The sequence below is a fragment of the Paracidovorax anthurii genome (assembly GCF_003269065.1).
Classification (GTDB): Bacteria; Pseudomonadota; Gammaproteobacteria; order Burkholderiales; family Burkholderiaceae_C; genus Paracidovorax; species Paracidovorax anthurii.
In genome coordinates, this window is sequence record NZ_QLTA01000040.1 from 1 (window position 1) to 50,903 (window position 50,903).

The window sequence follows — 50,903 nt, forward strand, 5'->3', positions numbered from 1 at the left end:
GCTCGATCTCGGCAAACTTCTCTCTACTGATGTCGCTTGGGTATGGCTTTCTTTTCACCCCAGGATTGTCGGGGGAGATCGTAAACACGCTCTCAGGCGCCGAGCAGCGGCATGAGGCCGCCGCGGCCGTCGAGCGCCACGAGGTCGTCGTGGCCGCCCACGTGCGTCTCGCCGATGAAGATCTGCGGCACCGTGCGGCGGCCGGTGATCTCCATCATGCGGGCGCGGGCATCCGGGTCGAGGTCGACGCGGATCTCCTCGATCCGCTCCACGCCCCTGGCTTTGAGGATCTGCTTGGCGCGGATGCAGTACGGGCAGACGGCGGTGGTGTACATCGTGACGGATGGCATGGCAGGGGTCTTCCTGGGGCGGCGACGGAGGGGATGGATGGCACGTGGTGCCGCGTCAGGCCTTTTCAACCGGCATGCTGGCCTCTTTCCAGGCCTTGAGCCCGCCCGCGAGCGCCTGGGCGTTCTCGTAGCCGAGCTTCTTGGCCATGGCCACCGCGCGCTGCGCACGCGCGCCCTTGGCGCACACGAGCACCAGGGGCACGGACTTGTTCTTGACCACCTGCGGCAGCCGCTCCTCGAACTGGCCGAGCGGCACGCTCTTGGCGCCGCCCACGTGGCCGGCGGCGAATTCGTCCGGCTCCGAGACATCGACCACCACGGCCTTTTCGCGGTTGATGAGCTGCACGGCACGCGCGGCGGTCAGGGAGCCGCCGGTGGCCTCCCGGAAGACCGGCAGGAGCAGCATCGTGCCCGAGACCAGTGCAATGAGGACGAGATACCAGTTGTCGATGAAGAAATTCACGGGAGTCCTTGGGGAAAGCAAACCCCGCAATTTTAGAATGCGGCGTTTTGATCCCGAACGCATCGACAGCACCCATGCACAAACTCGTCCTGATCCGCCACGGCGAATCCACCTGGAACCTCGAAAACCGCTTCACCGGCTGGACCGACGTGGACCTGACCCCGACCGGCATCGAGCAGGCCAAGGCGGCGGGCCGGCTCCTCAAGGCCGAAGGCCATGAATTCGACCTGGCCTACACCAGCGTGCTCAAGCGCGCCACCCGCACCCTGTGGCACACGCTCGACGAGATGGACCGCACCTGGCTGCCGGTGGAACACAGCTGGCGCCTCAACGAGCGCCACTACGGCGCCCTGCAGGGGCTCAACAAGGCCGACATGGCCAAGCAATACGGCGATGCGCAGGTGCTGGTCTGGCGCCGCAGCTACGACACGCCGCCGCCGGCCCTGGAGGCCACCGACCCGCGCAGCGAGCGCGGCGACATCCGCTACGCCGGCCTCGCGCCCGAGCAGATCCCGCTCACCGAATGCCTGCAGGACACCGTCGCGCGCGTGCTGCCCTACTGGAACGAGAGCATCGCGCCGGCCATCCGCTCGGGCAAGCGCGTGCTCATCGCCGCGCACGGCAACTCCATCCGCGCCCTGATCAAGTACCTCGACGGCATCTCCGATGCCGACATCGTCGGCCTGAACATTCCCAACGGCATTCCGCTCGTGTACGAGCTGGACGACGACCTGAAGCCGCTGCGCCACTACTACCTGGGCGACGCCGAGGCGGCCGCGAAGGCCGCGGCGGCCGTGGCATCGCAAGGCAAGGCGTAAATCCCCAACCAGTCCGCGCGCAGGTGCGGAAAGTCGGAACAGACCGGCAAAAGTCCCGCTAAAGCCGGGGACGACATGGAACTGTGCCGTCCCCCCGCTTTCCAAGGGGTGTATATTGGACTTTGATCCGGCAAAGGTGTTTTGAATGGGCCACAAACTCAAAATCGCAGGATGGGTGTCGGTCGGCGTCGTTGCCGGGGCACTGACCACGGTGTCGCTGCAGACCGTCGCGCGCGGCGCCATGGCGCCGCTTCCCCTCGAGGAAATCCAGCAGCTCTCCGCCGTCTTCGGCCTCGTCAAGACCGACTACGTCGAGCCGGTGGACGACAAGAAGCTCATCACCGACGCCATCTCCGGCATGGTGGCGAGCCTGGACCCCCATTCGCAGTATTTCGACAAGAAGTCCTTCAAGGAATTCCGCGAAGGCACCACGGGCCGATTCGTCGGCGTGGGCATCGAGATCACCCAGGAAGACGGCCTGATCAAGGTCGTCTCGCCCATCGAGGGTTCCCCGGCCTTCCGCGCGGGCCTCAAGACCAACGACCTCATCACCAAGATCGACGACACGGCCGTCAAGGGCCTGGCGCTCAACGAGGCCGTCAAGAAGATGCGCGGCGAGCCCGACACGCAGGTCACGCTGACCATCTTCCGCAAGGACGAGAGCCGCACCTTCCCGGTCACGATCACGCGCGAGGAGATCAAGACCCAGTCCGTCAAGGGCAAGGTGATCGAGCCCGGCTATGCCTGGGTCCGCCTCTCGCAGTTCCAGGAACGCACGGTGGACGATTTCGTGCGCAAGATCGAGGAGGTCTATCGGCAGGACCCCAACCTCAAGGGCCTCGTGCTGGACCTGCGCAACGACCCGGGCGGCCTGCTCGACGCGGCCGTGGCCGTCTCCGCCGCCTTCCTTCCCGAGAACGTGACCGTCGTGTCCACCAACGGCCAGCTCGCGGAGAGCAAGGCGATCTATAAGGCCTCGCCCCAAGACTACCAGCGCCGTGGCAGCGGCGATCCGCTCAAGCGCCTGCCCGCGGCACTCAAGACCGTGCCACTGGTGGTGCTGGTGAACGAAGGCTCCGCATCCGCCAGCGAGATCGTCGCCGGCGCGCTGCAGGACCACAAGCGCGCCACGATCATGGGCAGCCAGACCTTCGGCAAGGGCTCGGTGCAGACCGTGCGCCCGCTCGGCCCCGACACCGGCATCAAGCTCACCACCGCGCGCTACTACACGCCCAGCGGCAAGTCGATCCAGGCCAAGGGCATCGTGCCCGACGTCATGGTGGACGAGAGCCCCGAAGGTGATCTCTACGCCGCCCTGCGCATGCGCGAGGCGGATCTCGAGAAGCACCTGACCAGCGGCCAGGGCGAGGAGAAGAAGGACGAGGCCCGCGAGAAAGCCCGCGAGGAAGCCCGCAAGCGCCTCGAAGAGGAAGCCAAGAAACCGGGCTCGGAACGCAAGATGCCCGAGTTCGGCTCCGACAAGGACTTCCAGCTGGGCCAGGCCCTCAACCAACTCAAGGGACTGACCGTGGTGGCCAGCAAGACGCAGACCGAGCGCAAGGAAGAGAAAAAAGACAACTGATCCGCGGCACACCCTTCGCTCCCCCGCGCACGGGCCGGGCTTCCACCAAGGGGCCCGGCTTTTTTCATTGCCGGGCCGCGCCAGGATGAAAAAAGCGCCTCCCCGGGGGCGGCAACCCCGTGCGGCGAGGGAGCACGGGGCCCTTTTCCATGGCCCAGCCCCCTCCCACGCCGCGCCCGCCCCGCCCTCCCCATGACCGACGACCAGCTCCTGCGCTACTCCCGCCACATCCTGCTCGATGAGATCGGCATCGAGGGGCAGGAGCGCCTGCTGGCCGCCCGCGCCATCGTCATCGGGGCTGGCGGCCTGGGCGGCCCCGCGGCCCTGTTCCTGGCCTCGGCGGGCGTGGGCCATCTGACGCTCGTGGACGCGGACACCGTGGACCTCACCAATCTGCAGCGCCAGATCGCCCATGCCACGGAGCGCATCGGTCAGCCCAAGGTGGCCTCGGCGGCGCAGGCCACCCGGGCGCTGAACCCCGGCGTGCACGTGGATGCGCTCCAGGAGCGCGCCGACGCCGCATGGCTCGACCGGCACGTGCCCCAGGCGAGCGTGGTGCTGGACTGCAGCGACAACTATGCCACCCGGCATGCGGTGAATGCCGCCTGCGTGCGCCACGGCGTACCCCTGGTCGCCGGCGCCGCCATCCGCTTCGATGGCCAGATCACCGTGGTGGACCCCCGCGTGCCGGAGGCGCCCTGCTATGCGTGCTTCTTTCCGCCGGATGCCGCATTCGAGGAAATCCAGTGCTCGGCCATGGGCGTCTTCGCCCCCATGGTGGGCATCATCGGCGCCATGCAGGCCGCCGAAGCCATCAAGCTCCTGGCCGGCATCGGCACGTCGCTGGCGGGCCGCCTGCTCATGCTCGATGGACTTTCCATGGAGTGGACCGGCATGCGCGCACACCGGGATCCTTCATGCCCCGTGTGCGGCATGCACGCAGAGACGACACGGTAGGAAAAATCCTACCGGGATAACACCCCGCTGCTGGCAGAATCCCGCCACGGTCCCGATACAGTGAGGCCGTGATCATTCCCACAACCAAGCCCTGATCCGGCCTGGACTTCACAGTGAAACTGCGCACCTATATCGTTGAAGACAACGCCACGATCCGGGAGAACTTGATCGGCACACTGGAGGAGCTGGCGGAAGTGGAGGCTGTGGGCGTCGCCGAAACGGAAGACGACGGCAAGGAATGGCTCGCCAGCCATCCGGACCAGTGGGATCTGGCCATCGTGGACCTCTTCCTGCGCCAGGGCAGCGGCCTGGGCGTGCTGGCAGCATGCCGCAATCGCGCGGCACAGCAGAAGATGGTCGTGCTCAGCAACTATGCGACACCCGATGTGCGCATGCGGTGCGCGCAACTGGGCGTCGATGCCGTGTTCGACAAGTCCAACGAGATCGACGCGCTCGTGGAATATTGCGTGGAGCACGGCGCGCTGCGGCAATCGGCCAGCAACGCCTGAGCCACCGCAGGCCACAAAACAAGAGGCCCGGGATGCACATGCTCCCGGGCCTCTTGTTTTGTGCGCATCACCAGTACGGCGCCTGCCCGGCGCGGGCAGCACGCACGCCGGGGCCGATGGATCAGTCGATCAGCTTGTTCTTCAGCGCGTAGTACGTGAGGTCGCTGTTGGAGGAGAGCGCCATCTTCTCCATGAGCCGCGTGCGGTAGGTGCTCACGGTCTTCACGCTGAGCGAGAGGGACTTGGCGATGTCGCCGGCGGTCTCGCCCTTGGCGAGCTTCAGGAACACCTGGAACTCCCGCTCGGAGAGCTGCTCGTGCGGCGGCGCGTCGTCCTTGCGATTGAGCTGCTGGGCCAGCAGGTCGGCCACGGCCGGCGTGAGGTAGCGGCGGCCCAGCGAGATCGTGCGGATGGCCTCCACGATTTCCTTGGGATCGCATTCCTTGTTGAGGTAGCCGCTCGCGCCCTGCCGGATGAGGTTGATGGCGTAGTGCTCCTCGGGGTAGCCGCTCAGGATGAGGATGCCCATGTCGGGCGCCTTCGCACGCAGCATGGCCAGGGCATCGAGGCCGCTCTGCCCGGGCATGGACAGGTCCATGAGCAGCACGTCGATCTCGTGGGTGCGCACGAGGTCGATGGCTTCGCGCCCGTTGGACGCCTCGCCCTCGACGCGCAGGTCTACATGTTCTGACAAAAATTGCCGCAATCCCGAGCGGACGATCGCATGGTCATCCACAATGCCGATCTTGATCATTGAGTGTTCTTTCAAGAGGCAGCGGGGCTGCCCATCGTTGTTCCGGTGGTCAGTCCACCATTGCGGGAGCGCGCCCGCCGCAGTTGCCGCAGGCCGGTGACATTATCCAGAATTCACCCGCTCGTCCTCGGAGATCGATATATATGCGCTGGTCCAATTTTCGCAAGATGGCCGTCAGTCTGCCCCTGGCACTGCTGGCGGCCTCTGCGCTGGTTGGCATCAACGAAGCCGGCTATGCACGCTCCAACGAAGCCGTGCACGCGCTCTCGCACACCTACGTCACGCGCGCGGCGCTCAACCGCATGATGCAGAACATGCTCGACGCGGAAACGGGGCTGCGCGGCTACCTGCTCACCGGCGACGAGCGCTATCTGCAGCCCTACCAGAAGGCCGCCTCCACCATCGATGCCAATCTCGAGGAATTGCGCGGCATCTTCGCCGCCTCTCCGGAGGACCAGGAAGACTTCACCCAGCTCTCCCGCCAGATCTCGCGCAAGATGTCGGAGTTGGACCTCAGCCTGCGGCTGCGCCGGCAGAACAACGACGATGCCTGGAAGTTCGTGCTCTCCACCGATGTCGGCAAGGAGAACATGGATGCCATCCGCACCCTGGCGGCCCGGCTCATCCAGCGCAGCGCCGACCAGTCGAGCCGCAATACGCAGGAGATCCTGCACTCCCTCACGCTCTCACGCATCGGCATCGCCACGGTGGTGGTGATCGGCCTGCTGGCGTTCTACATGTACCTGCGCCAGGCCAGCGCATTGCAGACGGCGAACCAGCGCGAGCAGGAATCCCTGGAGCGCGAGCGCGACCGGCTGGAGACGCTGGTGCGCGAGCGCACGGCCTCGCTGACCGAGCTGGCCAACCACCTGCAGCAGGTGCGCGAGGACGAGCGCGGGCACCTGGCCCGCGAGCTGCACGACGAACTCGGCGCCCTGCTCACGGCCGCCAAGCTGGACGTGGCGCGGCTCAAGTCGAAGGTGGACGCGCAGGCGCCCGAGATCGCGGAGCGGCTCAAGCACCTCACCGAGACGCTCAACAGCGGCATCGCCCTCAAGCGCCGCATCATCGAAGACCTGCGCCCGTCCTCGCTCTTCAACCTCGGGCTCACGGCCTCGCTGGAGATCCTCGCGCGAGAGTTCGCGCAGCGCGGCAACGTCGAGGTGGACCTCAACCTCGAACCCGTGGAGCTGCCGGAGTCCGTGCAGCTCACCGTCTACCGGATGGTGCAGGAGTCGCTCACCAACATCGGCAAGTACGCCAACGCGAGCAAGGTGCTGGTGGCGGTGCACAACTACCCCACCCACGTCGCGGTGCAGATCCGCGACAACGGCGCCGGCTTCGACACCAGCAAGGTGCACACCTCGGCCCACGGCCTGATGGGCATGCGCCACCGCGTGGAGGCGGCGGGCGGCCGCCTCACCGTGACCTCCGAGGCCGGCGAGGGCACGCTCGTCTCGGCGATCCTGCCCGTGCTGTCCTGACGCACCCGGGCCAAGGCGCCACGGTAGCCTGACAACCGACAGCCCAAGGCAGGCAGGCAGGCGCAGGCGGTGCCCGCCCATCGGCCTTCGCGGCGCGCCCGCGCGAGCCACGCACCACCCCTCTCCATCCCCGCCCTCCGGCACGCGGCGTCGGTCGGCTGCGTCCTACAGCGCCGCGCGCCGGGCACCGGCAGTTCGTGGATGCGGCCAAACCTACAGTGGACTCAGGCGCCGATGCGAAAGCGCCATCGACCAACCCACCGGCTCGCCGGTCCAAGAGGAGAACGATATGTTGCACTACGCAGTGGTTTTTCTGGTGATCGCTCTGATCGCCGCGCTCTTCGGTTTCGGGGGCATCGCAGCGGGCGCCGTGGGCATCGCCAAGATCCTGTTCTTCGTGTTCGTGATCATGGCCGTCGTCACTTTCGTGGTGAGCCTGCTCAAGCGCGGCTGACCGCCACCGCCCCCGCACTCCCACCTGAACCCCAAAGGAATACAGACCATGGACCCTCAGAACCTCGCCAAGAAAGCCGCCGATACCGCCCACGGGCTGGCCGATGACATGCGCGACACCGCGCAGGACTCGATCCAGTCCACGCGCCGGGCCGCCAACAACACGCTGGACAAGGCCGAGCGCAAGGTGCGTGAACTGCACGGCGACGTGGACCCGCTGATCGACGACCTCGCGGCCCGCGCCCAGGACCTCGCATCGCGGAGCATCTCGTACTGCGCGGACACGAGCGAACGCGCCCGCCGCCAGTTCAACCACGCGGCCGACGCCACCGCCCGGTACGTCTCCGAGCAGCCGGGCAAGTCGCTGCTGATGGCCGCCGCCGCGGGCGCCTTCGTAGCCACCCTGTGCATGCTGGCCCGCCGCCCGCGCCGCAGCGAATACTGACCACGGCGCAGCGCGCGACGACCTTCCCCGGACGATCGCGCCGCGCCCGGCCCACCGCCGACATCCCACGAAACCCTTTCTACTGGCGCCCCATGACCACCCCGATCTCCCTGGCTCCGGCCAATGCGAACGAAACGTTCAGCCTGGACGAGAACGCGCTGCGGTATGCGGCAACGCAGGATCTCGACGAAGGGGCCGTGACCCCCGCCTACGGCCCGCACCGCGACGCGATCGTGAAGCTGCTCAACGATGCGCTGGCCACCGAGCTGGTGTGCGTGCTGCGCTACAAGCGCCACTACTTCACGGCGGACGGTCTGGAATCCCCCGCGATCGCGGCGGAGTTCCTGGTGCACGCCAACGAGGAGGCGGCGCATGCGGACCTGATCGCCCAGCGCATCGTGCAGCTGGGCGGTGAGCCGGATTTCAGCCCCCGCACGCTGGAGGATCGCAGCCATGCCGACTACGACGAATCCTCCGACCTCACCGCCATGGTGCGCGCCAACCTCGTGGCCGAGCGCATCGCGGTGGAAGCCTATCGCCAGATGATCACGCTGATCGGCGACAAGGACCCCACGACGCGCAGGATGCTCGAAGGCATCCTCGCCGACGAGGAAGAGCATGCCGACGAACTCAAGGACTGGCTGCACCGCTGAACGCACGCAGCCAGCCCTGGTAACAGTCCGCCGGCCGCGGAGGGTGCAACAGGCCGGAGGGCTGAAGGATGTCCCCAGCACCCGTGTTCTCTCTCAACCAAACCAAGGAAATAACCATGAAATACGCTCGTGCCCTCGCCTTCGCAGCCCTCGCTGGCGCCACCATCGTCACCACCGGATGCTCGGTGGCGCGAGACCAGCAGACCGTGGGCTCGTATGTGGATGACGCCGGCATCACCACGGCCGTCAAGGCCAAGATGGCCGAAGACAAGAGCGTGTCCGCCACGTCGATCAGCGTCGAGACGCTCAATGGCACGGTGCAACTCTCGGGCTTCGCCAAGTCGCAGACCGAAAAGGACCGCGCCGAATACATCGCGCGCAACACCAAGCACGTGCGCGAGGTGCGCAACAGCATCGTCGTGCGGCCCTGATCCGTACCGCTTCGGCCGGGGCGGTGGTGGCGCGGGCCACCCCCGCCTCCCCCGCGAGACAGGCTCCTTCCGGGGCCTGTTTTTTTTTGCCGAGGGCCGTTGCGCGGCGGCCTGCGCGGAGAGACTTTCTGCGTGAGGCCGTGCCGAAGGGAATAAGCTCGCCGCCATGCAGGTTTTCAATTGCGACCAGTGCGGTCATCTCGTTTTCTTCGACAGCGTGCAGTGCCTCCACTGCGGCGCCAAGCTCGCCTTCCTGCCGGACCAGCTCACCATGGCGGCGCTGGTGCCCGCCGTGCCGGGGCTGCACGCCGACGGCGACCTGTGGCAGCGCGTTCCCTCCCGGCAGTCGGGCAGCGCGCCGCCGCTCTACCGCCTGTGCCACAACCGTGCGGCCCATGGCGCCTGCAACTTCGCGGTGGCGGCGGACGATCCGCAGCGGCTGTGCCGCTCCTGCCGGCAGACGCGCATCCTGCCCGATTTGTCCGAGCCCGCGAACCTGCGGCGCTGGAAGCAGATCGAGCACGCCAAGCGGCAGCTCTACTACACGCTCGCGCGCCTGGGGCTGCAGCCCGCGCCGGACGGCGCGAGCCCGGTGTTCGAGTTCCTGGCCGACCAGCCCGGCCAGCCGGTGATGACGGGCCACGCGGGCGGCACCATCACCCTGAACGTGGCCGAGGCCGACGACGACGAGCGCGCGCGGCGGCGCCTGGCCCTGCACGAGCCGTACCGCACCCTGCTGGGCCACCTGCGGCACGAGTCGGGCCACTTCTACTGGGACCACCTGCTGCGGGACACGGGCCACCTGGAAACCTTCCGCGCGGTGTTCGGCGACGAGCGCCGGGACTATGCCGCCGCCCTGCAGGCCTACTACGCGAGCAGCCCGCACCTGGGCACCTGGCGCGAGCACCACGTGAGCGCCTACGCCACCGCCCACCCCTGGGAGGACTGGGCCGAGACCTGGGCCCACTATCTGCACATGGTGGACCTGCTGGAGACGGCCTCCAGCTACCACACGGGGCTGGAGATTCCCCACGGGGACGCCCGCACGGGCTACCGGGTCAGCAACCCCTTCGCCCGGCCCCGCCCCGGCTTCGACGCGATGGTGCAGGAGTGGGTGCCGCTCACCCTGCTGCTCAACAGCCTCAACCGCAGCCTGGGGCAGCAGGACGCCTACCCCTTCGCGCTCTCCGGCGGGGCGCTGGCCAAGCTGCGCTTCGTGCACGAGCTGGTACACGCCGCCTGAGACGCGAACCGGGTGCGGCCCCGACCTCCCTCGCCACTGCAGGCATGGCCCGGATTGCTATTCAATCAATAGCAATCTTTCAAGCAAACACGGCGACATGGAGACCCAAAGATGCCTGAAAAGCATCCCAGGGCCGCACAGAGGCCGTCCACCGGCCCGGGGCGCCCCTAGGCGGCCGGCGCCAGGCCGCGCACCTTCGCCACGAGCCGCTCGCACACGCCGGCGGACACGAACTTGTCCACCTCGCCGCCCAGCACGGCGATCTCGCGCACGAAGGTGCTGCTGATGAACTGGAACTTGTCGCTGGGCGTGAGAAAGACGGTCTCGACCTCGGGCATGAGGCTGCGGTTCATGCCGGCGAGCTGGAACTCGTAGTCGAAGTCGGTCACCGCACGCAGGCCGCGCACCATGGCCTTGCCGCCGCGCGCGATCACGAAATCGCGCAGCAGGCCCGAGAAGCTCTCCACCTGCACCTGCGGGAAGGGGCGCACCGTCTCGCGGACCATCTCGATGCGCTCCTCCAGGCTGAACAGCGTCTTCTTGTGGTGCCCCGCCGCGACGGCCACGATCACGCGCTCGAACAGCTGCGTGGCGCGGCGCACCACGTCCTCGTGGCCCAGCGTGATCGGATCGAAAGTGCCGGGATAGATGGCGAGGACATTCTGGGACATGGCGGACGGGTCTCCTGTGCGGGGGCGGGTTGCGCGGCGGGGGCTCCGGTGGCTCCCCAGCGGATTATTGCAGCGGGCCCCGCCCGGGGCGTCGCGCGGCCTCCGCCCAGTCGATTCGGAGCCCGCGGGCCTCCATGTCGCCGCGTTGATTGGATAGTTTGCTATTGATTAGATAGCAATCTAGACCTTGCGCAGCAGATGGGCATGCACGGCGCCGGCGCGCAGGTGCCGGTGCACGGCAAGGCCGAAGGGGGCAAGCGCGGCATCGTCCCAGGCCTGCGGCGCTTCGAGGTAGGCGAAGCCGTCGTGCGCCAGGGCCGGCGCGGTGGCGGCGAGGGCGGGCTCGAACAGGCCGCCGTCGAAGGGCGGGTCGAGCAGCACGAGGTGCGCGGAGCCCGCCGCGCGCTGGCGCAGCGCGGCCACGCCGTCGCCGCGCTGCACGCGCACGGCCGTGGCGCCGAGCTTCTCGCACGAGCGCTGGAGCTGCGCCACCAGGGCCGCGTCGCCCTCCACCAGCAGCACCTCGGCCGCGCCGCGCGACGCGGCCTCCAGGCCCAGCGCGCCGGTGCCCGCGAAGGCGTCGATGCAGCGCCAGCCCGTGAGGTCTTGCCCGAGCCAGTTGAAGAGCGTCTCGCGCACGCGGTCCGGCGTGGGCCGCAGCCCCGGGCGCTGCGGCACGGGCAGGCGGGTGCGTTTCCAGAGCCCGCCGATGATGCGGACCTCGCCGCCGCCCGCGTGGGCGGCGGGGCGCGCGGCGGCGGGCGCGGCCGGCTTGGGCTTGCGGGCGGCCGGGCTCATGGCGCGCTCCCGCCGACCACCACGGTCACCATGCGTTCGGGCTGCAGCTTGCGCGCCATGGCCGCACGGATGTCCGCCGCCGTGAGGGCCTGCACGCGGTCGGTCCAGTGCTCCAGGTAGTCCAGCGGCAGGTCGTTCCAGGCGATGTTGATCACATTGCCCAGCAGCTTGCGGTTGCTGTCGATGCGCAGCGCGAAGCCGCCGATCAGGTTGTCCTTGGCCGCGCGCAACTCGGCCTCGGTGGGGCCCTCGGCCACGAAGCGCGCGAGCACCTCGCGCGACACCTGCACGGCCTGCTCCGCCTGGTCGGGCCGGGTCTGCAGGCCGACCACGAACGGCCCGGCGTCCAGCCCCGGCGAGAACTGGCTGTAGACGCTGTAGCTCAGGCCGCGCTTCTCGCGCACCTCCTCGGTCAGCCGCGAGGTGAATCCGCCGCCGCCCAGGATGTGGTTGCCCACGAGCAGCGCGAGGAAATCCGGGTCCTTGCGGGGAAAGCTCGGCTGGCCGATGAGCACGTGCGCCTGGGCCGAGGCGAAGGGGATCTTTTCCTCCACCGCCCGGGCGAGCGGCTGCACCGGCGCCACGGCGGGCAGCGGCGCGCAGCCGGCGGCATCGGCCACGGGCAGGCGCGAGAGCAGCGTCTGCACCAGGCCCTGCGCCTGCGCGCGGCTGACGGCGCCCACGATGCTCACGCGGGCGCGGCAGGCCTGCAGGTAGCGCGCCTGGAAGGCCTGCAGGTCGGCCACCTCGATGCGCGCCAGGGTCTCCGGCGTAGCGCGCTGCCCGTAGGGGTGCGTGCCATAGACGGCCTGGGCGAAGGCCTTGCCGGCGATGGTGCCGGGGCGGGTCTCGGCCTCTTTCAGCGCCGAGCTCCAGCGCGCGCGCTCGCGCTGCCACACGTCCTGCGGGAAGGCCGGCTCGGCGATCTGCCGCGCGGCCAGGCGGGCGGCGCGGTCCAGCAGATCCGGCTCGGTGAGCGAGCGCAGCGAGAGGCTGAAGCCGTCGCGCTCGGCCGAGGCCCCCAGGCTCGCGCCCAGGTCCGCCCAGGCCTCGCCCAGGGCGTTCTCGTCCATCGCGGGCTCGGCGCCCGCGGCGCGCACGCCCTTGGAGGCCATGGCCGCCACCGCGCCCGCCAGGCCCGCCTGCGGCGCGGGGTCGCGCCGCGTGCCGGCATCGAAATCGACCTGCACGTCCACCATCGGGATGCCCGGGCTCTCGACGAGCCAGACGCGCGCGCCGCTGGGCTCGGTCCAGTGCTGGATGGGCAGCAGCGCCCAGGCGGAATGGGCCGCCAGCAAGCTCCCCGTCAGCACGAATGCGGCACGGGTAGCTATTTTCTTGATAGCAATCGACATCATGTTGGGATCTTTTCCGGGGCGCCGGAGCGCATCAATGCAGGCGGCCGTCCGCGCTGGCGGGCGCGGCCGGGCGGCGGGTGCCAGGGGCCACGGGCTGGGGCACCAGCGTGGCCACGGTGAGCTGGTCGTCGCCGAAATAGCGGGCGGCCACGGACTGCACCTGCGCTGGCGTCACGCCGCGCAGCAGCGCGAGCAGGCGCGCATCGGCATCGGGCGGCAGGCCCTGCACCCAGTTGCTGCCCAGGTCGCTGGCCTGCGATTGCAGCGAATCGCGCGCGTAGATGGTGGAGGCCGCCCACTGCGTCTTCACGCGCGCGAGTTCGGCATCGCCCACGCCCTCGCGAGCCACGCGGGCCACCTCGGCGCGCAGCGCCGCCTCGACCTGCGGCACGGTCTTGCCGTTCGCCGGAATGCCGGTGAGCAGGAACAGGCTCGGGCCCCGGCCGATCACCGAGGCGCTGCTGTCCGCGCCGTCGGCCACGCGGTCCGCGCCCTGGCTCAGGGCGCGCTCCAGGCGGGCGCCGTCGTAGCCGCTCAGCACGCCCGAGAGCACCATGAGCGCCAGCGCATCCCGGTCGGCGTCGGTGAGGTTCTCCAGCCGCCCGACGCCCGGCACGCGGAAGGCCAGCGCCACGAAGGCCTGCTCGGCCGGCGCCTTGAAGTCGATGCGGCGCAGGCCGCGCTGCGCGGGCTCGGTGCGCGGCTTGCGCTCGGGCACGGCGCCCTTGGGAATGCGGCCATAGGTCTTCTCGGCCAGCGCGCGCACGGCCTCGGGGTCCACGTCGCCCGCCACCACGATGGCGGCATTCGCGGGCACGTACCACTGGCGGTGGAAGGCGCGCACGTCGGCGGGGGTCATGGAGTCGAGGTCGCTCATCCAGCCCACCACCGGGCGGCGGTAGGGCGAGGCGGTGAACGCGGCCGCGTTGAGCTGCTCCATCAGCGCGGCGCGCGGCTGGTCGTCGGTGCGCATGCGGCGCTCTTCCTTGATGACCTCGATTTCCTTCTTGAACTCCACGTCCGGCCAGTGGTTGTTCGCGAAGCGGTCGGACTCCAGGCGCATCACCTCCGCGAGGCGGCTGGCGGGGATCTGCTGGTAGTAGCCCGTGTAGTCGCGGTTGGTGAAGGCGTTCTCCTGGCCGCCCAGCGCGGCCACGCGGCGCGAGAACTGCCCGGGCGGCACGGTCTTCGTGCCCTTGAACATCATGTGCTCCAGCGCGTGGGCCACGCCGGTGGTGCCGTCCACCTCGTCCATGGAGCCCACGCGCACCCAGACCATGTGCACGGCCGTGGGCGCGCGCCGGTCGGGCTGCACGAAGAGCCGCATGCCGTTGCGCAGCGTGTATTCGCGCACGCCGGGTGGCTGCACGGCCTGGGCGGCCTGCGCGGACGGGGGGGCGGGAGGCGTCGCGGCAGCGGGGGATTGCGCCCCGGCGTGCGCGCAGGCCAGCAAGGCCAGGAGGGTGAGTGCGCGTTTCATAGAATGGCTGCGATTCTAAGAACCCGCCGATGTTCAGTTTTTTCAAGAAAAAGCCCGCCTCCACGCCGCCCGCCGAAGCCACCGCCGCGCCCCCTCCTTCTCCCGCGCCCGCGGACCCCGGGGCCCCGGGGCCGACTCCTGCGGCACCGGACCCTCTGGCGGCCCCCGTGGCCGGCGATGCGCCGGCGCCCTCGGGCAGCTTCGGATGGCTGCGCAATCCGTTCGCCAAGGCACCGCCGCCGGCCGCTGCGCCCACGGCGGCGCCCGTGCCTGCCACGCCGCCAGCGCCCGAAGCCGCCACGCCGGTGCCGGTGCCGATACCAGTGCCGCCCCCGGTGAGCACGCCCGCGCCCGCGCAGGTGCCTGTGCCGCCTCCCCTGCCCGCGCCCCCGGCGCCGGTGGCCCCTACCCCGGCGCCAGCGCCAGCGCCCACGCCGACGCCTGCCGTGGCCCCCGCCCCGGTGCCGGCACCCGCCGTGGCCGCCGCGCCGCCGCCCCTGCCACCGGCCGTGCCCGCGCCCGAGCCGGCCCCCGACCCCGCCGCCGCGCCTGAGCGCAAAGGCTGGCTGGACCGGCTCAAGAACGGGCTGCGCAAGACCGGCACCAGCATCGCCACCGTCTTCACCGGCACCCAGATCAGCGACGCGCTCTATGACGAGCTCGAAGAAGCCCTGCTCATGGCCGACACGGGTGTGAAGGCCACCGAGCACCTCCTGAACGACCTCAGGCGCCGCGTGAAGGAGGCCAAGGCCACCGAACCGGCCGCCGTGAAGGCCCTGCTCGCCGATGCGCTGGCCGACCTGCTGCGGCCGCTGGAGAAGCCCCTGGAAATCGGGCGCCACACGCCCACCGTGATCATGGTGGCCGGCGTCAACGGCGCGGGCAAGACCACCTCCATCGGCAAGCTCACCAAGCACCTCGCGAGCGAGGGCGCCGCCGTGCTGCTGGCCGCCGCCGACACCTTCCGCGCCGCCGCGCGCGAGCAGCTCGGCGTCTGGGCCGACCGCAACACGGTGGAGATCGTGAGCCAGGAAGGGGGCGACCCTGCCGCCGTGAGCTTCGATGCCGTCAGCGCCGGCAAGGCGCGCGGCAAGGACGTGGTGCTGGTGGACACGGCTGGCCGCCTGCCCACGCAGCTGCACCTGATGCAGGAGCTGCAGAAGATCAAGCGCGTGATCACCAAAGCCGACGGCACGGCGCCGCACGAGGTGCTGCTGGTGATCGACGGCAACACGGGCCAGAACGCGCTGGCCCAGGTGCGCGCTTTCGACGACGCGCTGCAGCTCACGGGCCTGATCGTGACCAAGCTCGACGGCACCGCCAAGGGCGGCGTGCTGGCCGCCATCGCGCAGGAGCGGCCCGTGCCGGTGTACTTCATCGGCGTGGGCGAAAAGCTGGAAGACCTCGAAACCTTCGACGCGCGCGAATTCGCGCAGGCCCTGCTGGCCTGACGCGCCCCACGGCGCCGGGGGCGGCCCGGCACCGTGCCGAGGTGCAGTGAACCACCCCGCGCCTCAGAACGTGTTCAAAGTCTCCTGAGCAGGAGAGCCAAGAACGCCAAGTAGGACTTGCAGCGCTGCAGCGCCTGCAGGGCGCCCTTGCGGTCCGTCACTTCGGCCGTGGTCACCGCTACTGCGTGCGGCAGCCCCTGGGTGTCTACCGCAATGTGGCGCTTGATGCCCGATACCTTCTTGCCCGCGTCATAACCCTTCAGGGCCGCTGTGTCCGTGTTCCTCACGCTCTGCGCGCCGATGATCCAGAACGCGCTGCAGGCGTTGCGCCCCAGTTTCTCGCGGGCCGCGCCAACCTGATTTTTTTAAGGACTGCTCCAGCAGGCTGCCTCCCTCGCGTGGCTCGCTCCAGATCGCAAAGTACGAGTGCACGGTGCGCCATTTGGGGAAATCGCTGGGCAGTGCGCGCCACTGGCAGCCCATGCGCAGCAGGTACAGCACGGCGCAGAACACCTCGTACAGCTCCACCTTGCGCGGGGCCGTCTTTCTGCGCGCACACTCTCCAGCATTGGCCGGATCACTTCGAACTGCTCGCGCTTGATATCGCTGAGGTGCTCTTTTCTCACCCAGCGGGCTTCTCACATCCATCGGGCAAGACTTTGAACACGTTCCAAGAACAGCCAACACGACCTCAAATGAAATTTGAAAACGGATTTCAACGACCACTGATTACAATCTTTTCAGGGCCAATGATGGATTCCATCTACCGGGGAATGATTTTGAGACGTCGTGAGTTCACCTCGCTTTTTAGCGGCACGGCCCTTGGCTCACTCACGGGCCTCGCCGTGTCTGTATCTGGTTGCGCGGCGCCACGGAAGCGCACCGAGAGTTGGGCTGTCACCACGGCCGATGACGACAAACTTGTTGATCGCGAAGCCTTGCGCACCATGGCGGATCGGCTCGCCACATCGGGAGCCAACATCCATTCGATCCTCGTCGTTCGCCAAGGAAATCTGGTGTTCGAGCGCTACTTCACAGGCAAGGACGAGGTTCCGGTCAGCTTTCTTGGCACTCGCGTCGAGGACGTTACTTTCGATGCCCATGAACTTCACTCGCTGAAATCGGTGTCCAAGAGCGTTTCATCGCTGGTCGTTGGAATCGCGATTGACCAAGGTTTGATACGCAGCCTTGACGAGCCAATCCTCAGTTTTTTCCCCGAGCTAGCGGATATCCGCACACCCGAGAGGGATCGTCTCCTCTTGCGCCACGCGCTGGGCATGACCTTGGGTTTGCAATGGGTCGAGGCCATGCCGGGGAATAACTCGGCAAACGACGAGGTGCGGATGTATACGTCGGGCGACGCCTGCCGCTATGTGCTCACTCGCCCAGTGGTCGCTCCGCCCGGGGAGCAATTCTTCTACAACACCGGTGCGCTGGCGCTCATCTCTGCGATCGTGCGTAAGACGACCGGGCAGCCGCTCGACGAATTCGCGCGTGCGCATCTCTTCAAGCCGCTCGGAATATCAGGCGAGCAGTGGGACCGGATCGGCCGCGACACCGACGCTGGTGGTGGGCTGCACCTACGCCCGCGCGACATGGCTCGAATCGGGCAGCTCGTTCTCGACGGAGGCCGCTGGAATGATCGCCAAATTGTGTCCAAGGCCTGGATCGAAACATCCACCTCTACTCTGATCAAGGGGACGGATGGTGAAGATTACGGTTACCTGTGGTGGACCGGCCACGCCCGCCACAACCGCAAGGATGTGAGCTGGGTTGCAGCTCAGGGGCGAGGCGGCCAGAACATACGGATCGTCCGTGAGATGGGATTGGTTGTAGTGGTCACGGCAGGCTATTACCAGGACTACAGTCCGCAAGCATTTAAAACGCTAGACAGCATCTTCACTGACGTCCTCAAAGCGACTTCCTCTCCTGCCTGAGTTGGGACGCCACACCGCCTGCACATGCGATATCCGCATTCGGCCAATGGACTAAGACCGGCTAACACGACCATTCGACGAAGCGCGGACAGATGATTGCCGCGGCCAGCGTGAGCAGTGCCCTGTGAATGTCCAGCCTGCGTTCAAAGCGAATGCGCCGCTTGCCGAATCCGGCAAACCGCGCATGGGTCCTCTCCACCACCCAGCGATGCTTTCCCAGCCGTTTGCTGTTCTCGATGCCTCGCCTGGCAATCCTGCTTTTGATGCCGTGACTGCGCAGGTGTGCCCTGCATCTCGCATAGTCGCAGCCCTTGTCCGCATGCAGTTTCGATGGCCAACGGCGTGGCCTGCCGCGTAGTCCCTTGACTGCCGGAAGTGCATCGATGCACTTCTCGAACATGATGGAGTCGTGTCGGTTCGCACCACTGACCAGCACCACCAACGGGATGCCCCGCGCGTCTACGACGATGTGCCGTTTGCTTCCGAGCTTGCCCCGGTCCGTAGGGTTGGGGCCTGTTTCCTGGCCCCCCGGGGGCTTAGCACCGATGAGCCATCGATGCTGGCTCGGCTCCAATCAATCTGGTCGTGGCATGGCCTGATGCAGCTTGTCCCACACGCCTGCGGCATTCCAATCCCTCAGCCGTCGCCAGCAAGTCATGCCGCTGCCCCATCCCAATGATTGAGGAAGGTCTTCCCAGGGGAGGCCTGTGTGCAGCACGAACAGGATGCCGTTGAGGGCCGCTTCATCGCTCACCTTGAGGCAGCGTGGGCCGCCCCTGGTTGAGGGCGTGAAGGCGGGAATCAGGGGCTGCAGCTGTTTCCACAGCTCTTTGCTAACAGGGCGTCAGGACATCAACCGCCAAGCCTACCTGCTCTTGGCAATGTTTTTGACAAGTCGTGTTAGCCGGTCTTAGAAGACTTTGGACACGTTCTCACGGATACCGCCCCGCAGCCCTGCCACGCCGGCATGGCGCCGCGACGGCCCGGCACGGCCGAAGCCGGCCACCCCTTCCCGTCTCCATTGCGCCTCGGAGGCACCTCCGCCCGGACCGCCATGCCCGCTGGCGCGCCCTGCCCTACACCGCCCATCCGCACCGGCCACGGCGCATGATTTCGATAACATGCGGAAGTTTCATAAACAACAACGAATATCTTATAAAAATAAAATTTATATCAGACATAAGCCTGCCTGCGCGGGCATTCCCCCTCCTGCGCCCCTGAAATCCCTATTCCCCCTTCAATAATGGGGCACCGAATAATCAAAGGAGACAAGGGAATGCAGGACATATTCATTACCGCGGCGCCCGTGGGCGCGGTTCCCCGCAACATCGACCCCCAGGGCCCCAAGTATTTCCCCGCGGCCCTCGTGCAGGAAATCCCCTATCTCCAGGCGGCCCTGGAGAACGACAAGGGCTGGGAAACCGTGGAAAAAGGCGGCCTCGTTGCCAGCGAATCCACCCGGATCGCGGCCGACTCCGAATTCATCCGGAATATCGCCCCCACGGTCGCTCAAATCAGCGACCTGCTTCAGGAAACCGGCCTGCTGGAGAAATCCGGCATTCTCCAATACCAGGCACCCGATAATCCCGCCATTCGCCGGCTGGACGCCGAATGGTTCCGCAGGATTCCCCGCAAGAAAATCGCCAGCGAACTGGTGCTGCACCTGACGAGCCAGGGCTGGGTGGGCGACGGCGCCGGCGGCCTGGCCTGGAAGCATGCCGGGTTCGTGGAGTCCTGCATCCCGCCCCGGCTCGTGGACCTGCTGCGGCTGGGCGCCCCGGGAGCCGTGGACGGCCTGATCGCCGCGGGCTGGCGCCTGGCAGGCCCCGGCTACGCGCTGTCGAGCAAGGGGGCCTCCCCCTGGCTTCCGATCACCCCCGAGGCCATCGTGGAGGAAAGCGTGGCGGCGGCCCGCGAGGGGGCGGCCATCCTTCACCTGCACACCCGCGAGCGCGCGGACGAATGCGCCTGGAACCTGCCCTGGTCGCCCCTGCCGGTGGCGCTGGGCTCGCAGGCCAACCGGATCGTGCCGGCGGACTACGACGGCATCGTGCCGCGCCTGCGGGCCGAGGCGCCCCTGGCCCTCCTCAACCTCTCCACCAGCGTGCGCGGCGGTGGCGATTCCGAAAGCGCCATCCGGCGGGAGCACCTGAAGGCCTACGGGCCCGACGGGATGGCCCCCGACATGTCTTCCCTGAGCCCCGGCGAGGTGCTATTCCAGGCCGGCGGCGGATACCGGAACACCCCGGCATTCCTCGAACAGCAGCTCGCCCATGGGCGCACGCACGCCGTGCGCCCCGAGGTCGAGGTCTTCAACCGCACGATCCTGCGGGAGACGCTGGGCCCCTTCAAGGCGCGGCTGGCCGAGGCCGGCACGCCGTGCCTGCTGATGCTGGTGGCGGGCGTGGACCAGCACCGCCGCGCCGGCGACACGCTGGAGGACGACTCCCTCATCCCCGCCGCGCAGCGCCAGGAAATCTTCTCGCTGCTGCAGGCCGGGGAGCCCGCCGACATCGATCGGGCCCTCGACATGACCGTGGCGGCACTGGCCCCCATCGTGGAAGAGATCCGCCGGCACCTGCCCGGCGCCAAGGTCTCCACGCTGATGCCCGGGCCCATGCAGCAACTACTGGCCCGCGTGGCCGTGCGGCTGCGGCTCGACGGCGTGCGCGTGGGGCTGGAGGACGGGCTCACGGTGTTCGACCGCACCGTGCCCGGGGGCATCCGCAAGGGCCGCACCGCCGAGCAGGTGCGCCAGATTCGCGAGGAACTGGAGGCGCTCGGCTGCCACGTGCTCTCCGCGGAGGACACCCGCCGCGTGCTGCGCATGCCCGCCGCCACGGAATCGCTCTTCCTCGCGGCGATGGACGCCACCGCGCACCTCGCCTTCACCGGCGACCTCGCGCCCGGCCATGCCATGGCCACGCTGGCGGGGGCCCTGCGTCCGCTGCGCCCAGCCTTCGAGCGCCGCGAGCAATGGCTCCGGGAGCGGTTGGCGCGGCAGGCCCGGGGCGACACCGGCAACGCCGCGCGCGCGGTGCGCGACCTGGTCCGGCAGGCCGGCCTGTACGTGCGCTACTTCGTCGAGGAGCGCGACCGCTACCCCGCCGAGGGCGCGGGCGCGTTCCGCAATCTCTACGAGATCCAGTCGCTCAACTACGCCTGGGAACTGCTCCAGGAGGCCGGGCAGGACGCATCGTTCTACGAGAACGCGCTCCAGGACCTGGCCCGGGCCTGCGACATCGGTCCCCAGGGCTTCCTCACGCTGCCGCACCAGAGGAAGAGCGCGGACCTGCGGTTCCTCGAATACCTGGTGTCGCTCTCTTGCGGCTTCAGCCCGGACCGGCGGGACGTGCAGAACCTCGGGCTGCGGCTGCGCCCCGGGTACAACGCCTTCCTCGCCACGCTCTTCAAGGCCGTCGAGGAGGAATACCGGCGCCTGCGCGCGGCCAGCCAGGCTGAACCCAAGTCCGCCGGCCTCCTGGCCTTCCAGGTCGGCACGGGCGACGGCGCGGCGGACACCCTCGCGCCGCAGGAGCTGCGGCGGCACCTCCGGCAGAGCCACTGGATCGTCCTGCCCAGCACCCCCACCACGCACTATGCGGAAGGCATCAAGCTCTCCCGGGGGCTGGGCGCGACCTTCCTCTCGCACCTGCAGCGCCTGCTGCCCCGCCATGCGCCCTCGCTGCGGCTCGTGGGCTTCGTGCATTCGGGGCGGGACGAGAACGGCGCCCCGCTGATCGAGGCCAGCATGCTGAACAACCGCTTCCTGCTGGGCACAGAGCGGCACGCCAGCATCGTGGGGCATTCGTCGCGGCTGCTCTACGAGGCCATCCTGCTGCCCCAGCTGGTGGAGCAGCCGGAGCGGCTGCTGCGCACGCCCGGCGGCACCGTGGCGCGCGAGGCCGGCGTGCCGCTCTACGAGGACCGCAGCCCCGCCCGGCGGATCGACTTCCGCGCCATCGAGGACCTCCCGCCGCTGCGCTTCCTGGCGCACAGCTCCGGCATCGCGACCATGCAGCAGATGGACAACGCCATGCGCCAGGACCTGGAGCTGCTGGGCTACTCGCACCTGGAGCAGACCGAGCTGTTCAACCGCAACGTCGTGGTGTCGTTCGCCTCGGCCGCCGACATCCACCCCGACGTCTCCGGCACCCCGACCGTGGACGTCACGGCCTACAACGACATCCGCAGCATGGCGGGCACGACCACGCCCGACTACCTGATCCACGACGCGCACCGGCGCCGGCAGGCCCGGGCCGCCAGCGACGAGAACCACCGCTACGACGCCACCGAATGGAAGCTCATCCGGGGCGCGGCCGGCAAGACCGTGCTGCGGCGCACCGGCGTCTTCCTGCGGGAGGACCCCGTGCGCCAGCACGACGGGCATTCCATCCGCCGCTACCTGGAGGGCGCCCCCGAGGCCGTCGCGGTGCTGCTGGGGCAACTGCACTCGATGTCCGGCGCGCCGCGCTTCGACTTCACGCTGCGGCGGCTGGCCTCCACGCAGGCGCCGGTGGCCGAGGAGCAGCAGGCATGACGCGCATCGCCATCATCGGCGCGGGCTGCAGCGGCACCCTGGTGTGCCGCAACCTGGTGCCCGCGGCGCAGAAAGGGCTGGTCTCGGCCGTCACGATCTTCGACGCCTCGGGAGACTTCGGGCCGGGCCTGCCCTACGACGCCGAGTCCACGTCCGACGCATTCATCCTCAACATGACCGCGTCCACGCTGGGGATCGGCGAGCCGCCGGACGACTTCCTGGACTGGCTCGCCAGCCAGGGGCATGGCGGCGGCTACGTGCCCCGGCGCATGTTCGGCCAGTACCTGCGCACCGCGCTGGCCAACGCGGTGCGCGACCTGGAGGACGCCGGGGTCGCCGTGCGGCGCGTGGCCCACCCGGTCGCGGACATCGGCAGAACCGCCCGCGGCTACGCCATCGCCGCGCCGCCGGGGGACGCCCTGCACTTCGACCGCGTGGTGCTGGCCATCGGCCACCTGCGCAAGGTCTCTCCGTTCGGCGCGCACGAGCGGTATTTCGCCAATCCCTACCACGCCCTGCGCGCCATCGCGCAGACCATCCCGGCCGAGGCCTCGGTGGGCATCCTCGGCAGCAAGCTGACGGCCATCGACATGGCGCTGCAGCTGCGGGAGATGGGCGTGCGCCGCATCCACATGCTCTCGCACTCGGGACGCCTGCCCCTGGTGCGCGGCGTGGTGCCCGCCACGGGCGACTTCCGCACGGAGATCCCGCTGGAGCCGCGCGCCGGCGTGCGCGGCTTCTTCCGGGCCTTCACCACGTCGCGGGCGTTCGAGGCGGAGTACCCCGGCTTCTTCACGATCCGCGATCCCCGCCAGCGGCTGGACCTGGAAATCGCCGCGGCCGCCCGGCCCCGGCCCTGGCAGCTCTTCCTGGACGGCACCAAGCACTTCGTCGATGCCTACTGGCAGCACATGGACGGGCCGCAGCAACGCCTCTTCCATCGCAAGTACAAGGGCCTCTGGATGAGCTACCGGCATCCCATGCCGCTGGACAACGCGCTCAAGATACGCCGCATGCTGGACGAGGGCAGCCTCGCCATCCACGGGGGCTACCGCTCCATCGGCCGCAGCGGTGCGGGCTTCGCGGCCCAGCTGGCCTCGGGCAGCCTGCCCGTGGACTACGCGATCGACGCCACCGGCGTCTCCGGCAACATCGGCCGCATCGAGGACCCCCTGGTCTCGCGCCTCATCGACAAGGGCATGCTGCTCCAGCACCCGGGGGGCGGCATCCAGGTGCACCAGGACTCGTTCCGCGTCGAGGGCGAGCCCGGCCTCTTCGCCATCGGCCCCCTCACGCAGGGCACCTGGTTCTATGTGTCCGCCGTGGAAAGGCTCAAGATCCACGCCCATGCGCTAGCCCATGCGCTGGTGCATTCCTCTGCGGCCCCCGCGCACGCGCCGGCATGATGCACGGCGCCACCCACCCGAACCTCTCCCACTGACAGCCACCGCTTCTCTTTTATGGATACCACCATCGCCATCGTTGTCCTCGGCGCCGTCGCCGGCGGATTCGTGCAGGGCCTCTCCGGGTTCGCCTTCGGCCTGACCGCCATGTCGTTCTGGGCCTGGGCGGTCGATCCCCGGCTGGCCGCGTCCCTGGCCGTTTTCGGCGCGCTCACCGGGCAGGTCATCGCCGCGTTCTCGGTCCGGCGCGGGTCGCATTTCTCGTCCCTCTGGCCGTTCCTCGCCGGGGGGATCGCCGGCATTCCGCTCGGCGTGGCGGTCCTGCCCCACCTGGACATCCGCCTCTTCAAGCTGGTGCTGGGCACGCTGCTGGTGCTCTGGTGCCCCGCCATGCTGTGGGCCAAGAACCTGCCGGCCGTCACCTGGGGCGGCCGGCTGGCCGATGGCGTGGTCGGCACCCTCGGGGGCGTGCTGGGCGGCATCGGCGGCTTCACGGGCACGGCGCCCACGCTCTGGTGCACGCTCAAGCGCTGGGACAAGGACCAGCAGCGCGCCGTGATCCAGAACTTCAACCTCGCGACACTGGCCGTCACCATGGGCATCTACGTGTTCAGCGGCGTCGTCACGCGCGAGGCGCTGCCGCTCTTCGCCATCGTCGCTCCCGCCATGCTGGTGCCGACCCTGCTGGGCTCGCGCGTCTACACCGGCATCTCGGACGTGACGTTCCGCAAGCTGGTGCTCAGCCTGCTCACGCTTTCCGGCATCGCGCTGATCGCCTCGGGCCTGCGCGCCTGAACGCCACGGCCCGGCCCGGCGGCGCCAGGCTGCCCCCGCGCGGGGGCAGCCGGGCCGGGCCCCCGGCCATCTCAATAGCGCCTGCGCACCGCCAGCATGCCCAGGCCTGCCGCCATCAGCGACATGAGGATCAGGCCCCACGGGTTCAGCGCCGGAACCGGGGTGGGGTCCACCGTCACCAGCATCAGAGCGAACGGGTCCGCAATCTCGCCCACGGTGGTGTCGTTGTCACCGATGCCGTTGTCCGTCACCCCATAGCTCACCGAGTCGCCCGTGATGGTGCCATGGGCAAACCAGGCCGGGGTCGCCCCTGGCGCATTGGGGCCGAACTTGCGCGGCAGCATGCCGGCCAGCGCACCCGCCGGGTAGTCGATCCTCACGTTCAGGGCCGCACCTGCGCATCCGGTGCCGGTGGCCGTGAAGCTGAACACGCCCAGGGGGAACGTGGTGCGCTCCGGCACCGGCGTGCCGGTGGGAGGCGCAGCGCTGAACTGCGGCGCACGGATCGCGCAATCCGCGGGCCCGCTCACGTTCACCATGGCCGTGCCTGCCGTTCCGGGCAGCGTGAATGCGCCCGCACCCACCGTCTGAAGCAAGGTGTTGGACGTGGCTGCATCGTTGTTGGCATCGCCGGCATAGGCTGCAACGAAGGTGTACGGGCCGACGCTCAGACCGCTGACCTGGCAATTGGCCACCCCCGCAGACACGGGCACCGTGCACAGCGTGATGCTGCCGCTGCTGAACACCACATTGCCGGTGGCGTTCGCCGCGTTGGCGAAGGTGGCGGTGAGCACCACGCTGGAGCCGAAGGCGCTGGGATTGCCGCCCGATGTGAGCGACACCGCGGGCGCGGCCTTGGTCAGGGTCAACAGGCGCATCTGCTGCGGCGCAGCTGCCGTGCTGGCAGCAGCGCTGCCCTCCGCGGCACGCGAGGCGATCAGGCCGCACAGGTTGCCCGGGGCGGCGCTGGCCGTGGGCGTGACGGTGCTGCCGTTCACCGTGCAGGACCCGGGTGTCCAGGTGCCATAGGTGATGGGCTGGCTGCCGCCACCGCTGGACGTTGCCGACAGGCTGGCGGAAATGCCCAGCGCCAGGGACCGCAGAGGCGTGCCCACGTTGCCTGGGGTGAAGGCGATGGACTGGCCGATGCGTATGGCCGTGGGCGTGAAGCGGTCCGTGATGGTGCCGTCGCCCAACTGGCCGACGCCGCCGTTGAAGCCCCAGCACCGCAACACACCGGCCGTGGTCAGCGCGCAGGTATAGGAGTTGCCCATCGCCATGGAGGCCACACCGGAGTCGAGGCCGATCACGGCCTCGGGAGTGGAGCGCGAGGCGGCGGAGCCGTTCATGCCGTTGCCCAGGCGACCGTTGCCGCCACTGCCCCAGCACAGCAGCGCGCCCGCCGTGGTCAGTGCGCAGTTGTGGTACGAGCCCGCCCCCAGGGCGGCCACGCCGGAGCCGCCCAGCCCGCCGACGGCCACGGGGGTGGTGCGCTGGGTATTGGTGCCGTCGCCCAACTGGAGCTGGCTGTTGTTCCCCCAGCACTGCACCGCGCCCGCCGTCGTCAACGCGCAGGTGTGCTGCTCACCCGGCGCGACGGCGGCCACGCCGAAGCCCAGCCCGCTCACGGCCACGGGGGTGGAGCGCTGGGTGGTGGTGCCGTCACCCAACTGGCCGTAGGTGTTGCCGCCCCAGCACAGCACCGCGCCCGCCGTGGTCACCGCGCAGGTGTGGTCGCCCGCCGCGATGGCGGCCACGCCGGCGCCCAGGCCGCTCACGGGCGTGGGACTGTTGCGGTTCGTGGTGGAGCCGTCACCCACACGGCCATCGAAGTTCGCGCCCCAGCACAGCACCGCGCCCGCCGTGGTCAGCGCGCAGGTATGGAAATTGCCCACCGCGATGGCAGTCACCCCGGAGCCCAGTCCGCTCACGGCCACGGGGGTGGTTTCCTGGATGCTGAAGACGCCATTGCCCACCTGTCCATTGCTGTTTGAGCCCCAGCACAGCACCGCGCCCGCCGTGGTCAGCGCGCAGGTGTGGAAATTGCCTGACCCGATGGCCACCACACCGGAGCCCAGGCCGCTCACGGCCACGGGGGCGAGGCTGTCCGTGGTGGTGCCGTCGCCCAACCGGCCCAGGGCATTGGAGCCCCAGCACAGCACCCCGCCCGCCGTGGTCAACGCACAGGTGTGGTTGGCGCCTGGACCGATGGCGACCACGCCGGCCCCCAGGCCGCTTACGGCCACGGGGGTGGTGCGCTGGGTGGTGGTGCCATCGCCCAACTGGCCATTGCTGTTCAAGCCCCAGCACCGTACCGCACCCGCCGTGGTCAGTGCGCAGCTGTGGGAGGTGCCGGCGGAAACGGCGGCCACGCCGGCGCCCAGACCGCTCACGGCCACCGGGGTGGCGCTTTGCGTGGTGGAGCCGTCACCCAGCCGGCCGTCGGGGTTGTTGCCCCAGCACAGCACCGCGCCCGCCACGGTCACCGCGCAGGTGTGGGAGTTGCGCGCGGAGATGGCGGCCACGCCGGAGCCCAGGCCGCTCACGGCCGTGGGGGTGTTGCGCTGGATGCTGATGGTGCCATCGCCCGCCTGGCCATTGCTGTTCGCGCCCCAGCACCGTACCGCGCCCGCCGTGGTCAGCGCGCAAGTGTGGGCGTTGCCCGCCGCAATGGCCGTCGCCCCGGAGCCCAGTCCGCTCACGGCCACGGGGATCAGGCTTTGGGTGGAAGAGCCGTCGCCCAACCGGCCATTGGTGTTGTCGCCCCAGCACCGCACCGCGCCCGCCATGGTCACCGCGCAGGTGTGGGAGCTGCCTGCCGCGATGGCGGCCACGCCGGAGCCCAGGCCGCTCACGGTCACGGGGGTGGTGCGCCGGGTGGTGGTGCCATCGCCCAACTGGCCATTGATGTTGTTGCCCCAGCACTGCACCGCGCCGGCCGTGGTCAGCACGCAGGTGTGATTCAAGCCCGCCGCGATGGCGGCCACGCCGGAGCCCAGTCCGCTCACGGCCACGGCGGTATTGCTCAGGAGGGCGCTAACGCCATCGCCCAATTGGCCGAAGTCGTTCGCGCCCCAGCATTGCACGGCGCCCGCCGTGGTCAACGCACAGGTGTGGGCGCTGCCCCCCACGATGGCGGCCACGCCGGAGCCCAGGCCGCTCACGGCCACAGGGGTGTTGCGCTGGGTGGTGGTGCCATCGCCCAGCTGGCCGCTGCTGTTCGAGCCCCAGCATCGCACCGCGCCCGCCGTGGTCAGCACGCAGGTGCTGCTGGAGCCTGCCATGACCTGGCTGACGGGCTCGCCCAGCAGCGTGGGCATGGCCCCCTGCGCAAGCGCGGGGCTGGCAGCCCAGGCCGCGCACAGCAGGCACAGGGCCAGCAGCCAGCGATGGGGCCACCCAAGGATCTGATGAATTTTCCTGGCGTCATCCACCGCCCGCACCCTGCTTTGCGGCAGGTGGCTTGCGCGGCGGATGGCCTGGCTCTGTGACGGCAGTGCGGTCATGCGGGTGATTCCTCGGACGTTGCTTTGCGTTGTTGTGTGCGGGTGTTGCGCGTGCCCGGGCTGCGGCCACGAGCCATGCCGTGGCACGTAGCCCGGCGCGCGGGATCGGTGGACGCGTGCCGTCCGGCCACCCCGCGAAAGGGGTCGGGCCCTGGACGCCGTCCCTGTCTCTCAGGGCGCCCCGCGCTCTCCCATGTCGAACCGGAGCGCCCGGAACTCCTGCGGCGGCATGCCGAAGGCACGGCGGAAGGCGCGAGAAAAGTCAGAGGCGCTGTTGAAGCCCAGGCCGTAGCCGATCTCCACCACGGCCATGTCCGGTTGCCGGACCAGATCCCCTGCGGCCTCCCACAGGCGGCAGTGCCGGACGTATGTGGCCAGCCCCCCTTCCGCCTCGAACATCCGGTAGAGCGCGGTGCGCGGCAACGCGAAGCGCCGCAGAACGCTCTCGGGCGACAGATCCGAGTTGTGCAGGTTGGCCTGCACATAGCGGCACACCTGGCTTTGCAGCGCCGATCGGGCGGCGGTGCGGGCGCGGTGGCTCAGCTGCGCCTGCTTGCCGAACGCCGCGATGATCAGGTGGGCGCATTTGCGGAGGGTGCTCGCCGCCTCGTGGGCAGGCATGGACGGCAGATGCCGGCACAGGGTGGAGAGGTGCCCCAGGATCAGGCGCCCCAACGGCGAGGCATAGCCGACCACGCGGCCATGGATGGCGGACGCATCGGCGATCTCCGATTCCACGAGATCCCTCGGAACGAAGAAAGCGAGCACCCTCGCACGGGTGGGCCGCACCATGCGCATGGGCTGCCCCATGTCCAGCGCCAGGATTCCGGGCATGAACTGGGTGGAGTGGTTGCGCCCTCCCCCCACCCCGGTCTCCATCATCCCGTGCACCGCGACATGGAAAACGAAGTCCCGCATGGCGTCCGTGGAAATGCGGGCCCCCGTGCGGGCCTGGATCAGCGGATCGGTTCGGCTGTCCAGATAGACCATGTCCGGCAGCACGTACGCGTCGATCTCGCCGTGAAATCCGCTGGCCACCTGGCTGCGCGAGACGGGGGAGTCCAGGATGCGCCCGACGTAGTCGCTCCAGGCCAGGGCCTGCGCGTTCACGGCTTCCCGCGCCACGGTGAAATGCTGGTGTACCACTGCCGGCAGGGGCGTAGAGGCGCCAGCAGACGCTGTCGGATATGCGTATCGGTCGGGAGCGGACTTCATGGGCGCGCCATTATTCAACGCGTTCCGCGCCTCGCCGGCACCCGATGGCGAATGGTGCGAGGTGGCGGCGAAGCCTGCCGATGGCGCGGCCGGGATGGAGCCGATGGCGCGGCGGGTGGCTGTTGCGCCCAGGGCGCCCGAGGCGGCTACGGGCAACGCCAAGCCATGGCGGCGACACCGGGAGCGGCAGGCTTTGTGTGTACGAGAGCGCATCGAATTTCCTTGGGGCGGGGGTACGGAACCTTCAAAGCCCCGGGGGAAGTGGTCGGCAGTGCGACCACGGGGCCACTCGGGGCCCACGCACCTGCCGTGGTCGCGATTCTTGCCTCGCCGAGCGTTCGGGCTTGACCGTGCGTCCCACTTTCCATTTTTTGCGGCGAGTGGCCGGCGGCGATCGTGGAACGCGATCGGCACGCATCGCAAGGGTATGGCCGCGGCCCTCAGGAAGCGCTTCGCCAGGGATCGACCGCTTCCCTGCGCCGCTGTCGATGTGCATTGAGTGTTGTACCGCCGGATGTGAGAAATCAACGACTTAGAACGACAAGGCACGCATATCTTTGTACCTTCCATTCACTGGGTGCTGTACTTTTCCGGCCGTTTCTCAGTGCGTCTTGTATTTTTTCCTGCGCGTGATTTCGGTGCCCCCTTAGCGTGGAGATTTGCAAAAACGCGCCTCTTTACGCGTTCGGCTCAGTGGTCAGCGAGCCAGTCGTGCGACGGGTTCAGGCTATCTCAGGCATTCGGACTTGCACGGATGGCTGCATCGCGTGCACCACGGTGGACTGGCTGCAGGAGCCGTTCGCGCATTCCACAACTGCTATATATTGATTTACATAACACACCATTCAAGAGGTCCGCATGTCGATCAAATCCCTTCTGAAATCCACCGTGGTGGTACTGGCGATGGTCACCGGAGGGTCGCTTTTCGCACAGGGCACGCCTATCAATACAGCGGCGTTTGACGCGCTGGTTGCGCAGGGCCCCGTCGCCAGCGCTGCGACCATCGCATCGAGCACCTGGGCCAGCAAGATCAAGCAGGTCGGCACGCTGCGCCTTGGCGGCACGCAAACCTCGAATCTCTTCTCGCTGCTCAACGAGAAAGACGGCAAGATCCGCGGCTTCGACGCAGGTCTGGCTCAACTCATCACTCGCTACATCCTGGGCGATGGGGCCAAGGTCCAATTCACGCAGGTGACCTCGTCCACGCGCGAGCAGGTGCTCATCAACGATCAGGTAGACATGGTGTTCGCCACCTACTCCATCACGCCCGCCCGCGCCGAGAAGATCTCGTTCGCCGGCCCTTACTACACGTCGCAGGCCGGGGTGCTGGTCAAGGCCAACAACAAGACGATCCAGTCATACAACGATCTGGCAGGCAAGAAGGTCGCCACGCAGGCGGGCTCCACCGGGCCCGCGATCCTGGCGCAGTACGCGCCCAAGGGGGTCGTGCAAGAGTTCCAGACGCACCAGGAAGCCCTTGACGCACTGCGCCAGGGACGCGTGGATGCCTACGTGACCGACCACACGCTGCTGCTCAACGCCCTGAGCCTTGGAACCGGCGATGCGAAGCTGGCGGGCGCGCCCTTTGGTGAGCAGGACCCCTACGGCGTCGGACTGCCCAAGGGCTCGGACGGCGTGGCCTTCATCAATGCCTTCCTGAAAAAGCTGGAAGCCGACGGCACCTGGGCCAAACTCTGGACGATTTCCATCGGACAGCGCACCGGCAGCACAGCCGTTCCGACGCCGCCCACCCTGCCATAAACGATGGGTGATGTTTCCAGGCTGCTGGCCGACTATGGGCCTGCCTTCGGGCAGGCCCTTTTTCTGACATGGAAGCTCACGGTAGTGTCGTTCGTGCCGGGCTTCTTGCTGGGCATGATCGTGACGGTGCTTCGGCTCTTCCCGCTGCCGCCGCTGCGCTTCGTCCTGACCGGCTATGTCGAGATCTTCCGCAACATTCCCAGCGTAGCGCTACTGATCTTCATCGTATTCGCGCTGCCCGATCTCAACGTCCTGATCGACTATGAGCCCAGCGTGATCCTCACGTTGACGCTGGTCTGCTCCGCGTTCACGGCGGACTACCTGCGCTCGGGCATCAACACCGTCGGCGGCGGCCAAATTGAGGCCGCGCTCAGCTTGGGCATGCGGCCGATGCGCATCATCTCTGCGGTGGTATTGCCGCAGGCGCTGCGTGCGGTGGTGCAGCCGATGACCTCGCTGCTCATCGCGCTGATGTTATCGACCTCGTTGGCATCGCAGGTGCCGTTTCCGGGCCGGGAACTCACCGCGCTCGTGTCCAAGATCGCCAACGACTCCGCAGCCGGCATGGCCGCGTTCGGTGTGGCAGCCGCGATGTACGTGGCGACGGGTTTGCTCATCGCCTGGGCTGGCGCCACCTTGGAAAAGAAGGTGCGGATATTGCGATGAGCCGCTCTCTGGAAGACATTCTGTTTGGTGCTCCGAGCCCCCAGGCCCAGACCGTCACACGGGTAGTGAGCGTGATCGCAGCGGCCGTGCTGCTCCTGCTGGCTGCGGCTGTCGTGTTCCGGTTCCATTCCGCAGGGCAGTTCGACGCCCGATTCTGGGAATTCTTCGCCTGGCCAACGACCTGGGCCTTCCTGACCAGAGGCCTGCTCGGCACGCTGGCGTCGGCGGCGATGGCCGCCGTCATCGCGTTGGCCCTCGGGCTGGTGCTGTTGGCGGGGCGCTTGGCGCGACCGCGGCTCGTGCGTTGGCCGAGCATCGCGGTCATCGAGTTCCTGCGTGGCACGCCGACGCTGCTGCTCATCTATGTGTGTTTTCTGGTGCTTCCGTCGGTCGGGATGAAGCTGAGCACCTACTGGATGTTGACCTTGCCCATCGGCCTCAGCACCGCCGCAGTGGTGGCCGAGGTCTACCGCGCGGGCGTGCTCGCCGTTCCCCGCGGCCAGACCGATGCTGCGCGAAGCCTGGGGCTGACCGAAGCCCAGACTTTTTTCTCCGTCGTCTTTCCCCAGGCCCTTCGCTACATTGTCCCGGCACTGGTCGCGCAACTGGTCATCGTCGTCAAGGACACCACCTTCGGCTACGTCGTCACCTATGGTGAACTCATGCAGAACGCCAAGGTGCTCATCGCAAACTACCACTCGCTGGTGCCCGTATACCTCGTTGTAGCGGCGCTTTACTGCCTCGTGAATTACGCGATATCAAGGGCGAGCAAACGGCTCGGCCGGCCGATGCATTGACGGCCACCAAGCGGCTCGCGTGTCGGTGACGCGGCGCCCTGGCGAAGGAAAAAGGTGTGGGTCCGATCGTGGCCGGGAGTGTGGGTACGGCACCGCGCCGGACAGCAGTCGATCGGCCTCTGCCGCCCCGGCGCTCCGGCGAGGGCGGCGACGAGTTCGAAGCATCAGATCTCCGTCTGCTCTGAAACGTGTTCACGATCTCTCAGGGGGTCTGATTGGCCCACCGCACAAAAGTTAGCAAGCACCCACACCGAAGCATCAATTCTTCAGCGGATTGCCTCCAGTTTCCAAACCATCGCCGTCGGACCCGCTCTTCGAAGGGTGCGAAGGCTTCCCCGCGCCGCACCCGAAGCAACGCCCCCGTCCTACGAAGGGACAGGAACTTCCTCCTTAGCACTCCCTCCAAGAGACTGCTAAAGTGATTGGCATGGAAGAAAGGACTTCTGGGATGACGATTCAATCTGGAACCGCCGCCACCGCGCTCGCCCCGGCCAATGCCTGGGCGCTCATTCCCCCGCTGGGCAACCTGGACGCCTACATCTCGGCCGTCAACCGCCTGCCGATGCTCACGGCCGAGGAAGAACGCACCTACGCACGCCGGCTCAAGGAGCACAACGACGTGGAAGCCGCGGGCCGGATGGTGATGTCGCACCTGCGGCTGGTGGTGTCCATCGCCCGGCAATACCTGGGCTACGGGCTGCCCCACGGCGACCTGATCCAGGAAGGCAACGTGGGCCTGATGAAGGCCGTGAAGCGCTTCGACCCCGACCAGAACGTGCGGCTGGTGAGCTACGCCATGCACTGGATCAAGGCCGAGATCCACGAATACATCCTGAAGAACTGGCGCATGGTGAAGGTGGCCACCACCAAGAGCCAGCGCAAGCTGTTCTTCAACCTGCGCTCGATGAAGCAGGGTTTCAAGGCCGAGGCGGCCGCGAGCGATGCCGGCACGCACCGCGACACGCTGTCCGAGCAGGAAATCGACGTGGTGGCCCGGCAGCTCAACGTGAAGCGAGAGGAAGTCATCGAGATGGAGACGCGCCTCTCCGGCGGCGACGTGATGCTGGACCCGTCCCCCTCCGATGACGGCGAGCAGGCCTACGGCCCCATCGCCTACCTGGCGGACGGCACCCACGAGCCCACGGCGATGATCGAATCGCGCCAGCGCGACGTGCTGGCCACCGACGGCATCGCCACGGCGCTCTCTGCCCTGGACGAGCGCAGCCGCCGCATCGTCGAGGAACGCTGGCTCAAGGTGAACGACGACGGCTCCGGCGGCATGACGCTGCACGAGCTGGCGGCCGTGTACGGCGTAAGCGCCGAGCGCATCCGCCAGATCGAGGTCGCCGCGATGAAGAAGATGAAGAAGGCCCTGGCCGAATACGCCTGAGCCCCCTCGCCCATTCCGTGCCACGGTATTGCAACGGCGCGTGGCGATAATCCGGGCGCGCAACCCTTGCGGGTTGCGCGCCCTTTTTCTTTTTTGCGCCCCTTTTCGGCCGGCGCTCCACGCCATGACCCACCGCCCCGCCCCGACCCGTCCCCTGTCCCGCCGCACGGCGCTCGCCGGCCTGGCCCTCTGGGGTGCGGGCGGCTGGGCGGCAGCGCAGACCGTGCCCGGCACGGCGCAGGCCACGCCCGGCTGGCCCGCCAAGCCGCTGCGCATCATCGTGGGCTTTCCGCCGGGATCGTCGCCGGACCTCACCGCGCGCACGTTCTCGGAGCCACTCGCCCAGGCCCTCGGGCATCCGGTGATCGTGGAAAACAAGGTCGGCGCCGGGGGCAACATCGGCGCAGATGCGGTGGCCAAGGCCACCGACGGGCACACGATCGGGCTGTTCATCAACGGCAACCTGACGATCGCCAAGCTCCTCAATCCGGCCATCCCCTACGACCCGCGCAAGGACCTCGCGCCGCTGAGCCTCGTAGGGGTGTCCCCCCTGGTGCTGACCGTGCCGGCGGCCCAGCCCGGCCTGCCGGCGCAGGCGGACGCGCGAGCCTTCCTGGAGGCCGCCCGGCAGGCCGGCAACCGGTGGAGCTACGGCACCCCCGGCGTGGGCACCGTCGGCCACCTGGGCACCGAGCTGCTGAAGGCGCGCACGGGCATCGCCCCCGTGCACGTGCCCTACCCCGGCTATCCGCAGGTGGCCACCGCCATGCTGGGCGGGCAGCTGCAGATGGCGCTGCTGCCGCCCGCCCTCGCGCTGTCGCAGGAGCGCACGGGCCGGCTGCGGCTGCTCGGCGTGACGTCCTCCGGGCGCAGCACGCTCGTGCCGGGCGTGCCCAGCCTCGGCGAGGCGGGCGTCAAGGACTTCCGGCTGGAGATCTGGAACGCGTTCGCCGCGCCCGCGAGCATGCCGGCGGCCGTGCAGGCCCGGCTCTCGGCCCTGATCGCCGAGATCGCCCGCACGCCGGATGTGCGCGAGAAGCTCTTCCAGCAGGGATGGCAGGTGGTGGGCACCTCGGCCGAGGGCCTCGCCCACCGCATCGAGGCGGACACCGCCCAGATGGAGCGCGTGATCCGCGCCCAGAACATCCGCGCCGAGTAGCGGCGGGCACCGCCTCCCCCGTCCTCCGCCGCGAAGCCCCTCCCCGGGACGGCTGCGCGGCGGCCTGCCCCCGGCCCGCCATGGGCTGGGCGTGCGGGACCGCGCGGGCGCCACACGCCGGGAGCCTCCGGCGTTGATGTAGATCATGCCCCCCGGCCCCGGGCACCGGCAGACTCCGGGGATCTTGAAGACCCGGAGAGCCCCTCCATGCACACGTGACGCGGCGCCGCGGCCGCCCGGGCCGCGGATGGGCCGCCCCTGCGGTCCACCGTCGCCTTCCGCCGAACGCTACAAAAACAATAGCTACTCAAGTAGATTTTTCGGCGACATGACGGCGATCCGGCTTCAAAACCCCTTCTCACCCCTTCCCAACGGCCTCTCCATGACCCTCCCCGACCCAGACCGCAAGACCTGCAACGAATGCTCCAGCCGCCGGCAGTGCCTGGTGGGCCGCCAGGGCGACGCGTCCCGCGCGACCTGGGCGGCGCTGCGGGTGGAGCGGCGGTTCCGCAAGGGCGAGGTTCTGCAGCGCCAGGGCGAGGTGGCCTCCAGCGTGGCGGTTGTCAAGGTCGGCACGGCACTGCTGCAGCGCGGAGGCCCCGATCAGGTGGAGCGGCCCGTGGCGATGGCGGGCTGCGGGCAGGCACTGGGCACCGGGGCCCTGCTGGGCACGCCCGAGGACCTGACCTGGGTGGCCGTGATGGAAGGCCGGCTGTGCGAGGTGCCGGTGGAGCCGCTGCTGCGCCTGGGCGGCGGGGGCGCGGAGTTCCTGCAGGCGCTGCTGCGCGAGGAAGCGCAGGCCCGCGCCCGCCTGGCGGACTGGTCGGGCCTGATGCGCATGCGCGGGGTGACGGCGCAACTCGCCAGCGCGCTGCTGCAGCTGGCGCAATTGCAGCGCAGCACGCTCGTGCGGCTGCCCACGCACACGGTGCTCGCGTCGCTGCTCGCCACGACGCGGGAAACCATCGCGCGCTGCCTCGCGCAGCTCGCCCAGCAGGGGGCGGTGGTGCGGCACGACCGCTGGCACTGCGCCATCGCGCGCGGCCCGCTGATGGCGCTGCTGGCCGGCCAGGCCGGCCCGCACGCTCCCGCCGCCATGGCGCCGGCCATCCCGGCCGTGCCGCTCAGGGACATCGGCCTGCCCTCCACGCTGCGGCCGGCCCGGGCCCACGGGCCCCTGGCATCGGGAGCCGCCGCGGCCCGGGCATGAGGCGCCGGCCGCCATCGCCCCGCGCCGCCACGCCGTTCCGCCCGGAGTGCGATGGCAGAGCCACCGGCCTTTCGCGGCCGCGCGGCGAACGGGCCTCATACAGCTTCGCAATCAAAGAGATAACGGCGTTGCTTCGCTTTGCCGTGCTGCTGCACTGTCTGCAGCTTCGCGCCTTGTTCTCTCTTTGATTGCAAAACCGTTATCAGGCCGATTCTTGCAGCAGCGCCTTCACGTCGGCGACGAGCGCCTGCGCGCCGCTGCCGTAGCGGTGGTACACCCGCAGGCGGCCGGCCGGGTCGTACACGTAGCTGCCGGCCGAGTGGTCCATGGTGTAGCTCGTGGGGGTCTTGCCGGGCACCTTCTTGTAGTAGATCTTGAAATCCTTGGCGACGGCGGCGAGCTGCTCGGGCGTGCCGCGCAGCGCGAGGAAGGTGGGGTCGAAATTGGCCATGTAGGCCTTGAGCACCTCGGGCGTGTCGCGCTCCGGGTCCACCGTGACGAAAAGGCCCTGCAGGCGGTCGCCGTCGGCGCCGAGGGCGCGCTTGACCTCGGCCAGCTCCACCATGGAGGTGGGGCAAACATCTGGGCACTGCGTGAAGCCGAAGAACACCACCACGACCTTGCCCGCGAAGTCCTTGAGGTGGCGCTGCTGGCCGTTGTGGTCGGGCAGCGGCAGGTCGCGCGCGTATTCGGCGCCCGTGATGTCCACGCCCTGGAAGGCGGGCGCCTGCCTGGAACAGCCGGCCAGCAGCCCGCCCGCCCCCGCGAACAGGGCGCAGGCAGCCACGCTTTTGAGGGCATCTCGTTTGTTCATCGCCATGGCGGATCAGAGTACGTAGTGGTCCACCAGCAGCGCCGCGAACAGCAGGCTGAGATGGATGAGGGAGAAACGGAAGGTCTTGCGCGCAAGCGCGTCCGAGTAGTTGCGCCACAGGCGGAAGCCGTAGGCGCAGAAGCCCGCGCTCAGAACCACGGCCGCGGCCAGGTAGATCCACGAGCTCATGCCGTAGACGAACGGCATGAGGCAGCCCGCGAACAGGATCAGCGTGTAGAGGAAGACCTGCAGCCGCGTGAACTCGTTGCCGTGGGTGACCGGCAGCATGGGCAGGCCCGACTTGCGGTAATCCTCCACGCGGTAGAGCGCGAGCGCCCAGAAGTGCGGCGGCGTCCACAGGAAGATGATGAGGAACAGGATCAGCGGCTCCGGCCCCACGCTGCCCGCGATGGACGACCAGCCCAGCACCGGCGGCATTGCGCCCGAGGCGCCGCCGATCACGATGTTCTGGGGCGTGAGCGGCTTGAGCACCACCGTGTAGATGACCGCGTAGCCCACGAAGGTGGCGAAGGTCAGCCACATCGTGAGCGCATTCACCCACACGCCGAGCACGATGGAGCCGGCCAGGCACAGCAGCGCCGAGAACGCCAGCGTCTGCGCGTTGGACAGCTCGCCCTTGGCCGTGGGGCGCCAGGCCGTGCGCTTCATCTTCGCGTCGATGTGCTGCTCCACGAGGCAGTTGAAGGCCGCCGCGGCACCGGCGACGAGCCAGATCCCGAGGCAGGCCACGCCCATGCGCAGCCACTGGGCCGCGCTCGGCATGCCGGGCACGGCCAGCACCATGCCGATGAAGGCGCAGAAGACGATGAGCTGGACCACGCGCGGCTTGGTGAGCGCGTAGAACTGGGCGAAGCGGGAGGGCACCGCGCGGGCAGCGGCGGGAGCGGAAGCGGCACTCATGGGGACGAAATTCTCGGGGCGCCCGGGGCGATCTGCGCCGGCCGGGGGATGGACATATTGTCTCTGGCGGTGATGGCCCGGCTCGCGGTGAGCGCCCAGGTGAGCACCACCACCAGCGCGGCGGCGCCGCCGGTATGGAGCACGGCCGCCATCAGGGGCCAGTCGAGCACCACGTTGGACAGGCCGGTGGCGAACTGCATCGCCGCCAGCCCCGCCAGCCAGCGCGCCGGCGCCGGCAGCACGCCGGCGCGGCGCAGGCGCCATGCCAGCAGCGCGAGGGCCGCCAGCACGACATAGGCCGCGAGCCGGTGCGCATAGTGGATGGCCGTGAGGCCCGCGAAGCCGATGTGGTTGCCGTCCTGCAGCAGGCCCAGCGGCCGCCAGATCTCGAAACCCTGCGCGAAGTCCATGTCGGGCCACCAGCTGCCCTGGCAGGTCGGGAACGTGGTGCAGGCCAGCACGGCATAGTTGGTGCTCACCCAACCGCCCAGGACCACCTGCAGGCCCACCAGCAGGGCCGTCGCCGCCATCAGCGTCCGCAGGCCGCGCGAGACCGCCACGGGCGCCTCGCCCCGGGACGCCTGGGTCTGCCGCACCGCCTGGACGCACAGCAGCGCCAGCAGCACGATGCCGCCGATGAGGTGCAGGGTGACGATGGCGGGGAAGAGCTTCATGGTGACCGTCCACGCGCCGAACGCCCCCTGCAGGCACACCCAGACCAGCGTGGCCGTGGGCCACCAGGGGCTGACGGCCACGCCGTGGCCGGGGGCTCCGCCCTCCCGCCGTGCGCGCCGCCATTGCCACCAGGCGCTCGCCGTGAGCACGATGATGAGCACGCCCACGCTGGAGGCGAGGTAGCGGTGGATCATCTCCACCCAGGCCTTGCGGTGCGTGACGGGGCCCGTGGGCATGGCCTGCTGCGCGGCGGAGATCTCCGCGTGCGCACCCACCGGGCTGGCGTTGCCGTAGCAGCCCGGCCAGTCCGGGCAGCCCAGGCCGGAATCGGTGAGCCGCGTGAAGGCCCCGAACAGCACGAGATCGAAGGTGAGGAACAGCGTGAGCACCGCCAGCGCCTGCCAGCGGCGCACCGGCGTGCCATGGCGGTTGCGCCACCCCACCCAGGCCAGGGGGCCGAGCGCGATCACCACGCCCAGCAGCATCAGCTCGGCCAGCGGCGCGAAATCGTAGAGCGGCTGCGCGGCGTTCATGGCTGCGCCTCCGGGCGGCCGGGCTGGTCCCACGAGGCCGAGGCCCGCATGAGCCGCGCCAGGTCGCGCTTGGCCTTGGCCGCGCCCGCCGCGTCCAGGCGGGCGGGAAAGCGCATCATCCAGTGGCCCATCGGGTCCACCACGAAAAGATGCTCGGAGAGCATGTGGCCCGGCTGCGGCGCGAGCCACTGGGCCAGCGCCTGCGGGTCCACCCGGCGCACGATGGCATCGCGCAGGCCGGGCCGGATTGCCTCGGGCGGCGTGGCGCCGTCCGTGACGAGCCAGACCCAGTCCATGCGGTCCTTGTCCTTGCCCAGGCTCTCGCGCAGCTGGCGCTGCAGGTAGAGGTGGTTCTGGCACATCCCGTCGCACCCGCCGGGCGCCACGCTCACCAGCAGCCACTGGCCCTGGAGCTGGCCCAGCGTGCCCGCCGTGCCGTCCAGCGCCGTCGCCGCCAGGGCCGGCGGCACGGCCCTCTGCGGCTCGATGAGTTCGCCATAGCTGTGCCGCGTTTCCGGCCGCACGACGTAATAGGTGAAATACGACGCGATCACCGGCGCCGCGCACACCAGCAGCACGCCCAGCATCTTCCAGCGGCCCTGCCGCGCGCGCGACTCCAGGGCCTCGACCGCATCGCCCGCGGCCGGCAGGCTGTGCACCGTCAGGCCCAGCGGATGCGACCCGCCGGGATCGGCGGGCTCAGGCGGCAGGCTGGCGGCGTGGGCGAAGGAAGCGTCGGACGATTTGGAACCAGACATAGAGGATTGCCACGAGGGCACAGAGCCCGAACCATTGGAAGGCGTAGGCGTAATGCTTGGCGACACCGGTATCGATGGCGGGCCAGTCGCGCAGCAGCGCGCCCTCGGCGGGGCCCGTCTCCAGCACCGTGAGCGGCGCGAGCCGGGCGAGCCCCGTTTCGGCCCGGTAGGCTGCAAGGTCGAGATTCTGCCGGATGGGAGAAGACCCCTCGCCGGCCACGGGGGCGGCGGTGCCACCGGGCTCGTAGAGCCGCGACGGCGGCGCGGCGATGCGGCCCCGCACCTCGACCTCGCCCGGCGGCGCGGGAATCTCGGGCACGCGCGCGCGGTCCTGGAAGTTCCGGGGCACCCAGCCACGCTGGACCAGCACCACGGGGCCCTGCGCACCGGAAGCACCGGGCGCCAGTTGCAGCGGCGTGAGCACGAAGAACCCGGGCCGCCCCTGCATCTGGCGGTTGTCGAGAAAGACCGTGTGCGCGGCGAGCCAGCGGCCCCGCAGCACGGTGCGGCGGTGCAGCAGCGGCGAGGCGGCCCCGGCCTCCCCAGGCCCCTGCACCGACGAGGCGGCCTCCCCGGCGGCCGCGGAGTCCACCAGCGCCCCCCAGGCCTGCGGCGGCACGGGCGGCTCGGCCTGGCGGGCATCGATGGTGGCCTGCCACTGCAGCTTCTGCGCCGCCCGCGCGAGCTGCCAGCGGCCGAGCGCCGCGGTGGCGGCCATGGCCGCGATCGCCGCCACGGCGATGCACCAGAACCGCCAGTCCCGGAGGCTGCGCGCGAATGTCTCGGAGGCGGGGGGGATAATGGTCTCCATGAAATACGTCGTGGTGCTGGCCTTCGCGGCCATTCTGGCAAGCCTCGCGTCGGCGCTCTTTTTCATGATGCGCACCGGCCGCGACGACAAGGCCCGCGGCCGGCACATGGCCCGGGCCCTGGCCGTGCGCGTGGGCCTGTCCATTCTGCTCTTTCTCTGCCTGCTCGCCGCCTGGAAGCTGGGCTACATCCAGCCCACGGGGCTGCCTGCCACACGCTGACGCCTTCCCGCCGCACCATGCACACATGAAAAAAGCGCCGCGAGGGCGCTTTCTGCTTCATGGATGCGGGACCTTCAAGGCCCCGCGCGCACCGCGGCGCCCAGGCTCTCAAAGCCAATAGACCAGAACGTACAGGCCCAGCCACACCACGTCCACGAAGTGCCAATACCACGCGGCACCCTCGAACCCGAAGTGCCGCTCGGCGGTGAAGTGGCCCTTCTGCAGGCGCAGCGTGATGAAGAACAGCATGAGCATGCCCACGAAGACGTGGAAGCCGTGGAAGCCCGTGAGCATGAAGAACGTGGAGCCGAAGACACCCGAGTTGAGCTTGAGGTTCAGGTCGGTGTAGAGGTGGTAGTACTCGTAGCCCTGCACGCACAGGAACACGAAGCCCAGGATCACCGTGGCCCACATGAAGCCGATCGTGCGGCCGCGGTGGTTCTCGCGCAGCGCATGGTGCGCGATGGTGAGCGTCACGCCGGAGGTGAGCAGCAGGGCCGTGTTGATGGTGGGCAGCCAGAAGGGCCCCACGGTCTGGAACGGCTCCACGATGCCCGCGGGCGAGGCCGTGGTGCCGGCGGCCATGCTGGGCCACACGGCCTTGAAGTCGGGCCAGAGCAGCGCGTTGTCGAGGCTGCCCAGCGCCGGCACGGAATGCGATCGTGCCCACCACAGCGCCGTGAAGAACGCGCCGAAGAACATCACCTCCGAGAAGATGAACCAGCTCATGCTCCAGCGGTACGAGAGGTCGATCCTGTGGCTGTAGAGCCCTCCCTCGCTCTCGCGCACCGCATCGCGGAACCACTGGTAGAGCACGAACAGCCACCACGCGAGGCCGAGGAACAGCGAATACTTGCCCCACTCGTGCCCATTGATCCACTGGCCCGCGCCGAGGATGACGAAGAACAGGCCGGCCGCCGCCATGACCGGATGGCGCGACTCGGCGGGCACGTAGTAGTACGGCGTGGTGCCATGCGGGGTTGATGCACTCATTGCTTAGCTCCTGTTTCCTTCTTCTCTCGGTTGTCCTGCCTGCTTGTCTCGCCTTGTCCTGCTCCGCGCGCCCGCACCGCGTCACACCACCCAGTGCACGAGCCCGATGAGGCCGCCCACGAGCAGCAGCACCGCCACCAGCCCCACCACGATGATGTGCAGCGGATTGATGCGCTCCGTGTCCCGCTGGTACTCGGCGCCCTTGCGGATGCCCAGCAGCGACCATGCCACCGCGCGCACCGTGCGCCACAGCGAGCCTTCGCGCGCGTGCGCCGGGCCGCTCACGATCCCGCCTCCCGGCCCGCCTGCGGGGCTGCGGACACGGTGGCCGGCGCCGCCGGCACCTTGCCGCCCACCTCGAAGAACGTGTAGGAGAGCGTGATCGTGGTCACGTCCCTGGGCAGCTTCGGGTCGATCACGAAGGCCACGGGCCACTCGCGCTTCTCGCCGGGCTCCAGGGTGTACTGGTTGAAGCAGAAGCATTCGAGCTTGTTGAAATGCGCGGCGGCCTGCCGGGGCGCATAGCTCGGGATGGCCTGCGCGGCCATGCGGCGGTTCTGGATGTTCTGGAACTCGTACATCACCGTCGTCAGCTCGCCCGGGTGCACCTGCATCGAATGCCGCGCGGGCTTGAAGTCCCAGGGGCCCCGGGCGTTGGCATCGAACTCGACCGTGATGGTGCGGCTCGTGTCCACCTGCGTGTTGGCGGGCACCTTCACGTCGCGGCCCGCCACGCCGTTGCCCGGCACCTGCCGCTCCGAGAGCGACAGGATGTTGATGCCCGTGACCTCGCAGATGTGCTTGTAGATCGGGATGAGCACGTACCCGAAGGCGAACATGCCGGCCGAGATCACGGCCAGCTTGCCCACCATCTTCACGTTCTCGCGGCGCAGGCTCATCGGAGTGTCTCCCGGTACTGCGCAACCCGCGCGCCGCAGGAAGCTGGCGCGCCCTCGCCCGTCCGATGGCCGCGGAGCAGGCCACGCCAGCAGACGCCGTGGAACCGGCTCGGCCGGGTCACGGGCGTCGCCCCCTTCGAGGGGGAAGGCGCGAAGCGACTCAGGGGGGGCCTCATAGCTTCCAAGCCATCTTGACCATGAAACCCACGAAGAACGCCACCGCGATGCTCGCCAGGATGAGCCCCATGCGCAGGTTGGCCTTTTTCCGGTCGGGAGGGGTCATTCCGGGTTCTCGCGGTGTTCGTCGTCGCCGTGTATCAGCCGATCACGCGCGTCGCGGAGGCATCAAGCTTGGGCGGGGTTTCGTAGGTATGGAAAGGCGCGGGCGACGGCACTTCCCACTCCAGGCCCTCGGCGGCCTCCCATGGGCGCTGGGGCGCCGGCTCGCCCTTGCCACGCATGGCGGGCAGCACGACGGCCAGGAAGAAATACACCTGCATCAGCCCGAAGCCGAAGGCCCCGATGGAAGCGACCATGTTGAAGTCGGCGAACTGCATCGGATAGTCGGCATAGCGGCGCGGCATGCCCGCGAGGCCCAGGAAGTGCATCGGGAAGAAGGTGACGTTGAAGGTGATGAGCGAGCCCCAGAAGTGGATGCGGCCGCGCGCCTCGCTGTACATCACGCCGGTCCACTTCGGTGCCCAGTAGTAGTAGGCCGCGAACATCGAGAAGAGCGAGCCCGCCACCAGCACGTAGTGGAAGTGGGCCACCACGTAGTAGGTGTCCTGCAGCTGGATGTCGATGGGCGCCATCGAGAGGATGAGCCCCGTGAAGCCGCCCATCGTGAACACGAAGATGAAGCCCACGGCGAACAGCATGGGCGTCTCGAAGGTCATGGAGCCGCGCCACATGGTGGCGATCCAGTTGAAGATCTTCACGGCCGTAGGCACGGAGATCAGCATCGTGGCGTACATGAAGAAGAGCTGTCCCGTGACCGGCATACCCGTGGTGAACATGTGGTGCGCCCACACGATGAACGACAGGATGGCGATGGACGAGGTGGCATACACCATCGAGGCATAGCCGAAGAGCTTCTTGCGGCTGAAGGCCGGCACGATCTGGCTGATGATGCCGAAGGCCGGCAGGATCATGATGTACACCTCGGGGTGGCCGAAGAACCAGAAGATGTGCTGGTACATCACCGGGTCGCCGCCGCCCGCGGGGTTGAAGAAGCTGGTGCCGAAATGGCGGTCGGTGAGCGTCATGGTGATCGCACCGGCCAGCACGGGCATCACGGCGATCAGCAGGTAGGCGGTGATGAGCCAGGTCCAGCAGAACATCGGCATCTTCATGAGCGTCATGCCCGGAGCGCGCATGTTCAGGATGGTCACGATGATGTTGATCGACCCCATGATGGACGACGCGCCCAGAATGTGCATGGCGAAGATGCCGGCATCCATCGAGGGGCCCATCTGCAGCGTGAGCGGCGCGTAGAGCGTCCAGCCCGCGGCCGGTGCGCCGCCCGGCATGAAGAACGAGGTCACCAGCATGATGGCCGCGGGGATCATCAGCCAGAAGCTGAAGTTGTTCATGCGCGCGAACGCCATGTCGGAGGCGCCGATCTGCAGCGGGATCATCCAGTTCGCGAAGCCCACGAAGGCCGGCATGATCGCGCCGAACACCATGATGAGCCCGTGCATGGTGGTGAGCTGGTTGAACAGCTCCGGGTTCACGAGCTGCAGGCCGGGCTGGAACAGCTCGGCGCGGATCAGCAGCGCGAGCACCCCGCCCACCATGAGCATGGTGAACGAGAACAGCAGGTAGAGCGTGCCGATGTCCTTGTGGTTGGTGGCGAACACCCAGCGGCGCCAGCCGGTGGGGCCGTGGTGCCCATGGTCGTCCCCATGATGGTCTTGCGCGTGGCCGGCGGCATGGCCGGTGTTGTCGAGAACTGCGCTCATGTCGGGTTCCTCAATCTTTTCAAGCTGTTCTGCTCAGGATGTGCCTGGAACGGATGTGCCGCTCACTTGCCGCGCTGGGCCACGATTTCCGAGGGCTGGACGATCTGGCCGGTCTTGTTGGACCAGGCGTTCTTCGTGTAGCTCACCACGGCAGCGAGGTCGGTGTCGCTCAGTTGCGCCCAGGAGGGCATGGCGCCGTTGGCGGCGCCCTTGAGCACGATGTGGATCTGCTTGGCGTGGTCTTCGTCCTTGACGATGGCCGAGCCGTCCAGCGGCTTGATCGGCCCCGCGCCCTTGCCGCTGGCCTGGTGGCAGGCGGCGCAGTTGGCGGCATAGACCTTCTCGCCGCGCGCCAGGATGTCGGGCAGGGTCCAGACCTTGTTGGGATCGTCGGCCTTCGCCGCGGCCTTCTTCTTCTCTTCGGCCACCCATTGCGTGTAGTCGGCGGCGGAGAGCACCTTCACGTGGATGGGCATGTAGGCATGCTCCTTGCCGCACAGCTCGGCGCACTGGCCGTAGTAGTCGCCCACCTTATCGGCGCGGAACCAGGTGTCGCGCACGAAGCCGGGGATCGCGTCCTGCTTGATGCCGAAGGCCGGCACCATGAAGGAGTGGATGACGTCGTTGGCGGTGGTGATCACCCGCACCTTCTTGCCCACGGGCACGACGAGGGGGTTGTCCACCTTCAGCAGGTAGTCGGGGGGCGCATTGGCGACCTTACCGCTGTCGGAAAGCCGCCGGTGGCTGCTGTCGAGGGTGGAGATGTAGGCCAGCCCCTGCCCCTCGCCATTGATGTAGTCGTAGCCCCACTTCCACTGGTAGCCCGTGACCTTCACCGTGAGGTCGGCGTTGGTGGTGTCCTTCTGGGCCACGAGCACCTTGGTGGCCGGCAGCGCCATGAGGATCACGATGATGAACGGCACGATGGTCCAGACCACCTCGACCGTAACCGACTCGTGGAAGTTGGCGGGCTTGGCGCCCTTGGACTTGCGGTGCTTCCAGATCGAATAGAACATCACCGCGAACACGGCGACGAAGATCAGCGTGCAGATGATGAGCATCATCCAGTGCAGGAAGTGCTGCTCCTCGGCGATGCGCGTGACGGGGGGCGCGAGATTGAGCTGATTGACGGCCGGGCCGCCCGGAAGATCCTGCACGGCATGCGCGACGGTGCCCACCCATGCAGCGCACGGCAGCAGCAAAGAAGCCAGCTTGTTGGAAATGCTTTTCTTCATGGTTCTCACTTCTCAGCCTCAGTCAACCTTTTCCCCGGGCGCGCCCGCGTGGGGTCGGGCGCGGCCCAGGGCCATGCGGATTCCAACAGCCGGGGCGCGGCGGTCTCGTGGCCGCGCGCTCCGGATTCCGCATGAACCCGGTGTCATCGAATGCGCGGCACCGGCAGCGCCGCGCGGGTGTCTCCTGTCCTCTCGCCGGCCCCGCCGCCGCGCGGAAGGCAGGCCCTGCATCGCGCAGCATGCCGTCCCCGTGGCGCGATTGCAATAGCCGCGGCGCCATCTGCGGCCCGGCCCCGTACAAACCATGAGACGGAGGGAGGCGGGGGAGCGACAGGGCGGCGACAGGCCCGCGCCGCAAGGGCATCGGGCCGCATCGTCGGGCTCGGCGGAGCAGGCCTGCCGCAGCGCCCTTGGACCGGCGGACAGCAGGGAAAACGGCATCCGCCATGCCATGCGTCGGCGTGGCGCATGGCCTGAAATTGTATCGTGCGGTGAATCCGCCCCCGCGCCGCGCGGCCGAGGGAAAACCCCGCCGCGCCCCGTCAACACCGCATCAGCGTCGCACCTACTCCGCAACAACGCCGCGTTATGGCTGGCGCCCGGCCGGCCGCCCCTGCTGCAGCATCGCGCGCATGTCCTGCAGGGACACGGCGCTGCTCTCGCTCACCTTCATGCGCGGCGCGGGCTTGAAGGCATGCCCGTAGATGATCTCGAACGTCAGCGCCAACGGGCCGCCATCCCGCGGGCTCGCGAGGCGCTCGCCCAGCGCCTGCTCCAGCCGCTGCCGCCAGCGGCGGCCCCGCAGCGCGGGGAAGCGCCCGGGGTGCAGGTTGCGCCCCAGATCGCGCAGCTCCTGCAGCAGCCGCTGCGGCGTGGCGAACGTGAGGGTGATGTGCTCCATGTCCATCACGGGCTCCGCGAAGCCTGCCTGGACCAGCATGTCGCCCCAATCGTGCATGTCGGTCATGGAATGGCCGGCCGGGGGCCAGCCCAGTTCGGCATACAGGCCATGGAGTTCGCGCACGGTGTCGGGCCCCAGGCAGGAGAACATCAGATAGCCGTCCACCGACAGGGCCCGGTGCCAGCGGCCGATGAGCGCCTGCGGATCGGCCGCCGCGTGCAGGGCCATGTTCGCCCAGAGCATCTGCACGCCCGCGTCGGGCGGCACGCCGAAGCGGGGGGCGCCGGCGGACCACCGCCCCGGGCTCCACCAGGGCCGCTCCAAAGCCCTGCGCGCCACGGGCTCGCGCCGGGGCGCGGTCTCGGCGATCCAGCAGGCCGCGCCCGGATAGCGCTGCGCCACCAGCGCGTGGCCCTGCAGGCCACCGCGCACCGGGTCCCAGTCCGCCCACGCGGCCGGGGCCTCGCGGATCCACTGCAATCGGTCCTCCATGCGGCGGGCCACCTCCTCGTGCAGCCAGGGAGACGCGGCAGACGCGGCCCCATGCCAGCGCGCGGCGGCGGCCGGATCGATCGTGGGGGGGCGCTGGTGGTCGGAAGGCTCTGGCATCGGGGCGACGGGAAACAGGTCGCGCAGTATATTGAGCCGATGTGGAAACCGTGGATCTCGGGGATATCGGGCTGGCTCGCCTCCACCGCCCGGGCCGTGCCCAGCCAGTGCGCCGTCTGCCGCGCGTGGCCGGCGCGGCGCGTGTGCGATGCCTGCGCGGCGCGGTTCGCGCAGCCGCGCGCCCGCTGTGCCACCTGCGCGCTGCCGGTCCCCGGCGACGTGCGCCAATGCGGCCAGTGCCTGAAGCATCCGCCCGCGCTCGATGCCTGCATCGCCGCCGTGGACTATGGCTACCCCTGGTCGGGCATCCTGTCCGAGTTCAAGTTCCACGGCGACCCCGGCTGGGCCGGCGCGCTGGCCCTGTTGCTGCGCAGCGCCCCCGGGGCGGAGCCGCTGCTCGACGCGGCCGATGCCGTCATGCCCATCCCCCTGGCGCCGCAGCGCATGCGCGAGCGCGGGTTCAACCAGTCGGCCCTGCTGGCGCGCGCCCTGGCGCCCGCCGCGGCGGACCCGCGCACCCTGCTGCGCCTGCGGGCCGGCGCGGCGCAAAGCAGCCTGCCGCGCGCCGAACGCCTGCGCAATCTGCGGGGCGCGTTCGCGGTGGAGCCCGCCCGCATCGGCCGCGTGGCCGGCCGGCGGATCGTGCTCGTGGACGATGTGATGACCACCGGGGCCACCCTGCATGCGGCCGCCACCGTGCTGCGCGAAGCCGGCGCCGCCGGGGTGGGCGCGATCGCACTGGCCCGCACGGGCACGGAATGAATATTTGGTGCGATCATCGCCACGCTTCGTAACTTCCGTTTACGAACTGGGGAGCCACCCCGCATTCCACCGCGGCGGCGCAACACACAATAGTTCTCATGTTCCACATCGTCCTCGTCGAGCCGGAGATCCCGCCCAACACCGGCAACATCATCCGGCTGGCGGCCAATACGGGCTGCACCCTCCACCTCGTGGAGCCGCTGGGCTTCTCGATGGAAGACAAGCTCATGAAACGCGCCGGGCTCGACTACCACGAGTACGCGGAGGTCGTGCAGCATGCGGGCTGGACCGCCTTCCTGCGCGACGCGCAACCCGATCCCGAACGCATCTTCGCGATGACCACGCACGGGCTGCAGACGGTGTACGAAACCACTTTCGTGCCCGGAGACTGGTTCGTGTTCGGCGCCGAGAGCCGGGGGCTTCCGCCCGAGTTGCGCGACACCTTCCCGCCCACGCAGCGCCTGCGCCTGCCCATGCTGCCGGGCCAGCGCAGCCTGAATCTCTCCAATGCCGTCGCGGTAACGGTGTACGAGGGCTGGCGGCAGAACAGCTTCCTGGCCCCCGCCCCGCCGGCAGCGCCCTGACCGGCTGGACGCGCGCCCGTCTCAATCCGGGGAGGCTGGCGGCGTCTGCATCGCCTCTTCGATGGAGCGCCGCGTGCGCTGGCCCATGAAATCCAGGAACGCCCGCGTGCGCGCGGGCATGAACTTGCGGCTCGGCAAGGCGGCATAGAGCGTGAAGCGCCCGGTCGTCCACGGGGCCAGCACGCGCACGAGGCGGCCGCTGCGCAGGTGCGGCGCGGCCAGCTCCAGCGGCTGCGGGCTGATGCCTGCCCCATCGAGCGTGGCGCGCAGCAGCGTGTCGGTATGGTTGGCCACGCACACGGGCTGTACCGCCACCTCCACCACCCGCCCGCCCTCGCCGGGTTCGATCAGGCGCACCACGCCGGGCCGCACCTCGGAGTGGCGCCACAGCAGGCACTGGTGGCGCGCCAGGTCCTCGGGCACCTGCGGCACGCCGTGCACCCGCAAGTATTCGGGCGATGCGCACATGACGCCGTCGAAGGAGAGGATGGGCCGCGCGATGATGTTGGCATTGAACCGTTCGTCGGCGCCGAGCAGGGTCACGTCGTAGTCGCCGATCGGGGGATCGATCGAGGAATCGACGTGGATCTCCAGCGTCACGCGCGGATGGGCCTGCCGGAAGCCCGCCACCAGCGGCGCCAGGATGTGCACCGCGAGCGCGGGCGGGGCCAGCAGCCGCAGCACCCCCGCGATCTCGGACGTGTGCGCCTGGGCCACGGCGAATGCCTCGTCCACGTCCGCCAGGATGCTGCGCACCCGCAGCAGATACGCCTCCCCCGCTTCGGTCAGCGACACCCGCCGCGTGGTGCGCTGCAGCAGCCGCGCGCCCACGTGGGCCTCCAGGTCGGCCACCAGCCGGGTGACGGCGGCGGCCGAGAGGTCGAGCGCTCGGGCGGCGACCGCGAACCCGCCTTCGTCGGCCACGGCCTGGAAGACGCGCATGGTCAGCAATCTATCCATGACGGCAATGAAGGTGGGGGAGTGAAACCTGATTATTTCATTTTCGTGAATGAATCATTGCCAGCGCCATGGTTTTTCTCGGGGTTAACCCTGCGTACAGTCGCATCCATCGATGAGCGATTCGTTGGGCTCACCGAGGCAGGACAAGACCGGCACCCCCAGGGACGCAAGCCGGCCTTGCCCGGACATTCCCCAACGCTCCGGAACGACAGACCGAAAGGACACACCATGAACCGCAAACCCCTCGCCCTGGCCGCCGCCACCCTCTTCTCCCTGAGCGCCTTCGCCGCCCAGGCGGATACCCGCACGGATGGCGACGGCTCCGGCTATCCCGCCACGGCCAGCGCCCCCAGCACGCTGACGCGCGAAGCCGTGATCGCCGACCTGGTGGCCGCCCGCAAGAACGGCACCCTGCCCAACAGCGGCGACTGGAGCGACGTACCTGCTCCGCTGGCGCTCTCCGGCCAGTCCAGCCGCGCTCCAGCCGTGGCCCGTGACCAGGTGCGCGCCGAGGCCGTCGCGGCCGCGCGCTCGCATGACATCGTCAGCGGCGACCATTGAGCCCCTCCCGCGGCGGCAGCACCCGCCGCCCGGCGGGCCGTCACCGCGAAAAAAAGCCCGCCAGGAATGCACCCTGGCGGGCTAATGCCAGTCAGATAAGCCCTTGGAAGTCTGATGGGAGCTAAAAAGGGAACGTGTGCAACACGTTCCCTTTTTGCTTTGCGCCTGCTCGAAAACACCCTGACCCAAACCCTGCAACAAGCCCCCAACGATAGCCTGGGAGAGTTGGCGCAGTTGATCGACAACGAGTGGATCACCCAAGCCCTTGCCGCCAGCGGCAAGGCCAGCATCCGCAGGCGCAAGCTTCCAGCCGAGCACGCCATCTGGCTGGTCATCGGCTTGTCGCTATATCGGCAACTGCCGATGTGGCAGGTGGTGCAGCAGCTGTCCTTGAGTCTGGGCGACAACGATCTGCCCGTACCCAGTG

48 protein-coding genes and 2 pseudogenes are annotated in these 50,903 nt (G+C 68.9%); 26 read left to right on the plus strand and 24 right to left on the minus strand.

Annotated elements, in window-relative coordinates:
* Positions 1-92 precede the first annotated feature (92 nt).
* Entirely contained in the window at positions 93-350 is a 258-nt protein-coding gene (gene grxC, locus AX018_RS17370) for a glutaredoxin 3 (protein WP_111879774.1), read from the minus strand.
* 55 nt (positions 351-405) lie between these two features.
* Entirely contained in the window at positions 406-813 is a 408-nt protein-coding gene (locus tag AX018_RS17375) for a rhodanese-like domain-containing protein (RefSeq protein ID WP_111879777.1), read from the minus strand.
* 74 nt (positions 814-887) lie between these two features.
* On the opposite strand from AX018_RS17375, the gene gpmA reads away from it, so the two are divergent.
* The 4 genes from gpmA to AX018_RS17395 all read left to right on the plus strand — a co-directional run bounded on the left by gpmA (position 888) and on the right by AX018_RS17395 (position 4,679).
* Positions 888-1,631 (plus strand): 2,3-diphosphoglycerate-dependent phosphoglycerate mutase, encoded by a 744-nt coding sequence (gene gpmA / locus AX018_RS17380; protein WP_111879780.1) that lies wholly within the window; start codon positions 888-890, stop codon positions 1,629-1,631.
* A 145-nt stretch (positions 1,632-1,776) separates the two neighbouring features.
* Positions 1,777-3,213 carry a S41 family peptidase gene (locus AX018_RS17385; RefSeq protein WP_111879782.1) on the plus strand — a complete coding sequence of 479 codons (1,437 nt, stop codon included), beginning with the start codon at positions 1,777-1,779 and terminating at the stop codon, positions 3,211-3,213.
* Between the two features lie 192 nt (positions 3,214-3,405).
* Positions 3,406-4,170, plus strand: a complete 765-nt coding sequence (locus tag AX018_RS17390) for a HesA/MoeB/ThiF family protein (RefSeq protein ID WP_111879785.1) — start codon at positions 3,406-3,408, stop codon at positions 4,168-4,170.
* Between the two features lie 113 nt (positions 4,171-4,283).
* The gene (locus AX018_RS17395; protein ID WP_111879787.1) at positions 4,284-4,679 is read left to right on the plus strand and encodes a response regulator; all 396 of its coding nucleotides are present in this window, start codon (positions 4,284-4,286) and stop codon (positions 4,677-4,679) included.
* Positions 4,680-4,800: 121 nt separating this feature from the next.
* Here AX018_RS17395 and AX018_RS17400 read toward each other — a convergent pair whose 3' ends face one another.
* Positions 4,801-5,433 carry a response regulator gene (locus AX018_RS17400; RefSeq protein ID WP_111879790.1) on the minus strand — a complete coding sequence of 211 codons (633 nt, stop codon included), beginning with the start codon at positions 5,431-5,433 and terminating at the stop codon, positions 4,801-4,803.
* A 143-nt stretch (positions 5,434-5,576) separates the two neighbouring features.
* Between AX018_RS17400 and AX018_RS17405 the strand changes: the two genes are divergently transcribed.
* From AX018_RS17405 to AX018_RS17430, 6 genes are all read left to right on the plus strand, one after another.
* Positions 5,577-6,917, plus strand: coding sequence for a sensor histidine kinase (locus tag AX018_RS17405; protein ID WP_111879793.1), 1,341 nt, complete (start codon positions 5,577-5,579; stop codon positions 6,915-6,917).
* Positions 6,918-7,206: 289 nt separating this feature from the next.
* Positions 7,207-7,371: a DUF1328 domain-containing protein gene (locus tag AX018_RS17410; protein ID WP_111879796.1), complete on the plus strand. Its 165-nt coding sequence runs from the start codon at positions 7,207-7,209 to the stop codon at positions 7,369-7,371.
* Positions 7,372-7,419: 48 nt separating this feature from the next.
* Positions 7,420-7,815 carry a hypothetical protein gene (locus tag AX018_RS17415; RefSeq protein ID WP_111879798.1) on the plus strand — a complete coding sequence of 132 codons (396 nt, stop codon included), beginning with the start codon at positions 7,420-7,422 and terminating at the stop codon, positions 7,813-7,815.
* Between the two features lie 92 nt (positions 7,816-7,907).
* The gene (locus tag AX018_RS17420; protein ID WP_111879801.1) at positions 7,908-8,468 is read left to right on the plus strand and encodes a ferritin-like domain-containing protein; all 561 of its coding nucleotides are present in this window, start codon (positions 7,908-7,910) and stop codon (positions 8,466-8,468) included.
* A gap of 116 nt (positions 8,469-8,584) precedes the next feature.
* On the plus strand, positions 8,585-8,899 hold the full coding sequence (locus AX018_RS17425; RefSeq protein WP_111879804.1) for a BON domain-containing protein: 315 nt from the start codon (positions 8,585-8,587) through the stop codon (positions 8,897-8,899).
* A gap of 166 nt (positions 8,900-9,065) precedes the next feature.
* Positions 9,066-10,142 carry a zinc-binding metallopeptidase family protein gene (locus AX018_RS17430; protein WP_111879806.1) on the plus strand — a complete coding sequence of 359 codons (1,077 nt, stop codon included), beginning with the start codon at positions 9,066-9,068 and terminating at the stop codon, positions 10,140-10,142.
* A 167-nt stretch (positions 10,143-10,309) separates the two neighbouring features.
* Here AX018_RS17430 and coaD read toward each other — a convergent pair whose 3' ends face one another.
* The 4 genes from coaD to AX018_RS17450 form a co-directional block, all read right to left on the minus strand.
* Positions 10,310-10,813, minus strand: coding sequence for a pantetheine-phosphate adenylyltransferase (gene coaD, locus AX018_RS17435; protein WP_111879808.1), 504 nt, complete (start codon positions 10,811-10,813; stop codon positions 10,310-10,312).
* A gap of 180 nt (positions 10,814-10,993) precedes the next feature.
* Positions 10,994-11,611 (minus strand): 16S rRNA (guanine(966)-N(2))-methyltransferase RsmD, encoded by a 618-nt coding sequence (gene rsmD, locus AX018_RS17440; RefSeq protein ID WP_111879811.1) that lies wholly within the window; start codon positions 11,609-11,611, stop codon positions 10,994-10,996.
* Positions 11,608-12,969 (minus strand): M16 family metallopeptidase, encoded by a 1,362-nt coding sequence (locus AX018_RS17445; RefSeq protein ID WP_211322467.1) that lies wholly within the window; start codon positions 12,967-12,969, stop codon positions 11,608-11,610. The genes rsmD and AX018_RS17445 overlap by 4 nt, the downstream gene beginning before the upstream one ends.
* A 31-nt stretch (positions 12,970-13,000) precedes the next feature.
* Positions 13,001-14,449 (minus strand): M16 family metallopeptidase, encoded by a 1,449-nt coding sequence (locus tag AX018_RS17450; RefSeq protein ID WP_111879814.1) that lies wholly within the window; start codon positions 14,447-14,449, stop codon positions 13,001-13,003.
* A gap of 29 nt (positions 14,450-14,478) precedes the next feature.
* Here AX018_RS17450 and ftsY point away from each other — a divergent pair, with 29 nt between their 5' ends.
* Positions 14,479-15,900, plus strand: a complete 1,422-nt coding sequence (gene ftsY, locus AX018_RS17455) for a signal recognition particle-docking protein FtsY (RefSeq protein WP_245951638.1) — start codon at positions 14,479-14,481, stop codon at positions 15,898-15,900.
* 86 nt (positions 15,901-15,986) lie between these two features.
* Here ftsY and AX018_RS17460 read toward each other — a convergent pair.
* Positions 15,987-16,526: pseudogene (locus AX018_RS17460) on the minus strand (IS5 family transposase); the annotation flags it as partial.
* Positions 16,527-16,652: 126 nt separating this feature from the next.
* On the opposite strand from AX018_RS17460, the gene AX018_RS17465 reads away from it, so the two are divergent.
* A complete protein-coding gene (locus tag AX018_RS17465) occupies positions 16,653-17,837 on the plus strand; it encodes a serine hydrolase domain-containing protein (protein WP_245951643.1) in 1,185 nt (394 codons plus the stop codon).
* Positions 17,838-17,898: 61 nt separating this feature from the next.
* On the opposite strand, the pseudogene AX018_RS17470 reads toward AX018_RS17465, so the two are convergent.
* Positions 17,899-18,663, minus strand: a pseudogene (locus AX018_RS17470) (IS5 family transposase).
* 450 nt (positions 18,664-19,113) lie between these two features.
* Between AX018_RS17470 and AX018_RS17475 the strand changes: the two are divergent.
* Genes AX018_RS17475 through AX018_RS17485 form a run of 3 tightly spaced genes read left to right on the plus strand, consistent with a single transcriptional unit; the run spans position 19,114 to position 24,575 of the window.
* Positions 19,114-22,377: a beta-keto acid cleavage family enzyme gene (locus AX018_RS17475; protein ID WP_111879816.1), complete on the plus strand. Its 3,264-nt coding sequence runs from the start codon at positions 19,114-19,116 to the stop codon at positions 22,375-22,377.
* Positions 22,374-23,783, plus strand: coding sequence for an FAD/NAD(P)-binding protein (locus tag AX018_RS17480; protein WP_111879819.1), 1,410 nt, complete (start codon positions 22,374-22,376; stop codon positions 23,781-23,783). The genes AX018_RS17475 and AX018_RS17480 overlap by 4 nt, the downstream gene beginning before the upstream one ends.
* Before the next feature lie 54 nt (positions 23,784-23,837).
* The gene (locus AX018_RS17485; RefSeq protein ID WP_111879821.1) at positions 23,838-24,575 is read left to right on the plus strand and encodes a sulfite exporter TauE/SafE family protein; all 738 of its coding nucleotides are present in this window, start codon (positions 23,838-23,840) and stop codon (positions 24,573-24,575) included.
* Between the two features lie 71 nt (positions 24,576-24,646).
* Here AX018_RS17485 and AX018_RS17490 read toward each other — a convergent pair whose 3' ends face one another.
* The gene (locus tag AX018_RS17490) at positions 24,647-28,081 is read right to left on the minus strand and encodes an IPTL-CTERM sorting domain-containing protein (protein ID WP_146749352.1); all 3,435 of its coding nucleotides are present in this window, start codon (positions 28,079-28,081) and stop codon (positions 24,647-24,649) included.
* Positions 28,082-28,252: 171 nt separating this feature from the next.
* The gene (locus tag AX018_RS17495; RefSeq protein WP_245951640.1) at positions 28,253-29,206 is read right to left on the minus strand and encodes an AraC family transcriptional regulator; all 954 of its coding nucleotides are present in this window, start codon (positions 29,204-29,206) and stop codon (positions 28,253-28,255) included.
* Between the two features lie 948 nt (positions 29,207-30,154).
* Between AX018_RS17495 and AX018_RS17500 the strand changes: the two genes are divergently transcribed.
* The 6 genes from AX018_RS17500 (at position 30,155) to AX018_RS17525 (ending at position 36,279) form a co-directional block, all read left to right on the plus strand.
* Complete coding sequence (locus AX018_RS17500) at positions 30,155-31,057, plus strand: glutamate ABC transporter substrate-binding protein (RefSeq protein WP_111879827.1); 903 nt, start codon at positions 30,155-30,157, stop codon at positions 31,055-31,057.
* A gap of 3 nt (positions 31,058-31,060) precedes the next feature.
* Positions 31,061-31,723, plus strand: a complete 663-nt coding sequence (locus AX018_RS17505) for an amino acid ABC transporter permease (RefSeq protein WP_111879830.1) — start codon at positions 31,061-31,063, stop codon at positions 31,721-31,723.
* Complete coding sequence (locus AX018_RS17510) at positions 31,720-32,520, plus strand: amino acid ABC transporter permease (RefSeq protein ID WP_111879832.1); 801 nt, start codon at positions 31,720-31,722, stop codon at positions 32,518-32,520. The genes AX018_RS17505 and AX018_RS17510 overlap by 4 nt, the downstream gene beginning before the upstream one ends.
* A 448-nt stretch (positions 32,521-32,968) precedes the next feature.
* A complete protein-coding gene (rpoH, locus tag AX018_RS17515; protein ID WP_111879835.1) occupies positions 32,969-33,910 on the plus strand; it encodes an RNA polymerase sigma factor RpoH in 942 nt (313 codons plus the stop codon).
* A gap of 124 nt (positions 33,911-34,034) precedes the next feature.
* Entirely contained in the window at positions 34,035-35,069 is a 1,035-nt protein-coding gene (locus tag AX018_RS17520) for a Bug family tripartite tricarboxylate transporter substrate binding protein (RefSeq protein WP_111879838.1), read from the plus strand.
* A 382-nt stretch (positions 35,070-35,451) separates the two neighbouring features.
* On the plus strand, positions 35,452-36,279 hold the full coding sequence (locus tag AX018_RS17525) for a Crp/Fnr family transcriptional regulator (RefSeq protein WP_111879841.1): 828 nt from the start codon (positions 35,452-35,454) through the stop codon (positions 36,277-36,279).
* Between the two features lie 202 nt (positions 36,280-36,481).
* Here the strand turns inward: AX018_RS17525 and AX018_RS17530 are convergent, their stop codons facing one another.
* From AX018_RS17530 to AX018_RS17550, 5 genes are read right to left on the minus strand one after another with little or no spacing between them, the layout of a single operon-like run.
* Positions 36,482-37,093: an SCO family protein gene (locus AX018_RS17530; RefSeq protein ID WP_211322471.1), complete on the minus strand. Its 612-nt coding sequence runs from the start codon at positions 37,091-37,093 to the stop codon at positions 36,482-36,484.
* A 12-nt stretch (positions 37,094-37,105) separates the two neighbouring features.
* Positions 37,106-38,014 carry a heme o synthase gene (gene cyoE / locus AX018_RS17535; RefSeq protein ID WP_111879846.1) on the minus strand — a complete coding sequence of 303 codons (909 nt, stop codon included), beginning with the start codon at positions 38,012-38,014 and terminating at the stop codon, positions 37,106-37,108.
* The gene (locus AX018_RS17540; RefSeq protein WP_111879848.1) at positions 38,011-39,222 is read right to left on the minus strand and encodes a COX15/CtaA family protein; all 1,212 of its coding nucleotides are present in this window, start codon (positions 39,220-39,222) and stop codon (positions 38,011-38,013) included. Before AX018_RS17540 ends, cyoE begins: the two co-directional genes overlap by 4 nt.
* Positions 39,219-39,980, minus strand: a complete 762-nt coding sequence (locus tag AX018_RS17545) for a redox-active disulfide-containing membrane protein (RefSeq protein WP_415842191.1) — start codon at positions 39,978-39,980, stop codon at positions 39,219-39,221. Before AX018_RS17545 ends, AX018_RS17540 begins: the two co-directional genes overlap by 4 nt.
* Entirely contained in the window at positions 39,922-40,791 is an 870-nt protein-coding gene (locus tag AX018_RS17550; RefSeq protein ID WP_245951642.1) for an SURF1 family protein, read from the minus strand. Before AX018_RS17550 ends, AX018_RS17545 begins: the two co-directional genes overlap by 59 nt.
* On the opposite strand from AX018_RS17550, the gene AX018_RS17555 reads away from it, so the two are divergent.
* Positions 40,790-41,011, plus strand: coding sequence for a twin transmembrane helix small protein (locus AX018_RS17555; RefSeq protein ID WP_111879854.1), 222 nt, complete (start codon positions 40,790-40,792; stop codon positions 41,009-41,011). The two genes, AX018_RS17550 and AX018_RS17555, sit on opposite strands and share 2 nt — an antisense overlap.
* A gap of 108 nt (positions 41,012-41,119) precedes the next feature.
* Here AX018_RS17555 and AX018_RS17560 read toward each other — a convergent pair whose 3' ends face one another.
* The 7 genes from AX018_RS17560 to AX018_RS17585 all read right to left on the minus strand — a co-directional run bounded on the left by AX018_RS17560 (position 41,120) and on the right by AX018_RS17585 (position 47,609).
* Positions 41,120-42,004 (minus strand): cytochrome c oxidase subunit 3, encoded by an 885-nt coding sequence (locus tag AX018_RS17560; RefSeq protein WP_111879856.1) that lies wholly within the window; start codon positions 42,002-42,004, stop codon positions 41,120-41,122.
* An 81-nt stretch (positions 42,005-42,085) separates the two neighbouring features.
* Entirely contained in the window at positions 42,086-42,289 is a 204-nt protein-coding gene (locus AX018_RS17565) for a DUF2970 domain-containing protein (protein WP_170146289.1), read from the minus strand.
* A complete protein-coding gene (locus AX018_RS17570; RefSeq protein ID WP_111879859.1) occupies positions 42,286-42,903 on the minus strand; it encodes a cytochrome c oxidase assembly protein in 618 nt (205 codons plus the stop codon). The genes AX018_RS17565 and AX018_RS17570 overlap by 4 nt, the downstream gene beginning before the upstream one ends.
* 172 nt (positions 42,904-43,075) lie before the next feature.
* Positions 43,076-43,186: a cytochrome oxidase small assembly protein gene (locus tag AX018_RS25465; RefSeq protein ID WP_211322469.1), complete on the minus strand. Its 111-nt coding sequence runs from the start codon at positions 43,184-43,186 to the stop codon at positions 43,076-43,078.
* Positions 43,187-43,220: 34 nt separating this feature from the next.
* The gene (ctaD, locus tag AX018_RS17575) at positions 43,221-44,864 is read right to left on the minus strand and encodes a cytochrome c oxidase subunit I (protein WP_111879861.1); all 1,644 of its coding nucleotides are present in this window, start codon (positions 44,862-44,864) and stop codon (positions 43,221-43,223) included.
* A 62-nt stretch (positions 44,865-44,926) separates the two neighbouring features.
* Positions 44,927-46,099, minus strand: a complete 1,173-nt coding sequence (coxB, locus tag AX018_RS17580; protein WP_111879864.1) for a cytochrome c oxidase subunit II — start codon at positions 46,097-46,099, stop codon at positions 44,927-44,929.
* 586 nt (positions 46,100-46,685) lie between these two features.
* Entirely contained in the window at positions 46,686-47,609 is a 924-nt protein-coding gene (locus AX018_RS17585) for a malonyl-ACP O-methyltransferase BioC (protein ID WP_111879866.1), read from the minus strand.
* A 39-nt stretch (positions 47,610-47,648) separates the two neighbouring features.
* On the opposite strand from AX018_RS17585, the gene AX018_RS17590 reads away from it, so the two are divergent.
* Both AX018_RS17590 and AX018_RS17595 read left to right on the plus strand, forming a co-directional pair.
* Positions 47,649-48,371: a ComF family protein gene (locus tag AX018_RS17590; protein ID WP_111879869.1), complete on the plus strand. Its 723-nt coding sequence runs from the start codon at positions 47,649-47,651 to the stop codon at positions 48,369-48,371.
* 98 nt (positions 48,372-48,469) lie between these two features.
* Complete coding sequence (locus tag AX018_RS17595; RefSeq protein ID WP_111879871.1) at positions 48,470-48,955, plus strand: tRNA (cytidine(34)-2'-O)-methyltransferase; 486 nt, start codon at positions 48,470-48,472, stop codon at positions 48,953-48,955.
* Between the two features lie 21 nt (positions 48,956-48,976).
* Here AX018_RS17595 and AX018_RS17600 read toward each other — a convergent pair whose 3' ends face one another.
* The gene (locus AX018_RS17600; RefSeq protein WP_111879874.1) at positions 48,977-49,915 is read right to left on the minus strand and encodes a LysR family transcriptional regulator; all 939 of its coding nucleotides are present in this window, start codon (positions 49,913-49,915) and stop codon (positions 48,977-48,979) included.
* 228 nt (positions 49,916-50,143) lie between these two features.
* Here AX018_RS17600 and AX018_RS17605 point away from each other — a divergent pair, with 228 nt between their 5' ends.
* A complete protein-coding gene (locus AX018_RS17605; protein WP_111879877.1) occupies positions 50,144-50,476 on the plus strand; it encodes a DUF4148 domain-containing protein in 333 nt (110 codons plus the stop codon).
* Positions 50,477-50,635: 159 nt separating this feature from the next.
* A partial coding sequence (locus AX018_RS26015) for a transposase domain-containing protein (RefSeq protein ID WP_211322470.1) occupies positions 50,636-50,903 on the plus strand: 268 nt, incomplete at its 3' end.

Coding starts and splice junctions, on each gene's coding strand:
- grxC (WP_111879774.1), bottom strand. CDS start 350: ATGCCATCCGTCACGATGTACACCACCGCCGTCTGCCCGTACTGCATC.
- gpmA (WP_111879780.1), top strand. CDS start 888: ATGCACAAACTCGTCCTGATCCGCCACGGCGAATCCACCTGGAACCTC.
- AX018_RS17385 (WP_111879782.1), top strand. CDS start 1,777: ATGGGCCACAAACTCAAAATCGCAGGATGGGTGTCGGTCGGCGTCGTT.
- AX018_RS17390 (WP_111879785.1), top strand. CDS start 3,406: ATGACCGACGACCAGCTCCTGCGCTACTCCCGCCACATCCTGCTCGAT.
- AX018_RS17400 (WP_111879790.1), bottom strand. CDS start 5,433: ATGATCAAGATCGGCATTGTGGATGACCATGCGATCGTCCGCTCGGGA.
- AX018_RS17405 (WP_111879793.1), top strand. CDS start 5,577: ATGCGCTGGTCCAATTTTCGCAAGATGGCCGTCAGTCTGCCCCTGGCA.
- AX018_RS17410 (WP_111879796.1), top strand. CDS start 7,207: ATGTTGCACTACGCAGTGGTTTTTCTGGTGATCGCTCTGATCGCCGCG.
- AX018_RS17415 (WP_111879798.1), top strand. CDS start 7,420: ATGGACCCTCAGAACCTCGCCAAGAAAGCCGCCGATACCGCCCACGGG.
- AX018_RS17420 (WP_111879801.1), top strand. CDS start 7,908: ATGACCACCCCGATCTCCCTGGCTCCGGCCAATGCGAACGAAACGTTC.
- AX018_RS17425 (WP_111879804.1), top strand. CDS start 8,585: ATGAAATACGCTCGTGCCCTCGCCTTCGCAGCCCTCGCTGGCGCCACC.
- AX018_RS17430 (WP_111879806.1), top strand. CDS start 9,066: ATGCAGGTTTTCAATTGCGACCAGTGCGGTCATCTCGTTTTCTTCGAC.
- coaD (WP_111879808.1), bottom strand. CDS start 10,813: ATGTCCCAGAATGTCCTCGCCATCTATCCCGGCACTTTCGATCCGATC.
- rsmD (WP_111879811.1), bottom strand. CDS start 11,611: ATGAGCCCGGCCGCCCGCAAGCCCAAGCCGGCCGCGCCCGCCGCCGCG.
- AX018_RS17445 (WP_211322467.1), bottom strand. CDS start 12,969: ATGATGTCGATTGCTATCAAGAAAATAGCTACCCGTGCCGCATTCGTG.
- AX018_RS17450 (WP_111879814.1), bottom strand. CDS start 14,449: ATGAAACGCGCACTCACCCTCCTGGCCTTGCTGGCCTGCGCGCACGCC.
- ftsY (WP_245951638.1), top strand. CDS start 14,479: ATGTTCAGTTTTTTCAAGAAAAAGCCCGCCTCCACGCCGCCCGCCGAA.
- AX018_RS17465 (WP_245951643.1), top strand. CDS start 16,653: ATGGATTCCATCTACCGGGGAATGATTTTGAGACGTCGTGAGTTCACC.
- AX018_RS17475 (WP_111879816.1), top strand. CDS start 19,114: ATGCAGGACATATTCATTACCGCGGCGCCCGTGGGCGCGGTTCCCCGC.
- AX018_RS17480 (WP_111879819.1), top strand. CDS start 22,374: ATGACGCGCATCGCCATCATCGGCGCGGGCTGCAGCGGCACCCTGGTG.
- AX018_RS17485 (WP_111879821.1), top strand. CDS start 23,838: ATGGATACCACCATCGCCATCGTTGTCCTCGGCGCCGTCGCCGGCGGA.
- AX018_RS17490 (WP_146749352.1), bottom strand. CDS start 28,081: ATGACCGCACTGCCGTCACAGAGCCAGGCCATCCGCCGCGCAAGCCAC.
- AX018_RS17500 (WP_111879827.1), top strand. CDS start 30,155: ATGTCGATCAAATCCCTTCTGAAATCCACCGTGGTGGTACTGGCGATG.
- AX018_RS17505 (WP_111879830.1), top strand. CDS start 31,061: ATGGGTGATGTTTCCAGGCTGCTGGCCGACTATGGGCCTGCCTTCGGG.
- AX018_RS17510 (WP_111879832.1), top strand. CDS start 31,720: ATGAGCCGCTCTCTGGAAGACATTCTGTTTGGTGCTCCGAGCCCCCAG.
- rpoH (WP_111879835.1), top strand. CDS start 32,969: ATGACGATTCAATCTGGAACCGCCGCCACCGCGCTCGCCCCGGCCAAT.
- AX018_RS17520 (WP_111879838.1), top strand. CDS start 34,035: ATGACCCACCGCCCCGCCCCGACCCGTCCCCTGTCCCGCCGCACGGCG.
- AX018_RS17525 (WP_111879841.1), top strand. CDS start 35,452: ATGACCCTCCCCGACCCAGACCGCAAGACCTGCAACGAATGCTCCAGC.
- AX018_RS17530 (WP_211322471.1), bottom strand. CDS start 37,093: ATGAACAAACGAGATGCCCTCAAAAGCGTGGCTGCCTGCGCCCTGTTC.
- cyoE (WP_111879846.1), bottom strand. CDS start 38,014: ATGAGTGCCGCTTCCGCTCCCGCCGCTGCCCGCGCGGTGCCCTCCCGC.
- AX018_RS17540 (WP_111879848.1), bottom strand. CDS start 39,222: ATGAACGCCGCGCAGCCGCTCTACGATTTCGCGCCGCTGGCCGAGCTG.
- AX018_RS17545 (WP_415842191.1), bottom strand. CDS start 39,980: ATGTCTGGTTCCAAATCGTCCGACGCTTCCTTCGCCCACGCCGCCAGC.
- AX018_RS17555 (WP_111879854.1), top strand. CDS start 40,790: ATGAAATACGTCGTGGTGCTGGCCTTCGCGGCCATTCTGGCAAGCCTC.
- AX018_RS17550 (WP_245951642.1), bottom strand. CDS start 40,791: ATGGAGACCATTATCCCCCCCGCCTCCGAGACATTCGCGCGCAGCCTC.
- AX018_RS17560 (WP_111879856.1), bottom strand. CDS start 42,004: ATGAGTGCATCAACCCCGCATGGCACCACGCCGTACTACTACGTGCCC.
- AX018_RS17570 (WP_111879859.1), bottom strand. CDS start 42,903: ATGAGCCTGCGCCGCGAGAACGTGAAGATGGTGGGCAAGCTGGCCGTG.
- AX018_RS25465 (WP_211322469.1), bottom strand. CDS start 43,186: ATGACCCCTCCCGACCGGAAAAAGGCCAACCTGCGCATGGGGCTCATC.
- ctaD (WP_111879861.1), bottom strand. CDS start 44,864: ATGAGCGCAGTTCTCGACAACACCGGCCATGCCGCCGGCCACGCGCAA.
- coxB (WP_111879864.1), bottom strand. CDS start 46,099: ATGAAGAAAAGCATTTCCAACAAGCTGGCTTCTTTGCTGCTGCCGTGC.
- AX018_RS17585 (WP_111879866.1), bottom strand. CDS start 47,609: ATGCCAGAGCCTTCCGACCACCAGCGCCCCCCCACGATCGATCCGGCC.
- AX018_RS17590 (WP_111879869.1), top strand. CDS start 47,649: ATGTGGAAACCGTGGATCTCGGGGATATCGGGCTGGCTCGCCTCCACC.
- AX018_RS17595 (WP_111879871.1), top strand. CDS start 48,470: ATGTTCCACATCGTCCTCGTCGAGCCGGAGATCCCGCCCAACACCGGC.
- AX018_RS17600 (WP_111879874.1), bottom strand. CDS start 49,915: ATGGATAGATTGCTGACCATGCGCGTCTTCCAGGCCGTGGCCGACGAA.
- AX018_RS17605 (WP_111879877.1), top strand. CDS start 50,144: ATGAACCGCAAACCCCTCGCCCTGGCCGCCGCCACCCTCTTCTCCCTG.